This window comes from Pseudomonas sp. Marseille-P9899 (assembly GCF_903166565.1).
Lineage (GTDB): Bacteria > Pseudomonadota > Gammaproteobacteria > Pseudomonadales > Pseudomonadaceae > Aquipseudomonas > Aquipseudomonas huaxiensis.
Genome location: NZ_CAESCG010000003.1, coordinates 169,209 through 226,879, shown reverse-complemented (window position 1 = coordinate 226,879; position 57,671 = coordinate 169,209). Strand labels below are relative to the sequence as shown.

47 protein-coding genes and 1 pseudogene (2 of these 48 cut by a window edge) are annotated in these 57,671 nt (G+C 61.6%); 26 read left to right on the top strand and 22 right to left on the bottom strand.

Translation table 11 applies throughout. The annotated features are described in order from the left end of the window. Both HWV67_RS16890 and HWV67_RS16885 read right to left on the bottom strand, forming a co-directional pair. Positions 1 to 67 carry the 5' portion of a site-specific integrase gene (locus HWV67_RS16890; protein WP_080761392.1) on the bottom strand. Its footprint begins 1,406 nt before the window's first position, so 67 of the gene's 1,473 nt are visible here — the first part of the coding sequence; its start codon is at positions 65 to 67; its stop codon lies off the left edge, out of view. Between the two features lie 3 nt (positions 68 to 70). Next, positions 71 to 1,309 carry a site-specific integrase gene (locus HWV67_RS16885; RefSeq protein WP_069553525.1) on the bottom strand — a complete coding sequence of 413 codons (1,239 nt, stop codon included), beginning with the start codon at positions 1,307 to 1,309 and terminating at the stop codon, positions 71 to 73. Between the two features lie 439 nt (positions 1,310 to 1,748). Here HWV67_RS16885 and HWV67_RS16880 point away from each other — a divergent pair, with 439 nt between their 5' ends. Continuing rightward, positions 1,749 to 1,958, top strand: a complete 210-nt coding sequence (locus HWV67_RS16880) for a YebG family protein (protein WP_175652077.1) — start codon at positions 1,749 to 1,751, stop codon at positions 1,956 to 1,958. Positions 1,959 to 1,961: 3 nt separating this feature from the next. On the opposite strand, the gene HWV67_RS16875 is transcribed toward HWV67_RS16880, so the two are convergent. Next, positions 1,962 to 2,984, bottom strand: coding sequence for a Leu/Phe/Val dehydrogenase (locus tag HWV67_RS16875; protein ID WP_175652076.1), 1,023 nt, complete (start codon positions 2,982 to 2,984; stop codon positions 1,962 to 1,964). A gap of 116 nt (positions 2,985 to 3,100) precedes the next feature. Between HWV67_RS16875 and HWV67_RS16870 the strand changes: the two genes are divergently transcribed. Then, a complete protein-coding gene (locus HWV67_RS16870; protein WP_175652075.1) occupies positions 3,101 to 3,907 on the top strand; it encodes a SirB1 family protein in 807 nt (268 codons plus the stop codon). Positions 3,908 to 3,953: 46 nt separating this feature from the next. Here the strand turns inward: HWV67_RS16870 and maiA are convergent, their stop codons facing one another. Genes maiA through hmgA form a run of 3 tightly spaced genes read right to left on the bottom strand, consistent with a single transcriptional unit; the run spans position 3,954 to position 7,198 of the window. Continuing rightward, entirely contained in the window at positions 3,954 to 4,589 is a 636-nt protein-coding gene (gene maiA / locus HWV67_RS16865) for a maleylacetoacetate isomerase (protein WP_175652074.1), read from the bottom strand. A 12-nt stretch (positions 4,590 to 4,601) separates the two neighbouring features. Beyond that, a complete protein-coding gene (fahA, locus tag HWV67_RS16860) occupies positions 4,602 to 5,894 on the bottom strand; it encodes a fumarylacetoacetase (protein WP_175652073.1) in 1,293 nt (430 codons plus the stop codon). Positions 5,895 to 5,896: 2 nt separating this feature from the next. Beyond that, the gene (gene hmgA / locus HWV67_RS16855; protein WP_175652072.1) at positions 5,897 to 7,198 is read right to left on the bottom strand and encodes a homogentisate 1,2-dioxygenase; all 1,302 of its coding nucleotides are present in this window, start codon (positions 7,196 to 7,198) and stop codon (positions 5,897 to 5,899) included. A 211-nt stretch (positions 7,199 to 7,409) separates the two neighbouring features. Here hmgA and HWV67_RS16850 point away from each other — a divergent pair, with 211 nt between their 5' ends. Then, entirely contained in the window at positions 7,410 to 8,192 is a 783-nt protein-coding gene (locus HWV67_RS16850) for an IclR family transcriptional regulator (protein ID WP_175652071.1), read from the top strand. 296 nt (positions 8,193 to 8,488) lie between these two features. Here HWV67_RS16850 and HWV67_RS16845 read toward each other — a convergent pair whose 3' ends face one another. From HWV67_RS16845 to HWV67_RS16825, 5 genes are all read right to left on the bottom strand, one after another. Further along, positions 8,489 to 8,830, bottom strand: coding sequence for a hypothetical protein (locus HWV67_RS16845; RefSeq protein WP_175652070.1), 342 nt, complete (start codon positions 8,828 to 8,830; stop codon positions 8,489 to 8,491). Between the two features lie 63 nt (positions 8,831 to 8,893). Then, the gene (locus HWV67_RS16840; protein WP_175652069.1) at positions 8,894 to 9,808 is read right to left on the bottom strand and encodes an SDR family oxidoreductase; all 915 of its coding nucleotides are present in this window, start codon (positions 9,806 to 9,808) and stop codon (positions 8,894 to 8,896) included. 109 nt (positions 9,809 to 9,917) lie between these two features. Continuing rightward, positions 9,918 to 10,823, bottom strand: coding sequence for an alpha/beta fold hydrolase (locus HWV67_RS16835; RefSeq protein WP_175652068.1), 906 nt, complete (start codon positions 10,821 to 10,823; stop codon positions 9,918 to 9,920). A gap of 148 nt (positions 10,824 to 10,971) precedes the next feature. Continuing rightward, positions 10,972 to 11,658, bottom strand: coding sequence for an LrgB family protein (locus HWV67_RS16830; RefSeq protein ID WP_095154458.1), 687 nt, complete (start codon positions 11,656 to 11,658; stop codon positions 10,972 to 10,974). After that, complete coding sequence (locus HWV67_RS16825) at positions 11,648 to 12,034, bottom strand: CidA/LrgA family protein (protein ID WP_175652067.1); 387 nt, start codon at positions 12,032 to 12,034, stop codon at positions 11,648 to 11,650. Before HWV67_RS16825 ends, HWV67_RS16830 begins: the two co-directional genes overlap by 11 nt. Before the next feature lie 95 nt (positions 12,035 to 12,129). Between HWV67_RS16825 and HWV67_RS16820 the strand changes: the two genes are divergently transcribed. Beyond that, a complete protein-coding gene (locus HWV67_RS16820; protein WP_175652066.1) occupies positions 12,130 to 13,014 on the top strand; it encodes a LysR family transcriptional regulator in 885 nt (294 codons plus the stop codon). Here the strand turns inward: HWV67_RS16820 and HWV67_RS16815 are convergent, their stop codons facing one another. Beyond that, positions 13,015 to 13,470 carry a flavodoxin gene (locus HWV67_RS16815; protein WP_175652065.1) on the bottom strand — a complete coding sequence of 152 codons (456 nt, stop codon included), beginning with the start codon at positions 13,468 to 13,470 and terminating at the stop codon, positions 13,015 to 13,017. Positions 13,471 to 13,591: 121 nt separating this feature from the next. Here HWV67_RS16815 and HWV67_RS16810 point away from each other — a divergent pair, with 121 nt between their 5' ends. Further along, positions 13,592 to 14,053, top strand: coding sequence for a PAS domain-containing protein (locus HWV67_RS16810; protein WP_175652064.1), 462 nt, complete (start codon positions 13,592 to 13,594; stop codon positions 14,051 to 14,053). Between the two features lie 58 nt (positions 14,054 to 14,111). Further along, positions 14,112 to 14,720, top strand: a complete 609-nt coding sequence (locus HWV67_RS16805) for a hypothetical protein (protein ID WP_175652063.1) — start codon at positions 14,112 to 14,114, stop codon at positions 14,718 to 14,720. A gap of 6 nt (positions 14,721 to 14,726) precedes the next feature. Here HWV67_RS16805 and HWV67_RS16800 read toward each other — a convergent pair whose 3' ends face one another. Then, positions 14,727 to 15,671: a MerR family transcriptional regulator gene (locus HWV67_RS16800; protein ID WP_175652062.1), complete on the bottom strand. Its 945-nt coding sequence runs from the start codon at positions 15,669 to 15,671 to the stop codon at positions 14,727 to 14,729. Positions 15,672 to 15,885: 214 nt separating this feature from the next. Here HWV67_RS16800 and HWV67_RS16795 point away from each other — a divergent pair, with 214 nt between their 5' ends. The 8 genes from HWV67_RS16795 (at position 15,886) to HWV67_RS16760 (ending at position 23,300) form a co-directional block, all read left to right on the top strand. Then, entirely contained in the window at positions 15,886 to 16,467 is a 582-nt protein-coding gene (locus tag HWV67_RS16795) for an antibiotic biosynthesis monooxygenase (protein ID WP_175652061.1), read from the top strand. A gap of 84 nt (positions 16,468 to 16,551) precedes the next feature. Beyond that, positions 16,552 to 17,244: a dihydromonapterin reductase gene (folM, locus tag HWV67_RS16790; protein ID WP_175652060.1), complete on the top strand. Its 693-nt coding sequence runs from the start codon at positions 16,552 to 16,554 to the stop codon at positions 17,242 to 17,244. Between the two features lie 14 nt (positions 17,245 to 17,258). Continuing rightward, entirely contained in the window at positions 17,259 to 17,555 is a 297-nt protein-coding gene (locus HWV67_RS16785) for a DUF1244 domain-containing protein (protein WP_110969646.1), read from the top strand. Beyond that, positions 17,548 to 17,889, top strand: coding sequence for a HopJ type III effector protein (locus HWV67_RS16780; RefSeq protein WP_175652059.1), 342 nt, complete (start codon positions 17,548 to 17,550; stop codon positions 17,887 to 17,889). Before HWV67_RS16785 ends, HWV67_RS16780 begins: the two co-directional genes overlap by 8 nt. A 179-nt stretch (positions 17,890 to 18,068) precedes the next feature. After that, positions 18,069 to 19,199: a hypothetical protein gene (locus tag HWV67_RS16775; protein ID WP_175652058.1), complete on the top strand. Its 1,131-nt coding sequence runs from the start codon at positions 18,069 to 18,071 to the stop codon at positions 19,197 to 19,199. 85 nt (positions 19,200 to 19,284) lie between these two features. Then, entirely contained in the window at positions 19,285 to 19,815 is a 531-nt protein-coding gene (locus HWV67_RS16770) for a sigma-70 family RNA polymerase sigma factor (RefSeq protein WP_175652057.1), read from the top strand. Then, on the top strand, positions 19,812 to 20,777 hold the full coding sequence (locus HWV67_RS16765; protein ID WP_175652056.1) for a FecR domain-containing protein: 966 nt from the start codon (positions 19,812 to 19,814) through the stop codon (positions 20,775 to 20,777). The genes HWV67_RS16770 and HWV67_RS16765 overlap by 4 nt, the downstream gene beginning before the upstream one ends. Positions 20,778 to 20,867: 90 nt before the next feature. Further along, positions 20,868 to 23,300 carry a TonB-dependent siderophore receptor gene (locus tag HWV67_RS16760; RefSeq protein ID WP_175652055.1) on the top strand — a complete coding sequence of 811 codons (2,433 nt, stop codon included), beginning with the start codon at positions 20,868 to 20,870 and terminating at the stop codon, positions 23,298 to 23,300. Positions 23,301 to 23,346: 46 nt separating this feature from the next. On the opposite strand, the gene HWV67_RS16755 is transcribed toward HWV67_RS16760, so the two are convergent. The 3 genes from HWV67_RS16755 to HWV67_RS16745 form a co-directional block, all read right to left on the bottom strand. After that, on the bottom strand, positions 23,347 to 23,913 hold the full coding sequence (locus tag HWV67_RS16755) for a nucleotidyltransferase family protein (protein ID WP_256680144.1): 567 nt from the start codon (positions 23,911 to 23,913) through the stop codon (positions 23,347 to 23,349). Then, entirely contained in the window at positions 23,910 to 24,473 is a 564-nt protein-coding gene (locus tag HWV67_RS16750; RefSeq protein WP_175652053.1) for a hypothetical protein, read from the bottom strand. Before HWV67_RS16750 ends, HWV67_RS16755 begins: the two co-directional genes overlap by 4 nt. 140 nt (positions 24,474 to 24,613) lie before the next feature. Then, on the bottom strand, positions 24,614 to 40,945 hold the full coding sequence (locus HWV67_RS16745; protein WP_256680143.1) for an autotransporter-associated beta strand repeat-containing protein: 16,332 nt from the start codon (positions 40,943 to 40,945) through the stop codon (positions 24,614 to 24,616). A 432-nt stretch (positions 40,946 to 41,377) separates the two neighbouring features. Between HWV67_RS16745 and HWV67_RS16740 the strand changes: the two genes are divergently transcribed. Beyond that, positions 41,378 to 41,620 (top strand): hypothetical protein, encoded by a 243-nt coding sequence (locus HWV67_RS16740; protein ID WP_306167783.1) that lies wholly within the window; start codon positions 41,378 to 41,380, stop codon positions 41,618 to 41,620. Positions 41,621 to 41,623: 3 nt separating this feature from the next. Here HWV67_RS16740 and HWV67_RS16735 read toward each other — a convergent pair whose 3' ends face one another. Then, positions 41,624 to 41,905 carry a DUF3077 domain-containing protein gene (locus tag HWV67_RS16735; protein ID WP_175652052.1) on the bottom strand — a complete coding sequence of 94 codons (282 nt, stop codon included), beginning with the start codon at positions 41,903 to 41,905 and terminating at the stop codon, positions 41,624 to 41,626. Positions 41,906 to 42,019: 114 nt separating this feature from the next. On the opposite strand from HWV67_RS16735, the gene HWV67_RS16730 reads away from it, so the two are divergent. The 7 genes from HWV67_RS16730 (at position 42,020) to HWV67_RS16700 (ending at position 47,128) form a co-directional block, all read left to right on the top strand. Beyond that, positions 42,020 to 42,265 carry a helix-turn-helix domain-containing protein gene (locus HWV67_RS16730; protein ID WP_175652051.1) on the top strand — a complete coding sequence of 82 codons (246 nt, stop codon included), beginning with the start codon at positions 42,020 to 42,022 and terminating at the stop codon, positions 42,263 to 42,265. A gap of 317 nt (positions 42,266 to 42,582) precedes the next feature. Continuing rightward, positions 42,583 to 43,935: a tyrosine-type recombinase/integrase gene (locus tag HWV67_RS16725; protein ID WP_175652050.1), complete on the top strand. Its 1,353-nt coding sequence runs from the start codon at positions 42,583 to 42,585 to the stop codon at positions 43,933 to 43,935. An 11-nt stretch (positions 43,936 to 43,946) separates the two neighbouring features. Beyond that, positions 43,947 to 44,537 (top strand): hypothetical protein, encoded by a 591-nt coding sequence (locus HWV67_RS16720; protein WP_110969632.1) that lies wholly within the window; start codon positions 43,947 to 43,949, stop codon positions 44,535 to 44,537. 99 nt (positions 44,538 to 44,636) lie between these two features. Next, positions 44,637 to 44,909 carry a helix-turn-helix domain-containing protein gene (locus tag HWV67_RS16715; RefSeq protein ID WP_110969631.1) on the top strand — a complete coding sequence of 91 codons (273 nt, stop codon included), beginning with the start codon at positions 44,637 to 44,639 and terminating at the stop codon, positions 44,907 to 44,909. A gap of 127 nt (positions 44,910 to 45,036) precedes the next feature. Then, on the top strand, positions 45,037 to 45,834 hold the full coding sequence (locus HWV67_RS16710) for a hypothetical protein (protein ID WP_175652049.1): 798 nt from the start codon (positions 45,037 to 45,039) through the stop codon (positions 45,832 to 45,834). A gap of 528 nt (positions 45,835 to 46,362) precedes the next feature. After that, positions 46,363 to 46,608: a helix-turn-helix domain-containing protein gene (locus tag HWV67_RS16705; RefSeq protein WP_009402735.1), complete on the top strand. Its 246-nt coding sequence runs from the start codon at positions 46,363 to 46,365 to the stop codon at positions 46,606 to 46,608. A 196-nt stretch (positions 46,609 to 46,804) separates the two neighbouring features. Further along, on the top strand, positions 46,805 to 47,128 hold the full coding sequence (locus HWV67_RS16700; protein ID WP_075806311.1) for a hypothetical protein: 324 nt from the start codon (positions 46,805 to 46,807) through the stop codon (positions 47,126 to 47,128). Between the two features lie 135 nt (positions 47,129 to 47,263). On the opposite strand, the gene HWV67_RS31765 is transcribed toward HWV67_RS16700, so the two are convergent. Together HWV67_RS31765 and HWV67_RS16690 are read right to left on the bottom strand one after the other, a co-directional pair. Then, on the bottom strand, positions 47,264 to 47,437 hold the full coding sequence (locus HWV67_RS31765; protein WP_256680142.1) for a GNAT family N-acetyltransferase: 174 nt from the start codon (positions 47,435 to 47,437) through the stop codon (positions 47,264 to 47,266). 982 nt (positions 47,438 to 48,419) lie between these two features. Further along, positions 48,420 to 49,313: a LysR family transcriptional regulator gene (locus HWV67_RS16690; protein WP_175652048.1), complete on the bottom strand. Its 894-nt coding sequence runs from the start codon at positions 49,311 to 49,313 to the stop codon at positions 48,420 to 48,422. A 143-nt stretch (positions 49,314 to 49,456) separates the two neighbouring features. Between HWV67_RS16690 and HWV67_RS16685 the strand changes: the two genes are divergently transcribed. Beyond that, the gene (locus tag HWV67_RS16685) at positions 49,457 to 50,857 is read left to right on the top strand and encodes an amidohydrolase family protein (RefSeq protein WP_175652047.1); all 1,401 of its coding nucleotides are present in this window, start codon (positions 49,457 to 49,459) and stop codon (positions 50,855 to 50,857) included. Between the two features lie 11 nt (positions 50,858 to 50,868). Beyond that, the gene (locus HWV67_RS16680) at positions 50,869 to 51,342 is read left to right on the top strand and encodes a DMT family transporter (RefSeq protein WP_110969626.1); all 474 of its coding nucleotides are present in this window, start codon (positions 50,869 to 50,871) and stop codon (positions 51,340 to 51,342) included. A 171-nt stretch (positions 51,343 to 51,513) separates the two neighbouring features. Here HWV67_RS16680 and HWV67_RS16675 read toward each other — a convergent pair. Beyond that, a pseudogene (locus HWV67_RS16675) lies at positions 51,514 to 52,489 on the bottom strand (IS5 family transposase). A 70-nt stretch (positions 52,490 to 52,559) separates the two neighbouring features. Between HWV67_RS16675 and HWV67_RS16670 the strand changes: the two are divergent. Both HWV67_RS16670 and HWV67_RS16665 read left to right on the top strand, forming a co-directional pair. Then, complete coding sequence (locus HWV67_RS16670) at positions 52,560 to 53,423, top strand: SMP-30/gluconolactonase/LRE family protein (protein ID WP_256680141.1); 864 nt, start codon at positions 52,560 to 52,562, stop codon at positions 53,421 to 53,423. Between the two features lie 364 nt (positions 53,424 to 53,787). Further along, complete coding sequence (locus tag HWV67_RS16665) at positions 53,788 to 54,537, top strand: substrate-binding periplasmic protein (protein ID WP_110969625.1); 750 nt, start codon at positions 53,788 to 53,790, stop codon at positions 54,535 to 54,537. A gap of 870 nt (positions 54,538 to 55,407) precedes the next feature. Here HWV67_RS16665 and chrA read toward each other — a convergent pair. Both chrA and HWV67_RS32135 read right to left on the bottom strand, forming a co-directional pair. After that, complete coding sequence (chrA, locus tag HWV67_RS16660; RefSeq protein WP_110969624.1) at positions 55,408 to 56,778, bottom strand: chromate efflux transporter; 1,371 nt, start codon at positions 56,776 to 56,778, stop codon at positions 55,408 to 55,410. Between the two features lie 534 nt (positions 56,779 to 57,312). Further along, positions 57,313 to 57,671, bottom strand: partial view of a methyl-accepting chemotaxis protein gene (locus tag HWV67_RS32135; RefSeq protein WP_371929316.1) — the 3' portion only. The gene runs 505 nt beyond the window's last position; the window shows 359 of its 864 coding nt (coding positions 506-864); its start codon lies beyond the right edge, outside the window — the gene reads right to left on this strand; its stop codon occupies positions 57,313 to 57,315.

Genomic DNA, 57,671 nt, shown 5'->3' with positions numbered 1-57,671 from the left:
TACATCTTACATATAGCCGCCCGACTTCATCTTCAAATTCACCAGAATCATTGACTTCAATACCCATTGCTTACCCCTCAAAATTTAACCTCATCAACTCCCTTCTTGCCTTATCCCGAATCGCGCGCCGAGCATAACCTTTTAATGAGTCAGGACTACTCCATCCTCCCATGTAAACTACGTGATCTATTTCCGTAGAATTGTTCTCTAGCAAACTTGCAGCTTCGTAAAGCCTATTGAACACAGCGTGGCGTACGAGATGCCAATGAAAAGCTTTGACACACTCATTGCTAATCATGCAAGCGACTTTATTTGCCGCTGAACAGGATAGTGGATTACCCAGCGAGGCGTTACCGTGAGAGATCAACAGGAATTCGTGGTCTAGATAAGCTGTAAACCCTCCTTTTATTTTTCTTTTAACTCTATATGTATCTACATACTCCTCAATGGCTCTAATCATCCCCTCATCACCAGGACTAAAATAAAGCCGCCTACCAAAAGTTTTAACAAGTGGATTATTGGGAGCTCGCGGATCAGAATAATCTGCCCCTCTATCCTCTATGCGGATAATTTCCAAAAAAGGATATAAACCAGTCAGATCAATATCCACTAGGCGTAATGCTAACAACTCGCCTAGCCTTAATCCAAACCTTCTAACTAAGCGCCACATGATGTAGTTTCTTAGATTCAAGCCGCGAGTCACGTTCGCACTTGAAAGCTGCCCTACTAAAAACCCCTCTATTTTTTTCAATTCATCGTCCGTCAGGTCATGCGCGATTAGCTCTTTTCTGCCGCTCACCATTACACTAGACCAAACTTTCTTATGGCTTTCAATTAAACGAATATAGCTAACATTGACGTCAATACCGGTAGCAAACAAAGGTGTATAGTTCTCAACAAACCAAATTGAGAAAGTGCTGCAGCTTTGTAAGATCTTACAAACATATTTGTTTATCTGGGTCCCATCAACCGGCGGCGATATAATCTTCTCAAGCCAATTGGCAAATTTTCTTACACATCTAAAATCTAGTCCTTTCCCCTCAAGCAGCATGCGCTCGATATCGAGCCCAGTTATGTTTCCCCATGTGAATAAAAAGGCAACGTGGTAGAGCACTGTACGAATACTCGCCTTATAGCGACGATTACCCATTGAATACGCTACTTCGTACAGACTAGCGCTAAGACAAGGTACAAACGTTTCTACTGCCACCAACTGGTACCTAGCTACGTGTTGATGTGAAAACTTAAGAACCTTGTACTCTAACCCTACAGTCCTAACTGATTTAGTTCTTCTAGTTAGTCCAGGCATGAGACATCTCCTTCAGCATCAGTTGCAGAAGTTGTCTTCGAATGAATTTTATCAGCCTGCGACCAAAGCGACTTTAATAAGCCATCCCCAATCGAGTAGTTTGATCTTAACTTAAGACAGCTAGTTGACTTATAATCAACTAGCACGGACAGCAATTGATAACCGGTGAGAATTTCAAACAAAAAACGTATAAATATATTTTTGCCGCCCATATATCCGCACCTTGACATTAGTTTATGTCTTAAAGGTACAGATGCTGGGCCGCGGATAACTCCGTCGTCTGCCAACTATCTAACAACCTACGGTGCTACATTGGCACATTTTTAACGTAAACCAGTTGACTGGACTAATCAAGACCTTACGTCGCAGGTCTGACGGGACGCGGGGCTGCGGAGCTCTCATCCCCCCGCTATCTAGGCACTTTGAGGTCAGATAAATCATGGATAAAGCCGAAGCAGATCGTCACGACAAGATGCTGGAACTGGCCGAGTTGTTGGCCGACGTGTTGAAAAAGGCCGTGCCGTCGCTGAGCGAGCAGCAGGTCGAGGAAGCCGGTATCTACATGGCGAAAAACCGCGATGTCTTCGCCAAGGCGTTCAAGAGCCAGCCGGACGCCCTGTCCGAACTGCTCGACGCACCAGCGGAATAAACCTCAGCCGCCGTACACCAAGCGTTCGGCCAGTTGCTCGGCGACCCGCGCCGGCGAGCGTTTTTCCGCCTGGGCGTGGGCGAACACCTCGGTCAGCCGGGTGGGAATCCGCGACAGGTGCGCGGTGATGGCGACGGGGTCATGGCCTTGATGGGTCAGGGCCACGTAGATCAGCCCGCCGGAATTGATGACGTAATCCGGGGCATAGAGAATGCCGCGGTTTTCCAGTTGGTCGGCCACCTGCAGGCTGGTCAACTGGTTGTTCGCCGAGCCCGCCACCGCCGCGCAGCGCAGTTGCATCACGCTCTGCGCGGTCAGCACCGAACCCAACCCACACGGGGCGAAGATATCGCAAGGCGTGCCGACCAGCGCTTCCGTTGCCACCGGCTGCGCATTGAACTGCTCCATGGCCAGTTGCACCCGTCCCCGATCGTGGTCGCTGACCAGCAATTCCGCCCCCGCCGCATGCAGTTGTTCGGCCAGCGCATAGCCGACATTCCCCAAGCCCTGAACCGCCACCCGCAAACCTTCCAGGTTGTCGCTGCCCAGCCGCGCCATCGAAGTGGCGCGGATGCCGGCGAACACGCCCATGGCGGAATGCGGTGAGGGGTCGCCGGCGCGGGTGGTGCTGGTGACGTGGCGGGTGGTCTGGGCGATACAGTCCATGTCCAGGGTCGAGGTGCCGCTGTCGGTTGCGGTGATGTAGCGACCTTCCAGCGACTCAATGAAACGCCCGAACGCCTCGAACAGCGCCGCGCGGTTTTCCACATGAGGGTTGCGGATGATCACCGCTTTGCCGCCGCCCAGCGGCAAGCCGGCCAGCGCCGCCTTGTAGGTCATGCCCTGGGCCAGACGAATGGCGTCGGTCATGGCGCTGTCGTCATCCGGGTAGGCCAGATAGCGACAACCGCCCAGTGCGGGCCCCAGCCGCTCGTTGTGGATCGCGATCACCGCCTTGAGGCCGGTGGTCGGGTCGATACACAGGTGCAATGACTGGGTGCGCGTGCTTTGCATGAGAGCGAACATCTACAGGCCCTCGGTTACAGTGCTGAAACAAGTATAGGCGTCGCCCCGAACCCTGCCGGAGCACTGGACGAAACGATGCGCCAGGGCTAAAACAGAAGCTCTCAGCGGAGACCACCATGAACCCACGCCAAGCCTGCCTGGACTGTCTGGAACGCACTCCCCCGGCCTTGTTCGAGGCCGGGCTGTGGATTGCCGTCGAGCATGACGACCAGGTGCAGCCGGCACAGGTGATGAACGCCGTGCTGGCGCTGCAGCATGAGGTGAGCAACAGCCTGCCGATGCTGCCGCTGACCGAACTGGCCCAGCCCCTGCTGCGCAAGCTCTGCGCACTGGGTTTCCAGGAAGACGAATATCACCCGCTGCGGCCCCAGGCCGGAATGCTCGATCAATTGCTGCTACGCCGTCGCGGCCAGCCGTTGACGCTGGCGCTGCTGACCCTGGAGTTGGCGCGCGGGTTGTCGATTCCGTTGGAGGGGGTGAATTTTCCGGGGCATTTTCTGTTGCGGGTGCCGGGGGCGGATCATCTGCTTGATCCGTGCGGCGGGCGGCGCTTGTACCCGGCCGATTGCCGCGAATTGCTTGGTCGCCAGTTCGGTCCGCAGGTGCCGCTGAGTGCGGAACATCTGCAGGTCGCCAGTCCGCGGCAGATGCTTCAGCGCCTGTCGCGTAATTTGCGGCAGTTGCATGCGACCCATGACAACGATCTGGCCGCATTGAAGGATGCTGAACGGGTGCTGGACCTGGGGCCGCCGCTGGCCAGTGATTACCTGGCGCGGGCGACGCTTTATCAGCATCTGGATTGCCCCCACGCCGAGCGCTTCGACCTGGAGCATGCGTTGTTGCTGACGGATGATCCGATCCAGCGGTTACGGCTGACGGAGCGGTTGGCGCAGTTACCGCCGGGGAAAAGGTCAGTTCATTAGGCCTCATCGCCGAACTGCAGCGATGAGGCCTTGAACCTGCCTCAACTCACCCCGCCGCCGGCGTATCCGGCTGCCGCGAAGGGTGCGCCATGACGAACGCCGGATGCTCCTCCGTCAATTCCACCACCCGCAAGATCCGCGGATAGCCGCCCAGATCGATATTGAAGCGCTTGGCCGCGTACACCTGCGGAATCAGGTACACATCCGCCAACCCCGGCTCATCGCCGAAGCAGAAACCGCTGTCGCCAATCAACTGCTCCACCGCCGCCAGCCCCTGGCTGATCCAGTGGGCAATCCACTGGTTCACCGCCGCCTCGTCCTGCCCCAGTTGACGCAACTGGTTCAGCACGCTGACGTTGTGCAGCGGAGGGATATCGCAGCCGATCAACGCCGCCACGCCCCGGGCCTGTGCGCGTTGCACCGGGTCCTGCGGCAGTAGCGCGGGCTGTGGATAAACCTCTTCCAGGTACTCGATGATCGCCGGCGACTGCACCAGCACTTCACCGGAATCGGCTTTCAGTGCCGGCACCCGCCCCTGGGGATTGAGCGCGAGGAAGTGTTCCTCACGCTGCTCGCCCTTGAGCAGGTTGACCGGCAGCGACTGGAACTCCAGTTGCTTGAGCGCCAGCGCGATGCGCACCCGATACGACGAGGTGGAACGGTAGTAGGTGAAGAGTTCCATGCCCCTGCCCTCTCAGTGCGCCGCGACGACTTTGCCGCGGCATTCGCCGAAGCCGATGCTGGCCACGCCGTCGCGCCTGGCGCGGGCGCGCAGGATGATTTCGTCGCCGTCTTCGAGGAACTTGCGCACTTCGCCGCTCGCCAGTTCCACCGGCAGTTTGCCGCCCTCGGTGATCTCCAGCAGGCTGCCGAACTGGCCAGGCTTGGCGCCAGACAAGGTGCCGGAACCGAATAGGTCGCCGGGCTGCAACTGGCAACCGTTGACGCTGTGGTGCGCAACCATCTGCGCCACGGTCCAGTACATGCTCAGGGTGTTGCTCAGGGTCAGGCGATGGGCGGGCAGGTTCTGTTCGCGCATGCCCTCGGTGAGCAGCAGTACTTCCAGTTCGATATCGAAGGCGCCGCCCGCCTGATCACGCTTGTCCAGCAGATAGGACAGCGGCTGCGGATCACCTTCCGGACGCGCCGGCTGGGCGCAACGGAACGGCTCCAGCGCCTCGGCGGTAACGACCCAGGGCGAGACGGTGGAAATGAAGCTCTTGGACAGGAACGGACCCAGCGGCTGGTATTCCCACGCCTGGATATCCCGCGCCGACCAGTCGTTGAGCAGGCAGAAACCGGCGATGTGCTCGGCGGCCTCGGCCACCGGGATGGCGTCGCCCAGCTCGTTGCCCTGGCCGATCCAGATGCCGATTTCCAGCTCGTAGTCCAGACGCGCACACGGGCCGAAGCTCGGCTCGGTCTGGCCGGCCGGCAGGGTCTGGCCTTTCGGACGGCGCACGTCGGTGCCGGACGGACGGATGGTCGAGGCGCGGCCGTGGTAACCGATCGGCACGTATTTGTAGTTGGGCAGCAGCGGGTTGTCGGGGCGGAACAGCTTGCCGACGTTCTTGGCGTGCTCGATGCCGACGTAGAAGTCGGTGTAGTCGCCGATCCGCGCCGGCAGGTGCAGCTCGCACTCGCTGGCCGGGTACAGCGCGGCCTTCAGCGCAGCCTGGTGCGGACTGTCTTCCGTCAGCAGTTCCAGCAGGCGCTGGCGCAGGGCGACACGGGCGCCGCGACCGAGGGCGAAGAAGGCGTTGAGCGCGCCGCCGCGAGTGGCTTCGGCAGCCGCGCGGGCTTCGCCGTCGAACAGGCCGGCAGCCAGTACGGCGTCCAGATCGAGAATGGCATCACCGATGGCGACACCGCTACGGCGCTCCCCACCGGCGCGGCTGAAGATCCCCAGCGGCAGGTTCTGCAGCGGGAAGTCGCTATGCCCGTTGGCGTGCTCGACCCAACTGCGGGCAATGGCGGTCTGATTCATGCTTATCTCCGGTTCGGGGTGAAGGTGCTCGGCAGCGTGGCCCAGCAACTATCGTAGTCGTTCTGCAACTGCGGGCAGTCCAGCGCATGGCGGCTCGGACGCAGCACCTGGCTGGTCTCGAACATGAAGGCCATGGTGTTGTCGATCTTGTTCGGCGCAAGGTCCACGGCGATGGCCTTGGCGCAGGTCTCGGCGTCCGGGCCATGGGCGCTCATGCAGGCGTGCAGCGAGGCGCCGCCGGGCAGGAAGCCTTCGGCCTTGGCGTCGTACTCGCCCTGGATCAGGCCCATGAACTCGTTCATCAGGTTGCGGTGGAACCATGGTGGACGGAAGGTTTTCTCGGCGACCATCCAGCGCGGCGGGAAGATCACGAAGTCGAGATTGGCCATGCCCGGCACGCTGGTTGGCGAGGTGAGCACAGTGAAGATCGACGGATCGGGATGGTCGTAACTGACGGTGCCGATGGTGTTGAACAGGCGCAGGTCGTATTTGTACGGCACGTTGTTGCCGTGCCAGGCGACCACATCCAGCGGCGAGTGCTGCAACTCGCAGCCCCACAGTTCGCCGAGGAATTTCTGCACCAGTTGCACCGGGCCGGTCTGCTCCTCGTAGTGCGCCACCGGGGCGAGGAAGTCGCGCGGGTTGGCCAGGCCGTTGCTGCCGATCGGCCCGAGGTCCGGGATACGCAGCGGCGCGCCGTGGTTTTCGGCGATGTAGCCGCGGGCGTCACCGTCCAGCAGCTCGACACGGAATTTCATCCCGCGCGGGATCACCGCGATCTCCAGCGGCCCCACTTCCAGCCGGCCCAATTCGGTGAACAGGCCCAGGCGGCCCTGTTGCGGCACCAGCAGCAATTCACCGTCGGCATTGAAGAACACGCGTTCCATGGAGCGGTTGGCGCGGTAGCAATGAATGCTGATGCCGGCTGGTTTTTCCGCCGCCGAGTTGGCCGCCATGGTGACCCAGCCGTCGATGAAATCAGTGGGTTCGGCCGGCATCTCCAGCGGGCTCCAGCGCAGACGGTTGGGCGTGATCGCGCCCAGCGAGCCACCGGCCAGTTGCCGCTCCAGACGCACGAACGCCGGGTGCAGTGCCGAAGGACGGATGCGGTACAGCCAGGTGCGGCGCTGTTCGTGGCGGGTCATGGTGAACGCGGTGCCCGACAGCAATTCGGCGTACAGACCGTAAGGCGCTTTCTGCGGGGAGTTCTGGCCGACCGGCAGGGCGCCGGGCAGTGCCTCGCTGGCGAATTCGTTGCCGAAGCCGCTCTGGTAAGCGAGGGCGGAAGTGGAATCGAGGTTCATCGAGCCTCCAGGCCGTGTCCGGGCCGGTTGTGGCAGGTTGACCACCCGGCCTGCCGTAGGCAGCGATGGCGGCGCTTCTGCGTTATTGTTATTCGTAATTTGATTACGCATAACGTAATTTGATTGCCTGGGGGCGTCAAGTTATAAAGACCGCCGTCCTTCTTCGGGGCCCAACATCTCCGAATTCCTGCCCCGCACAGTGAACACACCCATGCCCAAAGCCACGCCCCCCGCCGACAACGGCAAACAGAAGGTTCGCTCGGCGGAAGTCGGCACCGACATCCTCAAGGCCCTCGCGCAGTTGTCCCCGGCCACCTCGCTGTCGCGCCTGGCCGAACACGTGCAGATGCCGGCGAGCAAGGTCCATCGCTATCTCCAGGCACTGATCGCCAGCGGCTTCGCCGAACAGGACCAGGCCACCAACCATTACGGCCTGGGCCGCGAAGCGCTGCGGGTCGGCCTGGCGGCGTTGGGCGGAATGGAGGTGCTGAAAGTCGCGGCGATGCCGCTGTCGCAATTGCGCGATGAGTTGAATGAAAGCTGCTTCATCGCCGTGTGGGGCAACCAGGGTGCGACGGTGGTGAATATCGAGCCGGCGGTGCGCGCGGTGACGGTGGTCACGCAAATCGGTTCGGTACTGCCGCTGCTCAGTTCGTCCACCGGGCTTGTGTTCGGCGCCTACCTGCCGGAGCGGGAAACCATCGAGTTGCGTGACGAGGAGCTGGCGCAAGCCGGCCACAGCGCTGCGGAGTACGAGCAACTGTTCGCCCGCATCCGCGAACGCGGCCTGCACCATGTGCACGGTTTGCTGATGCCGGGGGTGGACGCGCTGTCCGCGCCGGTGTTCAACGCGATGGGCAAGATTGCTGCGGTGATCACCGTGGTCGGCCCGACTTCGATCTTCCATGCCGACGAGCAAGGCCCGGCCGCAGAGACGCTGCTGGCGACGGCGAAGGCGATCAGTTGGCGAATGGGCTATGAAGAGGCGCAGTGACCCGCTTTGGTGCACTGTTGCGAGCAGCGCAACAGTGAATGTCAGAAAGCACTATTTTTCCGCAGGTTAGAGCTGACTATCCTTTGTCCTGTCTTGGCGATCCGGTGTTCGCCAAGGCGCGAAGTTGACGCTTCGGCCCCCTTAATGGTCGGTTAATACTCTCCCCCTAGAGTGCTCCTCGATTGTTGTTCCGAAGCGTCACCCTTCAGTTTCACCGACGTTGATTTTGAAGCTCCTTGATCTGCGTCTTACTTGGCCGCTGCCTTTGCAGCGGCCTTTTTTATGGCGTCGAAAAATCAGTCGTCGCAATGAAACCGGTGCAACAACCGGTGCGCCACCGGCGCCAGAATCAGGCCGATGCTGGCGACAAACACCAGGCCCACGTACAACCCGTACACAGCGAAAAATACCTTGCCGCCCGGCGTCTCCGGCAGGTCCACCGGGCCCATGCCACCCAGCAGCAAGGTGGCGTTGAACGCCGCGTCGTACCACTTCACGCCTTCTTCGAAATACAGATGCCCGGTCACCCCGATCAGGATCGAGCCCACCACCAGCAACCCCGCACACAACGCATGCAGTAGCAGGCGGCTGCGAAATTGATCGGCCGAGATGACGGCGTCATTTTTTGATTCATACATCGTTCGCACTCCTTGTCGCGATCACGGCTTCCCAGCATAGATCACGACAGGAAGCGGGCCGCTTCAGCGACCGGCGAACGCCTGCAGATTGGCCATCATCTGTTGCAGCGCTTCCAGGCTGTCCTTCGGATGCACGGCGCCTTCAAAGTCGCCAATGCGGCCCCAGTTGGCCGCGACGTCTTCGACGCTGAAACCCTGCTGCGGATCGAAACCGGCGCCCAGGCTGCGCTCCCAGCGCACCTGGCCGATCCAGCCGCCGCCGACTTCATAGAGGTTGCCGCTGTCCTGGCATTGCTCGCTGCCCAGGTACACCACCAGCGGGCTGATCAGCTCGGGCTTGAGCTGTTCGAACACCTGCGGCGGAATCAGGCCCTCGGTCATGCGCGTGCCGCCCGTGGGGGCGATGGCGTTGACCAGCACGCCGCTCTTGCGCCCTTCCAGCGCCAGGGTGCGGGTCAGGCCGTACAGGCCGAGCTTGGCCATGCCGTAGTTGGCCTGGCCGAAGTTGCCATAGATGCCCGAGGTCGACGAGGTGAAGATCACCCGCCCCCAGTTCTGCTCGCGCAAATGCGGCCAGGCGGCGCGGGTGACTTTGTAGGCGCCCTCGACGTGGACCTTGTAGACGAGGTCCCAATCGGCGTCGTCCATTTTGTGGAAGGTCTTGTCCCGCAGGATGCCGGCGTTGTTCACCACCACATCGACGCGGCCGAAGCTGTCCAGGGCCTGTTCGACGATACGCTGGCCGTCGGTGACCGAGTCGTGGTTGGCCACCGCGGTGCCACCGGCTTCGCGTATCTGCGCCACCACGCGATCCGCCGCCGAGGCATTGGCACCCTCGCCGTGGGTCGAACCGCCCAGGTCGTTGACCACCACTTTCGCCCCGTGGCGAGCGAACAGCAGGGCGTGGGCGCGGCCGAGGCCGCCGCCGGCTCCCGTGACGATCACCACTTTATCTTCCAGGCGCACCGAATCGGTCATGGCACAACTCCAACTGAACAAGGAACGGAACGCCCAGTGTCGGCCAGCGCCCGACCCGGAACAATCAACCGGGCGGACGCTGAATGGCGGGCAATAAGTGACGACGGGGTCAGGACCAGGCGACTTTCTGCAGGCTGCTGGTCAAGGGTTGCTGGCGAAAATCCAGGTAGTGCCGCAGCACCTGCGCCGGTGCTTCGGTATGCGGGTAGTGGCCGATACCCGGAAGGGTCACGGTGTCGGGCAGCGGCACCAGTTCACGGTAGCGCTCGAGCATGTGCGCACCGCACACCGGGTCCACCGCGCCGCTGATGAAGCGCAACGGCATCCGCGCCTGTTGCAGCGCCCCCACCCATCGCTCTCGATAGTGATGGCGCTCGGGCACGTAGGCCGACAATCGATGCAGGATGCGATTGCCGCGGTTCGAGGTGATCAGGCTCCAGCAATCGTCAAGCGCGCTTTCGCTGGGCTGAGTGCAGGGGCCATAGATCTGGCTGACGCTGTGCACCAGATCATCGCGATTGAAGGTTCGCGCCACCAGCCAGCCGAGGTGGCTGAGCAGCAGCCGCTGGGCCAGCAGCGAGCGGTGACGTTCGGGAAACAAGCCGGCGTTGAGAAAGGCGCACGTGGCGACTTCCGCCACGCCTTCATGGTGTCGGGCCAACAGTTCCTGGGCGACGCTGCCGCCGTAGTCGTGGGCAAGGATGTGCACGGGTTCATGCACCTGCAGGTGTGCCAGCAACGCCTGTTGCAGATCAGCCTGCTCCAGCAGGCTGTAGCGGTGTCGCGGCGGTTTGGCCGAATCGCCGAAGCCGAGCATGTCGCAGGCGATCAAGCGAAAACGCTGGGCCAGTGGCTGCCAGAGGTAATGCCAGTCCCAACTGGCGGTGGGAAATCCGTGAATGAGTAGCAGTGGCTCTCCCTGCCCTGCCGTCCAGTAGCGAATGCTCTGGCCGCGGAACGTGAATCCCAGGCTCCGTGTACGCCAGACGCACAGAGGTATCTCTGCCAATGGCATTAGCGGGATCTCGGTTAGAGGGTTGTGTTAAGTGTCGGGCACGCGGCACATGTTCTGTGCTCTGTTGGACAGCATAGTCACGCCTGCCCGAATCGAAAGTTGCCTTCGCAGCCAGCTTGATGACCCTGCGAGTCAGCCGCGCCAAATGTCAGAGCAGCGCCGACAACAGCGGCGCGGCAAACAGGTTGAGCAAACCGGTCAGGACCATCACCAGCCCCGCCACGGAACCCTCTTCGCCGCCCACTTCATGGGCCCGGCTGACGCCCGCGCCGTGGGCACCGACGCCGAACAGCGCGCCCCGCGCCAGCGGCGTGCGCAGTGGCAGCCAGCGCAACAGCACGCCACCGAACAATGCGCCGAGCACGCCGGTGAACATCACGAACACTGCGGTCAGTTCCGGTACGCCGCCCAGTTCCTGGGCCAGCGGCATGGCGAAGGGCGTGGTGATCGAACGCGGCAGCAGCGACAGGCTCACCGCGCTGTCCAATGACAGCAGCCGCGCCAGCGCCCAGGAACTGGCGATCGACGCCGCACTGCCCATCAGCATGCCCAGGCCCAACGCCGGCCAGTGCCGGGCGAGCAGGCGCCGCTGCTGCCAGATCGGCACGGCGAAGGCCACGGTCACCGGGCCAAGCACCGCCATCAACCAGTGGGTGTCACGGGAATATTCGGCGTAGGCGGTGTGCAGCGGCACGGCGATGGCCAGCAGCACGGCGGGCACCAGGATCAGCGGCGACAGCAGGTAGCGCCCGGTGCGCCGGTACAGCCAGCGGCTGCCGAGGTAGGTCGCCAGCGTCAGCGCCAGCCAGAACAGCGGCATCGGTTCAAGGCTCATGGCGCAAGCTCCGGCGGCAAACCCACTCCACGGTGAAGGCGGTCACCAGCATCACCAGCAACGTGCTGACGGCGATCACCAACAGAATCCGCCAGCCGTCGCTGCGCAGCAGCGTGCCGTAGTCCAACAGGCTCATCAGCGCCGGAATGAAGAACAGCAGCATTTCCGCCATCAGCACCGCAGCGCCCCGCTGCAAGGCGGCGGGCTTGAGCCAGCCGCTGGCGAACAGCGCCAGCAGCAGCGCCAGGCCGATCACGCCACCGGGAATAGGCCACCCCAGCCACCCCGCCAACTTCCCGCCGAGCAGGTAAAGCGCCAGCAGCACGCCCAGCTCGGCAAGCAGGCGCGCAAGGAATTTCAGGTTCGCGAGTTTCATCGAAGGGTCCTCAGGGGAGCCCATTGTAAAATTTGCTCATACATGCAAAAAGCGAATTGTTAGACTGAGCAGCATTCCAAAACGGAATCCAGATCATGGACTTCAAACAACTGCGCAGCTTCATCGAAGTGGTACACCGCGGCGGCTTCACCCAAGCCGCGCAGACCTTGCACATCAGCCAGTCCGCTGTGAGCAAGCAGGTGGCGCAACTGGAGCAGGATCTCGGCGTGGTGCTGCTGGAACGGCACGCGTCGCGCCTGCACCTGACCGCCGCCGGCAAGGTCGTGCTGGAGCGCGGCGAAGACATGCTGCACCTGCGCCAGGCCCTGCAGAACGAGCTGGACGACCTCAGCCAACTGGCCCGCGGCGAGTTGCGCCTGGGCCTGCCGCTGCTGGGGAGTGATGCGCTGTTCGCCGGACTGTTCGCCGAGTACCGTCGGCGTTATCCGAATATCACCGTGCACCTGCTCGAAGGCGGCAGCCGCTCCATCGAACAATCGGTGCTCAGCGGCGAACTGGAACTGGGCGGCAGCCTCACGCCGCAAGACCCGGCCTTCGACCATCAACCGTTCTGCAACGAACCGCTGGACGCGCTGCTACCGCTGGACCATCCGCTGGCCGGCAATGGCAGTGTGCAGTTGGCGGAGTTGGCGCAGACGCCGTTCCTGCTGTATCAGCGCAGCTTTGTGCTGAATGACCGGCTGCTCAGTGCCTGTCAGGCCGTGGGCTTCACGCCGAAGGAAGGTGGCCGCAGCGGCCAGGCGGACTTTCTTGCCGCCCTGGTGGCTGCCGGCCAAGGCGTGGTGTTGCTGCCGCGCGTGGTGGCGCGGGCGCTGGAGCGGCCCGGCGTGGTTCGCCTGAGCCTGACCGAACCCCGCGACCTGCGCTGGGACATCGCCTTCATCTGGCGCCGCGGCGCCTACCTGTCGGCGGCGGCGCGGGCATGGCTGCAACTGTTGCAGGAAAACCCGCCGGGCTGATCAGCCGCGCAGCTTGCCGATGAACTCGGCCAGCCAGGGTTCGGCATCGGTTTCCGGGGTCACGGTTTCGCTGGCGTCCAGGCGCAGCATCGGCTGGACTTCCTCGACGCCCAGCTCGGCGAACAGCTCGCGCAGTTGCTCGCCACCGCCACAGAAGGTATCGCCGTAGCTGGAATCGCCCAGCGCCACTACCGCACCCGGCCGACCACGCCACGCGGCCGGCAGGCTGTCACGAATTTCGCTGAACAGCGGCATCAGACCGTCAGGCAGCTCGCCCATGCCGGTGGTGGAGGTCACGGCAAGAAAAGCCTCGGGGGCGAATGCCTGGACATCGGCGAGGGTCGCACGGGCGGCGTGCCAGGCGTCAAAACCCGCGGCCTTGAGCAGTGACTGGGCATGACGGGCGACTTCTTCGGCGGTGCCATACACCGACCCGGACAGGATGACGACTTTCATAGCGGATTCCGTATCTGAGCAAAAGCGTAGGATACTAACATCCGTCGCTGGCAAAAGGCCTTATCCGCCGACCGCCAATGCACTAGAATTGCCCACTCCAGTTGCCCTGCACCGGTTCCCCATGATCAACGCCACCTTGCTGCAACGCATGATCGATGCCTCCAACGACGGCATCGTGGTCGCCGAACAGGAAGGCGACGAAGACACCATCCTGATCTACGTGAACCCCGCGTTCGAGCGCATGACCGGTTTCGACGCCAACGACATCCTTTACCGCGACTGCCGTTTCCTCCAGGGCGACGACCGCGACCAGCCCGCCCGCGAGCGGATTCGCCAGGCGCTGCAGAGCGGCCAGCCGTGCCGGGAAGTGCTGCGCAACTACCGCAAGGACGGCAGCGCGTTCTGGAACGAACTGTCGATCACGCCGGTGTTCAACGAAGCCGACAAGCTCACTTATTTCATCGGTATTCAGAAGGACGTCAGCCGCCAGGTGCATGCCGAGCAGCGCGTGGCAGAACTGGAACGCGAGTTGGCCGAGGCCCGGGAACGTATCCTGCGGTTAGAAAACGACCAGCGGTCCTAAACCAAGGCACGGATTTGCTGTCCACTTATCACCCGGAAAATTCGCGGCATTCCCTATCATGCAAGCCGATGCCCTTCTGACCCAGGCTGAGCTGGATTTTATCCAGAGCGTTCACCGCTCTCCCCAGCTCAACCGCGTCGACCCCAACTCCAGCCTGCGCCTCAATGGCCGCAGCGAAGTCCAGGCGTTGCTCACCCGACTGGTGGCCAATGAGCAGGTGACCGTGCAGGCGCAGTTCGAGAACCAGCAGATGAGTTTTCCGCTGGTGCTGGTGGAAGACGAATTCCATGCCCTGCACCTGCAAGTCGGCGCGCCGAGCATCTATGAAGAAGGCGAAGTGGTCCGGCCCTGGCGGCTGACGCTGGACACGCCGGTGATGCTCGAAGACGAACTGGGCCTGAGCAGCGGCCTGAAAGTCAGGGAAATTTCCTTCAAGGGTGCACTGGTGGAAGTACCGGCCGGCAAGAAATCGCCAAAAACCTTCAACCTCTGGTTCAGCCCCGACGGCATCGCGCCCATCGCCCTGCGCGGCACCTTGCAACGGCTTACCGCCGAAGGACTGGCGGCCTACAAGTTGAGCCAGCACCCGCCGGAAGAAATCGAACGGCTGCGCCAGTACATCCTCCAGCAGCACCGCCTCGCCCACCCGGAACTGCATTCTTCCTGAACGGCGTCAGGTGTCCAGATGGCCGTCCAGCGCTTGTTGCAGACGCCGCCGCATCAAACGCCCCTCGCCCCCCAGGCAGATGATCTGCGAACCGACTAGGCTGTCCTGAGCCAGCTCCGACCCTTCGCCAGCGAACAGCAGCGGGCAATCCAGCGCCAGCGCCAGGCGCGCCAGACGCTTGGGCAGATCGGCGGCGGGTGAATGATTGGAGAACAGCACCAGCGCATCCGGCGCCATACGCTCACAGACCAGGCTGAGTTCTTCCAGCGGCTGACCCGGCGCCAGGACTGACACCGCAATCTCGCTGCTGCCCAGCAACAAGGCACACACCAGCAGTTCCAGCTCCCGGCACTGCTCGGGCAGCGCCGTCAGCACCACGCGAACCTCTTGTTGCTCCCGCGCCAGTTGCAGGCGCTGCCAGGCCCGGGCGCGCAGGAAGGTGTCGAGAAACAGCCACTCGCTGGTGTGGCCAAAGCCGTCATGGGCGATCCGCAATTCCTGCCAGACCGGCATCAGGATGTCCTGGAACACCACGCTCAGCGGGTAGCTGGCGAAGACCTGCCCGTAGACCCGCTCCAGCCGGACTTCATCGAACGCCCGCACGGCCTGGCCCAGCAGCGCCTGCCATTTTTCGTGCTCGTCGACAGACGGCGGATCGGCCACTTCGCTGGGCCGCACCTCGCCGCCGCGGTTGCGGGCGAGAATCTTGCCCACCTTGCTCACCGCCACGCCGCGCTCGATCCAGCCAAGGATATGGCGGACCTCGTCGATATCGGCGCGGGAATACAAGCGGTGCCCACTTTCGGTGCGCGTCGGCTGGATCAGCCCATAACGGCGCTCCCAGGCACGCAGGGTGACCGGGTTGATGCCGGTCAGGCGCGAGACTTCACGGATGGGAAACAACTCTTCGTGCTGTAGTCCACTATCGGTGAGTGAGGTCGGGTCGATCATCGCCGGAAGCGCCGCCTGCTGTAGGAAATGTCCGGCATTCTACCCCTTCGCAGGCTCGCCGAGCCAAAGGCCATCTGTGCACTCCGTCACGCCGACACTGACGAGTCACAGAATTTACGGAATAATCCTTGCCTGTTTTTGGACGCAGCCCAACACCCCGGGCGCGTTCCATGGTCGCGGCTACCCGCTGCGGACATTCGTCAGGAGATACACGATGTCTACCCCTCCCGTTACCCTGATGCTCGCGCGGCGCGTCGCCGACGGCCGTTATCAGGACATGATCGCCTGGTTGCACGAAGGCGAATTGCTCGCCACCGACTTTCCCGGCTACCTCGGTTCCGGGGTTCTCGCACCGCCGCCCCAGGGCGACGAGTTCCAGATCATCTTCCGCTTCGTCGACGAAAAGACCCTGCACGCCTGGGAATTCTCCGCCTCGCGCAGCGCCTGGCTGGCCCGCGGCAACGGCCTGTTCCAGCAACCCACCGAACAACGCGTGAGCGGCATCGAAGGCTGGTTCGGCAACAGCACCGCGCAGCGCCCGCCGCGCTGGAAGCAGGCGGTGGCCATCTGGCTGGCATTCTTCCCGGTGTCGCTGGCGTTCAACCTGCTGTTCGGGCACTGGCTGGCCGAACTGAGCCTGTTGCCGCGCATCCTGCTCAGCACCCTCGGGCTGACACCGCTGATGGTCTATTTTTTCATTCCGCTGTCGACCCGCTGCCTCGCCAACTGGCTCAATGCCCCGGCCAAGAGCCCACGGCCAGCGGCGCCTGAGCCCGGTTCACTGGAAAGCCGCTGAGGGCCCCGGGGGCGGTCAATGGCGACGAGTTCGGGTATGCTGGCACCTGACCCTGCGAACCTGAAAAGTTGATCGTTCCCGCTTATGAACAGCCCAATCCTAGTTACCGGTGGCAGCCAGCGAGTCGGGCTGGCGCTGGCCACGCAACTGGCGCAGGCCGGCCACACGGTCGTCAGCGCCAGCCGCAGCAAGAACCCGACCGCAGCGCATCCGAATATCATCCAGTTCCAGGCCGACCTGTGCAGCGAACGGGACCGCGAAGCCCTCATCGAGCACCTGCGCAGCCACTACGACGGCCTGCGTGGCATCATCCACAACGCCTCGTTGTGGCTCGACGATGACCTGAACAACCTCAACACCATGTTCAAGCTGCACGTCGAAGCGCCGTACCACCTGAACCTGGCGCTGGGCGAGCAACTGCTCAAGCTGGAAAAATCCGACATCATCCACATCTGCGACGAGACTTCGTCCCGCGGCAGCAAGAGCCATATCGGCTATGCCGCGACCAAGGCCGCGCTGCAGAACATGGTGCTGTCGTTCGCAGAAAAGTACGCCCCCAGCGTGCGGGTCAACGCCATCCTGCCGGGCCTGCTGATCCTCAAGGAAGGCGGCGACGAGCACTACCGCCAGCAGACCCTGAAAAAGGCCCTGCTGGAATTCGAACCCGGCGCCCAGCCGCTGATCGACGCGGTGTTGTTCCTGCTCGAAAGCCAGTACAGCACCGGCAGCAGCGTGGTCATCAACGGTGGCCGCCACCTGAAAAACCGTATCGCCTGATAACGAGAACGCCCATGAGCCCGCAAGAACAACTCGAACTCGAAGCCGCGGCATTCCGTCGCCTGGTCGACCACCTGCGCAACCGCACCGACGTGCAGAACATCGACCTGATGAACCTGTCCGGCTTCTGCCGCAACTGCCTGTCCAAGTGGTACAAGGCGGCCGCGGACGAACGCCAGATCGAGGTGAGCCTGGATGACGCCCGCGAGGTGGTCTACGGCATGCCTTACGACCAGTGGAAAAGCCAATACCAAAAAGAAGCCAGCGCCGAGCAGCAAGCCGCGTTCGCCAAAGGAAAACCGCATGACTGACCTGAACACCCTGCGCACTCGCCTCAACAGCGGTGAGCACGCCTTCGCCGACACCCTGGCGTTTATCGCCGAGCACTATGACTACGAACAACGCGCCTTCAACAACGGCGGCGTGGAAAGCGCTGCCGGCCAGAACGAAGGCTCCTGCAAGACCCTCGGACTGGCCCTGCTGGAAGGCCTGAGCGATCAGGAAGCGCTGCTGGCGTTCGGCGAGCATTACCGCTCGGTCCTGGCCACCCCAGAAGGCAGCGACCACGGCAACATCCGCGCCCTCATCGCCCACGGCCTGGCCGGGGTGACGTTCGAAGGCGAGCCGCTCAAGCGCAAGGCTTGAGCCCTCAAGGGCAGATCCGGCCTGGATGCCGGGTCTGCTCCGCCGCAATACTCCCCTCCCGCTGCTCCCCTCCGCCAACGCCCTCCCCGGTCACAAAATATCGGCTATTGTTCAGCGCTCGCGTAGTTGCCATCAGAGTGACATCGCACCTCACAACGTGTTTCAAGGAGCAGTCGAGCATGTTTGATCAACTGGAATTGGCCGAGCACGCGCAGGCCCGGTGGGCACTTGGGGCGGTCGAGAATGTCTGCGGTCTGGCCGCGCGCAGGCTGGTGGCACAACAACTGAGCCGGGCGACCCTGGCGCAGAAAAACACCCTGACCCAGGTGCTCACCGACTCCGCGTCGGATCTGGAGCGGGCCTACCTGATCATGGAGGTGCTGGCCCGGCCGAACTACGTTCGCACCCTGTGGCCGCACATGAATCTCACCGAGCGCGACGTGCGCAATAAACTGCGTCAGCTTTGCCCGGACTTCACCAATGCCGAGGTCAGTGGCTGGGGTTATCGCAGCACCTACAACCCCAGTGTGCCCCATGGCGAGGCTTTCCCCATGTTGGTGCACGGCTTCGGCGCCCAGAAAGAAGTGGCCAGCGATGATGCCGGCTGGGCCGATTACGTGATAGGCCCAGGCTCGGCACACGGTCGGGTGATCGCCAAGCCGGTGCTGCGCTCGCTGTCCAACCCCGCGACGATTTCCAGCCTGGTGCTCAGTTGCAGTCTGCTGTCCGGCGCCAAGTGCTCCACGGCCTCGCCACTGGGCTGGATCATCAACGCGCCGGTCTGGAACATCTTCGGCTTCGCCCCTCGCGACATCCAGTTCCCCAACGACAACGCCCGCACCATGAACGGCATTGCCCAGGCCCAGGGCATCGCCAAAGGCCAGAACAACATGGCCTTGAAACACGCCTGGCAAAGCTACGCCAACCTGGCCCAGGTGATCAGCCAGACCCAGGGCACCGGTGGCGAATCGCACTACAACGAGATCGTCGTGCTGGGCACCTCCAGGCTGTTCAACACCACCACGACGGTGACCGGCATCTTCATCAAGGTCTGCGTTCACCAGGGGCATCAGTACCTGGTCGATGCGATTGATCCGGCGTTGTACGACATTCCGGGGCTTGGCGATGTCATGGGGTTCTATTCCGATAACCGGATCATCGACGCCATCAACCTCTGCGCGCGGACCTACAACCTGCCGATCGTGCCGGTCGTCGATGACAAGCTGCAGGGCCTGCGTACCGAACACCGCTTCGACCTGGTGTTCAACGGGCTGACTGTCCGCAACAACTGGAACTGCGGGTTGGCGTGAGGGGCGCCGAAAAAACTGTCTGTTTGCAAATGTGAGCGCCGCCATTACACTTGCGACCGATTCCCATTAACAACTGGAAACATCCATGGACAGGCAGGTGGTCGAGGCTTCGCCCGAGTCAGGCGTGCAGATGCAAGTCCGCGACCTCTATGCCGATCATCATGGCTGGCTGCAAGGCTGGTTGCGCCGACGCCTCGCCGACCGGGAACATGCCGCCGATATTGCCCAGGACACGTTCCTCCGCCTGCTGGCCACCCGCCGCCTGCCTGGCTTCGGCCAGGGCCGTCAGTACCTGCTGCAGATCGCCCGCAATCTGGTGATCGATCAATGGCGCCGCCAGCGTATCGAGCAGGCCTACCTCTACACCCTCACCCACGCCGAGGAGGCCATGGAGCCTTCGCCCGAAACCCGCGCCCTGATCATGGAAACCCTACTGCGCATCGACCGCATGCTCGACGCGATGCCGGCCAAAGTGCGCGAAGCCTTTCTGCTGTCGCAGTTCGAGGGCCTGACGTATGCACAGATCGCCGAACGCCTGAGCGTCAGCCTGAGTGCGGTGCAGAAGTACATGACCCGGGCAATCCAGGCCTGCTACACGGTGATGTACAGCGAATGAGCCGAGCCACCGACGCCCCCATCGCTGAACCCGTGGTCGAGCAGGCCAGCCATTGGCTGATGCTGCACTGGCAAGGCTCGCTGGATGATCAGCAGCAGGCAGCGTTTGACGCCTGGCTGGCGGATGACGCCGAACATCGCCGGGCCTGGTCACGGCTGGGCCGTTTGCAGCAGGAGCTGACCAAAGTCCCCGCCGCGACCAGCCTGAATGTGCTGCGCCAGCAACCGGAACTGCGCCGCCGCCACACCCTTAAGCTGCTCAGCACCTTGCTGCTGATCGGCGGCGGCGGCGCCATTGCGCACCGCACGTTGCCCTGGCGCGAGGCCATGGCCGATCTGCGCAGCGGCGTCGGCGAAACGCTGCAACGCACCCTCGCCGACGGCAGCCAGTTGCGGCTCAACACCGATACCGCCGTGGATATCCGTTTCAACGACCGCGAGCGACGTATCCGTCTGTTGCGCGGCGAGGTGCTGCTGGACAGCGGCCATGACCCGGCGTTTGCCCACGCGCCACTGGTCGTCGAAACCGAAGCCGGTGAAGTGCAGGCGCTGGGGACGCGTTTCTCGGTGCAGACCCAGGCCGGCGGCAGCAGCGTGCAGTTGTACGACGGTGCCCTGGAGATTCGGCCGCGAGAGGGGTCAGCGGTGCAGCTCAAGGCCGGCCAGTCGCTGTGGTTCAACGCAAGACGCAACGGCCCGCCGGGCAAGGCCGACCTCAACGCCATTGCCTGGAGCGAGGGCCGGCTGGTGGCCGAACAGATGTCGTTGGGGCGCTTTATCGCGGAACTGTCGCGCTATCGTCCGGGCGTGCTGCGCTGCGATCCGGCGGTGGCGAATTATCCGTTGTCGGGGGTGTTTCCCCTGGCAGACACCGACCGGATTCTGCAGGCGCTGGAGCAGACATTGCCGGTGCGCGTCCAGCGGATAACCCGCTACTGGGTCAGCGTGTTGCCACGGGACTGAAAAAAACTGCAGCCGGCCTTGTCGGTTTTGCCGGCTCGTTCGGGATACCTCTTGAATCCCCCGAAGCGCTCTCAAGAAGGAAGTCCCGCAATGCCGCTGTTGCCCCTCCCGCCTCGACTCACTCCCGCCCTGCTGATCAGCGGTGCACTCGCTGTCGCGCTGCTTCCCTGCCAGGCCGTTCTGGCCGCCGGCGCCAGCCAGCAGGCGGTGCGCGAATACGCCATTGCACCCGGAACGCTGGACCAGGCACTGAACCAGTTTGCCCGCGAAGCCGGCATTCTGCTGTCGGTGGATGCCACACTCACCGCCGGTAAACAAAGCCGTGGCCTGCACGGGCACTACGGCGTGGTCGACGGTCTCGGTCAACTGCTGAGCGGCAGTGGGCTCGGTCTGGTCAACCGCGACGGCAACTACTCGCTGGAGGCCGTGGCGAGCAACGCCAACGCCCTCGAATTGGGCGCTACCTCGGTGGTCGGCGCCGGCCTCGGCGCAACCACCGAAGGCACCGGTTCCTACACCACCGGCTCGACCAGCACCGCGACCAAATTGCCCCTGACACTGCGGGAAACGCCGCAGTCCGTCAGCGTGATGACCCGCCAGCGCATCGAAGACCAGAAGCTCAATCGCCTCACCGACGTGCTGGAGCAAACGCCCGGCATCAACGTGACGTACAGCGGCATGGACCGCTACGACGTGTTCTCCCGTGGCAGCGCCATCACCAATTACCAGATCGACGGCATCACCACCCAGAGCGACAGTCAGACCCGCACCATCCCGCAGACCGCCATGGACATGGTGCTCTACGACCGTGTCGAAGTGCTGCGCGGCGCCAGCGGCCTGATGACTGGTTCGGGCGATCCGGGCGGGCTGATCAACATGGTGCGCAAGCGTCCGACCCGCGAGTTCCAGGCTCATCTGCAAGCCGGCGCGGGCTCGTGGGATCTGTACCGTACCGAGGGCGACATCTCCGGGCCGTTGACCGAAAGCGGCAATGTTCGCGGGCGTCTGGTCGGCGCCAGACAACAGCAGAACAGCTTCATGGATGCCTACGGCAACAGCCGCGACATTCTCTATGGCGTGGTGGAATTCGACCTCGGCGAAGACACGGTGCTGCGCACCGGTATCGATTACGCCAAGACCGAAGCCGATGGCGCCGCCGGTATTCCACTGGTGTACAGCAACGGCCAGCCCACGCACTTCTCGCGCTCCACCAGCGTGGGCGCGCGCTGGGCCAAGGACGAGATCGAGACCTACAACTACCTCGTTGCCCTGGACCACGCGTTCGCCAATGGCTGGAGCCTGAACCTCTCGGCCAACTACATGGATGTCGACCGCACCGACTTGATCGGCAACTACCTGTTCAAGGACGTTGGCGTGCTGCCGTCGCTGAACCAGCAGACCGGCAATGCCCGCGCCGACCGCGGCCTGGCCAAGGCCGAGCAGACCCAGAAAGGCCTGAACGTCACCGTGCAGGGGCCGTGGAGCCTGTTCGGCCAGACCCACGACTTCGTCGCCGGCTACAACTACACCCAGTACGACAACACCCATAACGTCTGGAGTGACGGCATCGCCAACCTGTTCAACTTCAACACCTGGGACAACTACCTGCCCAAAGGCACCACCTTCACCCCCAGCTTCGTGATGAAAACCCGCTATCAGCAGGACGGCGTGTTTGCCGCCAACCGCTTCAAGCTCAGCGACGACCTGAGCCTGATCGTCGGCGGACGCGTCTCGGATTACCGCTACGACTACAACCTGACCTACTTCAGCACCGTCGCGCCCAACACCTCGCGCCGCCGCGAGAGCGGCGTGTTCACGCCCTATGCCGGGGTTGTCTACGACCTCACGCCGGAGCAGTCGGTGTACGTCAGCTACACCGACATTTTCCAGCCGCAGAGCAACCAGGACCGCAACGGCGCGGTGCTTGATCCGGTCACCGGGCAGAACTACGAGACGGGCTGGAAAGGCGCGTTCTTCAATGGGGCGCTGAACGCCAGCGTGGCGCTGTACCAGATCGAACGGGACAACCTGGCGGAACTGGACGCCGGCTACGTGGTGCCTGGCACCAGCACCACCGCGTCACGCGCGGTGAAAGGGGCCACCACCAAAGGCTACGACCTGGAACTGAGCGGCGAACTGCTGCCGGGCTGGAACATCAGCACCAGCTACACCCACTCGGCAACCAAGGACGCGGACGGTGACCGCACCCTGACCAGCGTGCCCATCGACATGATCAAGCTGTGGAGCACCTACAACCTGCAAGGCGGCTGGAATCGCCTGACGGTGGGCGGTGGCGTTAACTGGTTCGGCCCGACCCACGTCGAGTTTGGCAATTTCCAGGTCACCCAGGGTGACTACGCCGTGGTGAATGCGATGGCGCGCTACAAGGTCAGCGAGCACCTGTCGGGCTCGTTGAACCTCAACAACCTGTTCGACAAGACCTACCTGACCAGCATCCATGGGGCGCAGGGGTTGTACGGCAATCCGCGGAATTTCGCGGTGAGTGCGCGGTACGATTTCTGACCGGCAACGCATCTTTTTGCGCCAGCGGACCTGCCAGCGGGTCCGCTTACTCCACGATCATCAACCAGTCCCAGCGCTCCTGATAACTCCGGGCCTTGCGCAAGAACATCGCCGGCTGATGATTCAGCGGATTGCTGCGCAGCAAGCCGTCGCGCAAGTCATCCAGCCCATGGGTGCTGTACAACGCCCCACTGCGCACATTGAGCCCGAGGCAGGTGGAGCGCACCAGATAACGGTCGATGCCATCGGTGACCGAGCGCAACGGCGGATAGGCCGCGCCGAACTTCGCTTCGTACCAGACATGCACCCGCGCCTGATTGCGCACCTCGACCTTGTCGGCAAGATCGCCGCAGGCCCGGCGCACGCGCTGGATCACGCGGTCTTCGGCTTCCCAGGACAGGTCTTCATCGAAGTAGATGACGTCGTAATCCTTTACGCCCCAATCGAGCGGGCGCCCTGCTTCACGGTTCCACAGCGCCTGGAACAGACAGCCGGCGGTGAGCATGGCGTCTGGCAGGTCAAGGTCGGCAAGGATCCGCAGCAAGGCGGCATTGACCGGGTTTTCCAGGGCGATGGCGGTGACGGTTTCGGCGCTCAGTGCGGGACTGCTCAAATGGTGTCTTCCTTGCGCGGGGTTTGCTGTTCCCAGGTAGGCGATGGCCATTCGAAAGCACGTTCGATATCAAACCTGAGGTTCGCATCGCGCAGGCCGATGATCACCACCACCAACAGCAGCAGCGCCAGGCCGCCATCCGCCAGGCTCCAGCGCGGCACTTCGCTTGCCCGCCCGCGACTGCACCACCAGGCCTGGCCGGCGCAGAACGCGCCGATGGCCATCACCCAGAGGTAGTAGCCGGCGGCAAAGCCGGTGACGTCGTGGAAGCTGTAACTCTGGTTGTCCGGCAGACGCTCGATACCGTGGCTGGCGACGGCCAGGTACAGCGACCAGAGACCGAGCAGCAGCGAAAACCAGCGCCAGCGCCGGCGAACCAGCAGGGCCAGGCCGAACAGCGGATTGGCGAACCAGCCGAACAGACCGAAGACGATGCCCCATGGGCCCTGGAGCAGCATTTGTAATGCGGGCATGGCGCTGCCGCCGGAAAGGTGCACGGCATCGAAGCAGAGGGCCAGGAGGTAGAACAGGAGGCTGACGGAAAGGTAGAAACGCGCCATGCGGCGACCTCGGGAAAATTGAGTTCGGAACATAGCGCGGTTTGGGGCTGCTTTGCAGCCTTCGCGAGCAAGCTCGCTCCTACAGGGGACCGCGATTCCTGTAGGAGCGAGCTTGCTCGCGATGAGGCACAAGACTTACATCAGAAGCCCAGGCTGAAGCTCACAGTCACCGCATGGTCGCGGTTCTCGCTGGCCAGTTGACCCGAGTACCCCAGGCCCAGCTTGCCGGCCTTGCCAACACTCAGGTCCACACCCGCCTCGACCACCGCAGCATCCCGTGCAATCGGTACGCCCTCGCTGCTGAAGCCGGCGCCACCTTCAATGAAGCGCAGGTCCGCATCCGACTTGGTGTCGCCGAAGGCATGCCGCCAGCCGATGCTGCCGCGTGGCGTCAGGGTGCTGCCGTTGTCCAGCGCGAACGCCTTGCCAACCCGCAGGCCGACGGTGGAGAAGGTCACGTCCTGATCCGTACTGGCTTCCAGACGCCCTACCCCGCCTTTTTCATGGGCCTTGTCGCTGTCGTAGTTGACGTAGGCCAGACCTGCGAACGGTTCCAGCGCCACGCCACCGGCATCGATGGTGTACGCCACTTCACCGAACACCTGGGCGGTACGTGCCTTGTAGCTGGCTTTGAGGCGGTCGTTGTAGCTGCCCGCTTCGACGTAGCGCTTGCTGTCGATGTCGTGCCAGGTGTAGCCGGCGCCGACACGTGCGGCGAAGGCGTCCATCTGGTAGCTCAGGTAGGTGGTCAGGTGGTAGCTGTCCACCGAGGCGTCCTGCCCTTTGCCTTTGGCGTTGATGCTGCTGTTGGTGTAACCGGCGGCGATACCCAGGCGCCATTCGTCGTTGAGGCTGTTGTCGAAGCCGATCAGGAAACCGGACAGGTCACGGTCGATGTCGGCCGCGTTATGGCCGCCGTCGAAGTCACCCCAGCCGCCAACGGCACGGATCCAGCCCACACCTTCGCCATTGCAACCTTGACCGGTGGTCTGCTGGTTGCCGCTCGGTGCCAGTGCGCGGCGCGGGTCCTGCTCGTCGCTGCAACTGGCCTGGCGCATACGGTCGTTGACCGCATCGCGGATGTAGCGCGAATCCTCGATCAGCACGCTGGCGGTGCTGGCGTGGATCTCGCCGGACAGGCTGTCGAAGGCCTTCACCGCTGTCTCGCGATCACCGCTGATGATGGTGCTGCGCAGGCTGGCCGGAGCCGCTGCGCTGTCCAGTGCAGTGGCCACCGCACGTTGGTTGCCGGTTTCGGCGACGTCGGCGAAGGCCAGGCCGTTACGCGCCACCGACAGCGTGACGTTGTTGGCGCCGTAGTTGAGCGCCGAACTGAGGAACAACAGGCCCTTCAGGTTGTTTTCGGCAAAGGTGCCGTTCACACCGCCCGTGGCCGAGACCAGGGTGTAGGTGGTGTCGCCGGTGTAATTGCCCAGCCCCAGCACTTGCAACTCGCCGCCCAGGTTGGCGGTGCCGCCGACGTTGAGGTAGTTGGTCACGGTCGGCGTGACGGTGATAGCCAGAGTACCGTCGGTGGTGAAGTTACCCGCCACGCTCAGGTTATTGCCACCGGCGCCGGTCGTCACAGTGCCGTGGTTGACCAGCGAACCGACGCTGCCGGTACCGCTCAGGTTGGCGAGTTTGGCGACGGTAACCTGGGCACCGAGCACGGTCCCCGGGTTGGCCGCGTTGCCGACGATCAGCGTGCCCTCGTTGACGTCAAAGGCGCCGTTGGCCGGTTGGTTGCCGACCAGCAGCAGATCGCCAGTGCCTTGCTTGATGGTGGTGCCGGTACCGCTGAGTGTGCCGGTGAACTGACCGGACGCATCCTGCTGGAACACCAGGCTGGCGTTGTTGAGGATGTTGCCCTGCAGGCTGGTGGTGTTGCCCATCAGGGTACCGCCGCTGACGGTGGTGCCACCTCTGTAGGTATTGGCGCCGGTCAGGTACAGCGTGCCGGAGTCGAGTTTCTCGATACCGCCGGTGCCGACCAGCGGCGCCGAAATGGTGGTGGTGGCGCCGGCGTTGACCCGCACCGCGGCCAGGCTGCCGTCGGCGGCATTGACCGGTGCCAGTGCACCGCCCGTGCCGGCGACGACATTATAGCCATCGGTGAGGAACTGCATGCCGGTGAACGACTGCTGGCCGACCACGGTGACGGTGCCGCTGGCGCCGCCGAAGACCGCGAACTGACTGGTCCAGCCGGCGTTGCTGGTGCCGCTGGCGTTGGTCCAGTTGGTGCTCGAATCCCAGGTACCGTCGCCGCCGCTGATGGAGCCGTCCGGGTTGGTCTTGCCGCCGTTCCAGAATTGCAGGCTGTCCCCGCCGATCACCAGGTTGAGCTGGTTGGCGATCGCGGTCTGTAGGGTCAGGTCGCCCGGTACGGTGGTGCCTGGCAGGGTGCCATAGACCAGGCCGTTGTCGGTCAGGCTGCCGCCGTAGGTGAACAGTTGGTAGACACCCTGACCGAAGCCGCCGGCGTCGCTGATGTTCAGCGTACCGTCGAGCACCAGGTTGCCGGCCACCTTGACGATGGTGGTGGAACCGTTCGGCGCGCCCAGGGCGAAGTCGAGGTTGGTGCCCGACGACAGGTTGAGGTTGCCGACCGACAGCGGCGCGGTTGCGCTGCCCGCGGTCAGGGTGGCGCCGTTGGCCAGGCTGACGGTGCCGCTGTAGTTACCGCTGCCGCCGAGGCTGGCGCCACTGGCGACCTGCACGTTGCTGCTGGCCAGGGTGCCGTTGTTGACCAGGCTGCCGGCATTGACCGTGGTGTTGCCGGTGAAGCCGCTGTTGCCGGTGAGCAACAGTTGGCCGGTACCGTTTTTGGTCAGGCTGCCGGTGCCGGTGAGGTTGCCGGTGTAGCTGCCGTTGGCGTTCTGCTCGAAGGTCAGTGCCGCGTTGTTGACGATCGCGCCCTGCAGGCTGGTGGTATCGCCGCTGACACTGCCAGCGTTGATAGTGGTACCGCCGCTGTAGGCGTTGGCACCGCTCAGCACCAGCGAACCGTTGCCGTTCTTGACCAGGCTGCCGGTGCCAGTGATGGCGCCGCTCAGGGTGGTGTTCTGCACACCGGCCAGGGTCAGTTGGGCACCGAGGTTGATGGCGTTGCCCAATTGCAGCGCACCGGTGCTGTCGAGAGTACCGGCACCGGTAACGCTCAGGGCGCCGCTGCTCAGCGCGCCGTTGTTGCCCAGGGTCAGGGTGCCGGCGTTGAGGGTGGTACCGCCGCTGTAGGTGTTGACGCCGCTGAGGGTCAGGTTGGCGTTGCCATTCTTGACCAGACTGCCGGCGCCACTGACCACACCAGTGAGGGTCAGGGCGTTGCTGCCGCCGATGGCCAGCGCACCGTTGAGGATCGCGTTGTTGGCCAGAGTCACCGCGGTGTTGCTGTCCAGGGTGGTGCCGGCTGCGGCGGTCAGGTTACCGCTGCTCAGCGCAGCGTTGTTGCCCACCACCAGGGTGCCGCCGTTCAGCGCGGTGCCGCCGGTGTAGCCGTTGGCGCCGTTGAGTACCAGGGTGCCGCTGTCGAGCTTGGTCAGGGTCCCGCTGCCATTGATCGCCACGCCCAGGGTCGCGGTACTGCCGCTGTCGACCCGGATGTTGGTGGTGCCGCTGGTCAGCAGTTCGCCACCGATACCGCCGTTGAGCGCATAGCCATCGCTGACGAATTGCAGGCCGCCGATGGTTTGCGAGCCGTTGACGGTGATCGTGCCTGCGGTGCCTTGGAATACCGCGAAGGTGTCGTTCCAGGCGCGGTTGAGGGTGCCGTTGGCATCGGTCCAGTTGCTGTTGGTCACATCCCATACGCCGTAACCGCCATCCACCGCACCGTTGCCGACGATCTGGCCGCCGTCCCAGAACAGTACGGTCTCAGGACCGCCAACCACCAGGTTGACCTGGTTGTTGACCACGGTCTGCAGCAGCGCGTTGCCGGCCTGCACGGTGCCCGGGAGGGTGTTCAGGTCCAGACCGTTGTCGGTCAGGGTGCCGGTGTAACTCATGAGGCGGTAGACGCCGGAGCCGAAGCCGCCGGCATCGGTGATGTTGAGCTTGCCGTCCAGGGTCAGGTCGCCGGCGATATCGACCAGCGAAGGCTGGCCCGCCAGCGCCACACCGAGGCTGGCGTTGACGTTGGAGGTGTCGTTCAGCACCAGCGAACCGACATTGAGGGTGTCGCCGCCTTTGAGCACCAGGTTGCCGCCGTTGGCCACGGTGACGGTGCCGGCGAGGTCGCCGGTGCCGCCCAGCGAGGTGTTGCTGGCAACCGTGACCGTGTTGCTGGCGAGGCTGCCGTCGACCATCAGGCTACCGCCGCTGACGGTGGCATTGCCGCTGTGGGTGTTGCTGCCGGTCAGGGTCAGAGTGCCAGTGCCGTTCTTGTCGAGGCTGCCGGTACCGGTCAGGTTGCCGGCAAAGGTGCCGCTGCCGACCGACAGGGTGGTGCCGTTGTTGATATCGACGGTGCCCGCGCCGTCCAGATCGCCCAGGCTAAGGTTGCCGGCGAGGTTGAGGTCGGCGCCGCTGCTCAGGTTGATCTGCGACGGAGTGCCGAGCGATCCGCTGGTGGCGGTCAGGCGACCCGAGAGGATGTTGAGGATCCCGGCGAAGGTGTTGGCGCCGCTCAAGGTCAGGGTGTTCAGGCCGGCCTTGTTCAGGGTGCCGCTGCCGCTGACCACGCCGGACAGGGTCAGGTCGTTGCTGCCGGCCACTGTCAGGGTGCCGCCAACACCGACGTTGACGTTGTTGGCCACGGTCAGCGCGCTGGTGGTGTCCAGTTGCGAGGTACCGATGACGCTCAGAGTACCGGAGCCCAGAGCGCCAGCATTGCCCAGGGTCAGGTTGCCGTTGTTGAGGGTGAGGCCGCCGGCAAAATTATTAGCGCCGTTGAGGGTCAGGCGACCGGCACCGTTCTTGATCAGGCGATCGCTGCCACCGATCACACCGTTCAGCGTCAGATCGTTGGTGCCGTCCAGGCTCAGCGCCGCCAGCAGTTGCACGTTGTTGGCCAGGGACATGGCGCTGCTGGTATCCAGCGACGACAGGCCGCTCACCGTCAGGGTGCCACTGCCCAGCGAGCCGGCATTGCCCAGGCGCAGTTTGCCGGCCTGCAGGTTGAGCCCGCCGGTGAAACCGTTGAGGCCATTCAGGCTCAGGGTGCTGTTGCCTTGCTTGACCAGGCTGCCGGCACCGTTGACCAGACCGTTGAGGGTCAGGTCGTTGCTGCCGAGCAGGGCCAGGTTACCGGCGAGGTTGACGGTGTTGGCCACGGTCCTTGCCGAGCTGGCGTCCAGTTGGGTGCCGTTGGCGGCGTTGAGGGCGCCTTGGCCCAGCGCACTGTCGTTGGCCAGCACCAAGGTGCCGGCATTCAATGCCAGCGGGCCGCGGAAGGTGTTACTGCCGCCGAGGGTCAGTACACCGCTGCCATTTTTCGTCAGGCTGCCGGTGGCGCTGAGGCTGTCGCTGATCACACCGTTGAGGGCCAGCGCATTGCTGCCCGCAAGGTTCAGGTTGCCGGCAACAGCGATGTTGTTGACCAGGGCCACTGCCTTGTTGCTGTCCAGCGTAGTGCCGGTGGCAGTAGTCAGATCGCCGGTGCCCAGGGCACTGTTGCTGCCGACCACTAGGGTACCGCCGCTAAGCCGGGTGCCGCCGGTGTAGCCGTTGTTGCCATTGAGCACCAGGGTGCCGGTGTCCAGCTTGTTCAGGGTGCCGGTGCCGTTGACATCCAGCTCCAGCATCGCGGTGACGCCCGGATCGACGCGCACGGCGAACAGGCCATCGTTACGGTTGAGCACGTTCAGCGCATCGCCCGTGAGCACGTAGCCGTCGGTCATGAACTGCATGCCGTCGACGGTCATCATGCCGTTGGTGTTGCCCGAAGCGTCGACAGTGACCACGCCCGCGGCGCCCTGGAAGATCGCGAACTTGTTGAGCCACTCTTCGTTGGTTGCACCGTCGATAAGGGTCCAGTTGGTGGTGGTGGTATCCCACACGCCGCTGCCGCCCTCGATAGAGCCATTGGGCACGGTCCCGGCGCCGTCCCAGAACTGGAGGATCAGGTTAGGCGAGCTGACCCCTACGTTGACCTGTCCGGGGATAACCTGAAGTTGCAGTTCGAGAGTGCTCACCCCGCTCGGCAAGTTGCCGAAGACGAGGGAGTTGTTCACCAGCCCGCCGCCGTATTCGAACAGACGGTAGAGACCGTTACCGAAGCCGCCGGCATCGGTGATGTTCAGCGTGCCGTCGAGGGTCAGGTTACCGGCCACGCTGAACAACGCGTTGCTGCCGGTAACCGGCGAGCCAAGAGCGACATCGATCAAGGCGTTTGGTGCGAGTGTCAGCGAGCCGAGGCTCAATTGGCTGCCGCTGGTTCCAGCCAGATGACCGTTGTTGGCAACGCTGCCCAAGCCGCCGACCGAGCCGGTACCCGTCAGGGTCGCATCAGATCTGACGGAGAGCCCGCCACCGTTCAGCGCGCCAGTGACGTTCAGGGTGCCATTGGTGACCTGGCTTGCACCGGCCAGGTTGCTGATCCCGCTCAGTTCCAGCACACCACCGCCGATCTTGTTCAACGAGCCATTGCCGCCGAAGGAGCCGGCGAACACGCTGTCGGCACCTGTAGCACCCAGCGACAGGGTGCTGCCGATACCGACGTTGGTGATACCGGAGCCAGTCAGCGAGCCAACGCTAGTGTTGCCGTTGATGTTGAGAATGGTGCCGGTGCCGATGTTGACCAGGCTCGGAGTACCCAGCGCACTGCCGCCTTGTGAAGTGACCGTACCGCTGGTGATATCCCAAGTGCCGCTGAAGCCGTTGTTGTTGCCGCTCAGGATCAGGTCGTCCGCACCAGCCTTGATCAGGTTGCCGCTGCCGCTCAACTGGCCGGCATAGGTCAGCGCGCCAGCGGTGTTCAAGGTCAGATCACCGTTGACCACGATGGCATTGGCAAGGATCAGCGCCTGGGTGTTGAGCAGGGTCGCGGTGCCGTTGGCGGTCAGGACGCCGGTGCCCAGCGCGCCGCTGTTGTTGATCGAGAGGGTGCCGCCGTTCAGCACGGTGCCACCGGTCCAGGTGCTGTTAGTGCCCGTCAAGGCCAGGGTGCCGGTGCCGGATTTGACCAGTTGGCCGCCGCCGCTGATCACGCCACTCAGGCCCAGATCGTTGGCACCGTTGACGGCAAGGCTGGCGTTGAGCGCCACGTTGTTGCCCAGAACTACGGCGCTGTTGCTGCTGTTGAGGCTCGAAGTGCCGTTGACCTGCAGGGCGCCAGTACCCAGCGCGCCATTCTGGCCGGCGATCAGACCGCCGGCGTTGAGGGTGGTGCCGCCGGCGTAGCTGTTATTGCCGTTGAGGGTCAGGACGCCTGGGCCATTCTTGGTCAGTTGGCCCGCACCATCGATTGTGCCGTTAAGGGTCAGGTCGGCGCTGCCGCCGATGCCCAGCGAGCCCAACAGGTGCAGGTTGTTGGCCAGCGCCAGGGCGATGCTGTTATCCAGCGCGACGTTGTTGTTAGCGGTCAGGTCGCCGGTGCCCAGCGCACCGTTGGTGGCGAGGATCAGCTTGCCACCGTTGAGGGTGGTGCCGCCGGTGTAGGTGTTGGTGTTGCTCAGGGTCAGATCAGCCGTACCGTTTTTGGTCAGGCTGCCAGCGCCGTCGATCACACCGTTGAGCACCAGCTTCTGCGCGCCGGCCAGGGTCAGGTTGCCGGTGAGGGTCAGGGCATTGGCCAGGCTGAGGTCGGTGGTGTTGTCCAGCGTACCGCCGGCGGCGGTGAGCTTGCCGCTGCCCAGCGCCGTGGCGGAACCGATTGCCAGGGTACCGGCGTTCAACTGGGTGCCGCCCTGATAGGTGTTGGTGCCCGACAGGGCCAGAATGCCCGCGCCGTTCTTGATCAGCGTCCCCGCGCCAGTGACGTTGCCGCGCAGGCCCAGGTCATTGCTGCCGGCCACGGTCAGATTGGCGCCCAGGTTGACGGCGTTGCCGACGGTGACAGTGGCGTTGCTGTCCAGCGTCGATGCGCCGGTGACATTGAGCGTGCCGTTGCCCAGCGCGGTGTTGTTGCCCAGCACCAGGGTGCCGGCTGCGAGGTTGGTCGCGCCGCCATAGCTGTTGGCGCCGGTGAGGGTGAGCACGCCCGCGCCGGTTTTCATCAGGCCGCCACTGCCGCCCACCACTCCGTTGAGGGTGATGTCATTGCCGCCGTTGAGGGTCAGGTTGGCGCCGAGGTTGACGGCGTTGGCCAGGATCACTGCGGTGGAGCTGGCCAGGGTCGCCGCGCCGCCGACATTCAGGGCGCCGAGGCCGAGGGCGAGGTTGTTGCCCAGGGTCAGGGTGCCGCCGTTGAGGCCGGTGTTGCCCAGGTAGCCGTTGATACCGTTGAGGGTCAGGTTGGCGCTGCCGTTCTTGGTCAGGCCACCGTTACCGTTGACGACACCATTGAGGGTCAGGTCGGCGGCACCGCTCAGATTCAGGTTGCCGGCGACATTGATTGCGTTGCCCAGCACCGTGGTGCCGGTGTTGCCGAGGGTGGTACCCGCGGCCGCATTCAGGGCGCCCAGGCCCAGCGCGGTGTCGCTGCCCACCACCAGGGTGCCGGCGTTGAGCGCGGTATCGCCGAGGTTGCCGTTGTTGCCGGTCAAGGTCAGGACACCGGCGCCATTTTTGATCAGGCCGCCAGCACCGTTGATAAGGCCGGTCAGGGTCAGGTTGTTGCTGCCGCCGATGTTCAGGCCGCCGAGGACGTTGAGGTTGTTCGCCAGAGTCACGGCGCTGTTGCTGTCGAGGGTCGTGCCAGCCGCAGCGTTGACCTGACCGGAGCCCAGCGCGCCGTTGTTGCCGATGACCAGGGTGCCGCCCGCCAGGGTGGTGTTGCCCTGGAACGTGTTGACGTTGTTCAGCACCAGCGTGCCGCTGCCAGCCTTGTTCAGGCCCGCAGTGCCGCTGACCACGCCGTTCAGGGTCAGGTTGGCGCTGCCCGGCAGGGTGAGGTCGGCACCGAGGTTGACGCCATTGGCCAGCGTCAGTGCGCTGCCGCTGCTCAAGCTCGAGGCACCGGTAACATTGAGGACGCCGCTACCCAGCGCACCGCCGTTGCCGAGGATCAGGCCGCCGGCAGCCAGGGTGGTGCCACCGACATAGGTGTTGACGCCATTGAGGGTCAGGTTACCCGCGCCGTTCTTCACCAGCCCGCCCGCACCGCTGGTGGTGCCGTTGAGGGTCAGGTCGTTGCTGCCGGCCAGAGTCAGGGTCGCGCCCAGGTCGATCAGGTTGGCCAGGGTCAGCGCGGCGCTGTTGTCCAGCGTGCCGGCGCCGGCCACGTGCAGGGTGCCGCTGCCCAGAGCGAGGTTGTTGCCCAGCACCAGGCTGCCGGCGTTCAGGGTGGTGCCGCCAACATAACCGTTGGCGCCGTTGAGGGTCAGGCTGCCGCTGCCATTCTTGACCAGGCTGCCGGTGCCATTGATCACACCGCCGAGGGTCAGCGGGTTGCTGCCGGCAATGTTCAGCGCACCGAGCAGGTTGATGCCGTTGCCCAGGGTCACGGCGGTGTTGCTGTCCAGCGTGGTGTTGTTGGCGGTGGTCAGCAGGCCGCTGCCCAGCGCGAAGTTGTTGCCCACGACGAGGGTGCCGCCGCTGAGCCGGGTGCCGCCGGTGTAGCTGTTGTTGCCGTTGAGCACCAGGGTGCCGCTGTCGGCTTTGTTCAGCAGGCCGCTGCCGGTGAGGCCGAGATTCAGGGTCGCGGTGCGGCCCGGATCGACACGCACGGTGGCGGTGCCACTGTCGCTGTTGACTAGGTTCAACTGGCCCGCGACGCCGCTGTTGAGTACATAACCATCGGTGACGAACTGCAGACCGGTAACGGTCTGGGTGCCGTTGACCGCGACCGTGCCCGCCGCGCCCTGGAACACTGCGAAGTTGCTGCTCCAGTCGCGGTTGCCGGTGCCGTTGACGGTGGTCCAGTTGGTGGTGAGCGCATCCCACACGCCGTTGCCACCCTGGATGGTGCCGTCGCCGAGCAGACCGGTACCGTCCCAGAACAGCACGCTGCCGTTGGCGCCGCCGACCAGCAGGTTGATCTGATTGGCGATCGCCAGTTGCACTTCAAGGTCGCCCGCCTGCACGCCGCTCGGCAGGGTGCCGAGGACGAGACCGTTGTCGGTGAGCGTGCCGGCGTAGTTGATGATCTGATAGATACCGGCGCCGAAGCCGCCGATGTCGCTGACATTCAGGTTGCCGTCGAGGGTCAGGTTACCGCCCACGGTGATCAGCGGGCTGCCACCGGTAGACGGCGAGCCGAGGCCGATATCGAGGTTGGAATTGCCGCTGAGCACCAGTGAGCCGAGGCTCAGGTTGGCGCCGCTGTTGGCGGCCAGGTGACCGCCATCGGCCACGGAAACCGCACCCGCCAGCGAACCGCTGCCGGTCAGGGTGCCGCCGTTGTTGACCTGCACTACGCCACTGGCGACCGAACCGGTGACGTTCAGCACGCCGCCGTTGATCTGGGTGTTGCCGGCGTAGATGTTGATGCCGGCCAGTTCCAGAGTGCCGTTGCCGACCTTGATCAGGCCGCCATCGCCGTTCAGCGCGCCATTGAACACGCCGCTGAGATTGCCGGTGCCGACGGTCAGGTTGGCGCCGGTGCCGAGGTTGATCGCACCGCTGCCGCCGAGGGTGCCGACGCTGCCGCTGGCGCCCAGGTTGAGGTTGGCGCCAGCGCCAACGTTGACCAGCGAGGTGTTGCCGAGCGCGCCGGTGCCGACGGTGGTCACGCTGCCGGACAGGATGTTCAGCGCGCCACTGAAGGTATTGGTGCCGCTCAGGGTCACGTCAGCCAGGCCGGTCTTGATCAGACCGCCAGTGCCGCTGATCACACCGCCCAACTCCAAGGCTTTGGTGCCCGCCAGGGTCAGGTCGGCGCCCAGAGCAATCGCGTTGCCCAGTGCGAACGCCGCGCTGTTGTCCAGGGTCGCCGCGCCGCTCACGTTAAGCGTGCCGCTGCCCAACGCTGCTGCGTTGCCGAGGGTCAGGGTGCCGGCGGCCAGCGTGGTGCCGCCGACGTAGGTGTTGACCCCGTTCAGGGTCAGGTTGCCCGCGCCGGTCTTGACCAGGCCCGCGGCACCGTCGATGACGCCGTTGAGGGTCAGGTCGCTGTGGCCGACCAGGGTCAGGTTGGCGCCCAGAGTAATAGCGTTGCCCAGCGCAAACGCCGAGGTGGTATCCAGATTGGCCGCGCCACTGACGTTCAGCTTCAGCGCGCCGCTGCCCAGTGCCAAGGCATTGCCGAGGGTCAGGGTGCCTGCGGCCAGGGTGGTGCCGCCGGCGTAGGTGTTGACGCCGGTCAGGGTCAGGTTGCCGGCGCCGGCCTTGATCAGGCTGCCCGTGCCGCCGATGACGCCGCTGAGGGTTTGGTCGGCGCTGCCGCCGATGGTCAGGGCGGCATTCAGGTTGACCTGGTTGGCCAGGTTGATCGCGGTGGTGCTGTCGAGGGTGCCGGCGCCGTTGACGTTCAACGCGCCAGTGCCCAGGGACAAGCTGTTGCCCAGTTGCAGGGTGCCGCCCTGCAGGTTGGTGCCGCCCGCGTAGGTGTTGGCCGCGTTCAGGCTCAGGGTCGCGCTGCCCTGTTTGGTCAGCGCGCCGGTGCCGCTGACCACGCCGTTGAGCGCGATGTCGGCGCTACCGCCGATCGCGGTGTTGCCGCCCAGATTGATCAGGTTGGTGATGGCCAGGGCGGTGGTGGCATCCAGGGTGGTGCCTGCCGCAGTGTTCAAGGTGCCCGAACCCAGCGCGCCGCTGCTGCCCAGTTTCAGGATGCCGGCGTTGAGGTTGGTATTGCCTTGGTAAGTGTTGTTGCCGGACAGAACCAGGGTCGCGCCGCCGGACTTGGTCAGGCCGCCGGTACCGGCGATGTCGCCGGTGAGGGTCAGGTCATTGCTGCCCAGCACATTCAGATTGCCGTTGACGGTGATGCCGTTGGCGACGCTGAGGACTTTGTTGGCGTCCAGCGAACCGCCATTCGCGGTTAGCGTGCCGCTGCCCAAGGCGGTGGTGGCACCGAGCACCAGATTGCCGCTGTTGAGGACGGTGCCGCCGGTGTAGGTGTTGGCGCCATTGAGGATCACGCTGCCGGTGCCGGACTTGGTCAGCCCGGCGGCGCCGTCGATCACACCGTTGAGCGTCAGGTTGGCGCTGCCCGGCAGGATCAGGCCGGCGTTCAGGTGAATCGCATTGGCGATGGCCTGCGCGCCCGCGCTGGCGAGGTTGGCGACGCCGGCGACAGTCAGGTCGCCGGTGCCCAACGCCAGACCGCTGCCGACAGTCAGAGTGCCGTTGTTCAAGGTGGTGCCGCCCTGGAAGGCGTTGGCACCCGTGAGGGTCAGGTTGGCGTTGCCGTTCTTGATCAGGCCGCCAGTGCCGCTGACCACGCCTTGCAGGTTCAGGTCGGAGGTACCGCCAACATTGACGGCGCCGTTGAGGGTCACCGCATTGCTCAGCGCGAGCGCCGTGCTGGCATCCAGGGTGGTGCCCGCCGCCGCGACCAGGGCGCCCTGCCCCAGCGCGCTGGCGTTGCCGAGCATCAGCCTGCCGGCGTTCAGAACGGTATTGCCGACGTAGGTGTTGACGTTGCTGAGGGTCAGGTCAGCCACACCGTTCTTGATCAGGCCGCCATTGCCGGTAATCACGCCGGTCAGGCCGAGGTTGTTGCTGCCGCCGATGGTCAGGTCAGCGCCAAGGCTGAGGCGGTTGCCAATATTGAGCGCTGTAGTGCTGTCGAGAGTCGAGGTGCCGCCGACGATCAGCGTGCTGCTCCCCAACGCCTGGGCGTTGCCCACCTGGAGGACACCGGCATTGAGCACGGTACCGCCCGTGTAGGTGTTGGCCCCATTGAGCGTGAGCGTGGCCGCGCCGTCCTTGGAGATCCGGCCGACGCCGGCGACCACGCCATTCAGACGCAGGTCGGCACTACCGCCGACATACAGGATGCCGCCGAGGTTGACCTGATTGTCGATGGCCACCGCTGCATTCGAATCCAGCCCGGTGCCCGCCGCCGTATTCAGGATGCCGAGACCCAGCGCAGTATTGCTGCCGAGTACCAGCGTGCCGCCATTGAGGTTGGTGTTGCCCAGGTAGGTGTTGGTGCCACTCAGGGTCAGGCTGGCGGTGCCGGCCTTGGTCAGGCCGCCGGTGTGGGTGATGTTGCCGGTCAGGGCCAGGTCGTTAGTGCCCGACAGGTTGAGATTGCCGGTCAGGCTGATGGCGTTACCGACGGTCAGGGCCGCGAGAGCGTCCAGGGTGGTGCCGTTGGCCGTGCTCAGTGTGCCGGTACCCAGCGCGGTGTTGCTGCCCAGACTCAGGGTGCCGCTGCTCAGTACAGTGCCGCCGCCGTAGCTGTTGTTGCCAGACAGCAGCAAGACGCCCGCGCCAGTTTTGGTCAGGCTGCTGGTGCCATCGATCACGCCAGTGAGGGCCAGGGAACCGTTGACCGGAGTGGTCAAGGCGCCGTTGAGGTGAATGGCGTTGCCCAGCGTCAGCGGACCGACGCCCGCCAGCGTTGAGGCGCCACCGATGCTCAGGTCGCCGCCGCTCAGCGCGGCCGCGTTGGCCACGGTCAGGGTCCCGGCGTTCAGAATGGTGCCACCCAGGTAGGTGTTGACGCCGTTCAGGGTCAGGTTGTAGATGCCGTTCTTGACCAGACCGCCCGCGCCGTCGACTACGCCCGTGAGGGTGAGGTCCGCGGAGCCGCCGATGTTCAGCAAACCGTTGGCGGTGACTGCATTGTTCAGGGTCAGTGTGGAAATGACATCCAGCGTGGTGCCGCCGGACGCGACCAACTCGCGTTGGCCGAGAGCGCCGGCATTGCCAAGCACCAGGCGCCCGGCGTTCAGTTGAGTGTTGCCCTGGAAGTTGTTGATGCCGCTGAGGGTCAGGTCGGTACTACCGTTCTTGATCAGACCACCGGTACCGCTGATGGTCCCGCTGAGGCCAAGGTTGGCGTTGCCGTCGATGATCAGGTCGCCGCCCAGGTTGACAATGTTGCCGACGGTCACTCCGGTGCTGGCGCCAAGGGTGGCGCCAGCACCGGTGGTCAGGGCGCCCGTGCCGAGCGCGCTGGCGGAGCCGACGAGCAGCGTGCCGCTGTTGAGGCTGACTCCGCCCGAAAAGTTGTTGTTGCCGCTGAGGGTCAGGGTGGCCGCGCCGTTCTTGGTCAGCGAGCCGCCGCTGACAAGCAGCCCGGTAAGGGTGAGGTCATTGCTGCCGCCGATGCTGACGTTGCCGCCCAAGGTGATATTGTTACTCACCGTTCGCGCAGCATCGGTGTCGAGCGTGGTACCGGCGCTGGCTGCCAGGGTACCGGTACCCAACGCGTTGTTGTGGCCGATGATCAACTTGCCGTTCTGCAGCTTCACACCGCTGGTGAAGGTGTTGTTGCCACTGAGGGTCAGGTCGGCCGCACCGGTTTTGACCACACCGCCGCTACCGGAACCCGTGATAGTGCCGCCGAGCTTCATGGCGTTATTGTTGAGCAGGGTCAGGGCGTTGGTGCCCATGGCGATGTTGTTGGTCAGGGTGACAGCAGTGTTGGCGTCGACGCTGGTCGCAGCGCCCACCGTCAGCGTGCCTGTGCCCAGGGCCAGATCGTTCCCCACGATCAGGCTGCCCGCGCTGAGGGTCACGCCGCCGCTGTGGTTGTTTGCGCCATTGAGGGTCAGCGTGGTGCCCGCGCCGGTCTTGAGCAGGCTGCCGGAGCCGCTGGTCTGGCCGTTGAGGATCAGGTTGTTGGTGCCGGTGACGGTCAAGGCGCCGTTGAGGGCCAGGTTGTTGGTCAGGGTCCGGGCGGCAGTGCTGTCCAGGGTAGTGTTGTTGCTCGTAGTAATGAGCCCGCTGCCGGCGGCCGAATCATTGCCGAGGATGACCTTGCCGGCCGAGAGATTGAAGCCGCCGGAGAAGTTGTTGGCGCCGCTGAGGGTCAGGTCGCCCAAGCCGGTCTTGCTGACGGCTCCCGCGCCACTCAATCCACCGCTCAGGGTCAGCGCCGTCGAGCCGGTCAGGCTCAACCCAGCGGTGAGCAAGAAGTCGTTGGTGACCGTCATCCCCGAATTGTTTTGCAGGCTGGAGGCGCTGTTGACCGTGACCTGGGTGCTGCCCAGTCCCCCGGCGTTGCCCAACTGCACGAGGCCACCGTTGAGAATGGTGCCGCCGGTATGGTTGTTAACCGTGTTGAGGACCAGAGTGCCAATGCCGGTTTTGGTCAGGGCACCTGTGCCAGTGGTGGCAGAGTTGAGGGTCAGCGTGTTGCCACCCGACACCGTCAGGCCGCCGGCACCGATACTTATGTTGTTGGTCAGGGCCAGGCTTGACGCATTCGCCTGCAGCGTGCCGCCATTGGCAGTGATGAGGCCGGTGCCCATGCCGGCGGCGTTATCGAAGGCCAGGCTGCCGCCGTTGAGGGCGGTAGTGGTGGTGCCGGTCAGCACAGGGCCCGACAGGGTCCAGGAGCCGCTGTTGACGGTCAGATTGCTGAAGTTGATGTAGTTGGCGCTGGAGATAGTGCCGCTGCCTGTAGTGCCCGAGCCGGTGCCGGTCACGGCGTTCTGCAGAATCAGGTTGTTGGCCTTGCCCGCACCGCCATCAACCGTACCGGTGGCGGCATAGGAGACTTGGGGAAGGATAGATATCGTCAGAAGACTGCCCACGCCATCAGCCTTCAGCACCTGCGAACCGGTAACCGCAGTGAACGTGTTGGCTCCCGTGCCAGTGGCACCCATCGACAGACTGCCGGTGAGGATACCGGCGTTGATGAACTGGTTACCCAGCGCCGAACCCTGCAGACCGATGCGCCCGGTGATTTCCCCGGTGGGCTGGTTGGTGAACTTGACCTGGCCGCCACCCTGGACCACTACGACGGGTATATCGGCCTCTGCAATCTGAACCCCGAGTATCGCCGTGGCACCAATAGTGCCGGTGTTGATAATGGTGGTTGTCCCGCCAGCGCCGTTCGTCAACTCCAGAGCCACGCCGGTCAGCACTCCCAGAGGCCCGGCCCCCAGGTCCAGCAACGAGGATCCCTTGATCATCCCGTTGTTGGTGATGTTCATGATGGAGTTGTTGGTGTTGCCGACTTTCGCACCGGAGGTCAGCAAGGACAAACCGATGAGCAGCGAAGGGTCGACCCTGCCGTTGTTGATAAAGGTCGTATTGTTACCGGTGAGGGCTACTGCCGACCCGAGGTTGACCACAGCTGGCTGAATCTGCGCGCCGGCGGCGACCGTTACCTGCATGTTGTTGACCGCCGAAGTGATCCCCAGCATCGACGCCGAACAAACTACCGACGCACCCGCAGAGAACGCTGGGGTACAGGCCGCCAGTGCGGCGGGGCTGGACAACCCTGCAATCAGACCGGCAACCGCGAGGCTGACAGCCAGGGGCAACGGAGCGAAACGAACGGGCAATGCTTTCCTGGCGACTCTTCTGTCCACGGGCGACTCCTTCGTGGATCAGGCGAATCCGTCCTTGAAATGCGTGCCGGAGCGTGAATAACCTCCCCTTGGAAATACACACACTGCGCGTCGAACAGCCTGACCTTGGCGACTACTGGTTCCATTTGGGGTGAATATGTAGCCGAAAAATTGGATCCACGCCGGACAATTCGTACGTTCACTTAGTATTAATACTTCCTGATTAGTAGCCGGTTTCGCGGGGCGAAAGCGATGTAGAGCGTGGCCTTGAGCCGACGAACGGTAAGAGTGATGGGAAAAAGGTTTGTATTCAGTGTGATGCGGGAATTTGTGTCTGAATATTACAAACCTGACCGAATGGATGGTTTTGAATTGCCGCCTATTCGACCGAATAACCATGCACTCAATGCGTGGTTTGTCGGTGATGGTTGAGATATCGTTTCGACATCAGCCATGGAAAGCACCTACATGCTCGATTTCTTTTCATCCCTGTTCTTCGAACTCATTGCCCCTGTTCTCCGGGCCTTGTTCTACCCCCTCGGCTGGCCCGTCGTGAAACTCATCACGCTCGGACGGTATCCACTGAAAGGCTCCTGGCTCCGTGATACCCGGCAGGCTGATATCACCGCGATCATCGGCCTGGCCGTCGCGTTGGTCGGCATGATGGCTGCGCTTCAGCAGTTCAGGGTTGCTTAGGGGTCAGCTCCGAATACTTGCCGCCACGTCATCGATGATCGCCTTCACCTCTCCCCCCAGATAATGCGCCGCCCAGACCACGGCCCCACTGTCGTCATCCGCCCCACCGATCAACGTGAGCCGGTTGATGCAATCCATCAGCACCGATGCATGTGACAAGGCTTCCTCGCAGGGAATCGCGGGATTGGTGCGGAAGAGCGGATCGGTTGTGCCGGTGGGATGGCCGAAGGTCGCCGTACCAGTGGTGATGAGGGTTGGCGAGCGGCTATTGGCTTGGGAATTCATGGCGAGCTTCAACCTGTTCCTTGGAATGAAATCGAAGCCTAACAAAAACCCATTTTGGGATAAACCTATTTCAGGTTTATTAGGTGAGTCGGCTATTCAACCGGCGACCCAAAAATGAAAACCATCCACACAGCGTCCTACCAACACCTGCTGGTATTGCTTATCGAGGCGCGCAAGGCTGCAGGACTGACTCAACGAGAACTCTCAGAGACGCTGGAGCGACCCCAGTCCTATGTCTCAAAATTTGAGCGAGGTGAGCGAAGACTGGACGTCATCGAATTTCTCGAGATAACCAGAAGCCTTGGAATTGATCCTCACCCCATACTGGGTGAGATCTATTCGATGCTGAAGGCCGCGTAATCCGACAGTGCCAGGACTTCGACTTCGATAGTGACCAGATAAACGAAAACCGCCACAAGGGCGGTTTCATTGGAGCTTCCAGAACTTGCTGAAACATCCCGGAAGAAATCATGGTGCCGGAGACAGGAATCGAACCTGCGACCTTCGCGTTACGAGTTAGATGCTCGTATGCTTTACCAATTTTCATCACCCCTTACAGACCTATGCAGAATGGGGCTTTCAGCTTAGTCTTGGCTTAACGAACCATCACCGAGATGGACCATTTTTGATAGCCCGCGCTAGCCCAGTGCTAGCCAGCGATTCAGGTTGAAGCCACGATGAAGCTGAAGTTCACCAAGACCGCCCTGATGGCCATCGAGCCGCCAGCCATTAACCGCTTGAACGTCTACGACACAGAGATACCCAAGTTGGTACTTCGCATTACCGCTGCAGGCAGCCGTACCTTCTATGTGATCAAGCGGGTTGCCGGCGCCATGGAGTGGATCAAACTCGGATCCTTCCCCGAGATGACGGTCGAGCAGGCTCGTACCAATGCACAGAAGGTGCTCAGCGAATTCGCCACTGGGGCCAATCCAGCAGCAGTCCGTCGAGCGATCCGAGAGGAGCCCACTTTCCTCGACGTGTTCCAGCAGTACCTGTCTGAAAAGAAAAAGCGCGACGGCTCCCCGCTTAGTGAACGCACCAAGCGCGACTATACGGATGTGGTGAACATGTATCTGGCGCCAATCCATAGCAGCAAGCTGTCGCAGATAACACGGTCCGAGATCAAGACGATTCACTCCAGGACGACGAAGAAAAGCCCCGCTCAAGCTGATCGCGCGATCATCGTCGTATCGTCGGTCTACAACTTCGCAGCAGACCTCGAACTGTTCACCGGCAGCAACCCTGCAAGCCGTATCCAAAAGAACCCCGCTCCATCACGGGATCGATTTGCCTTGGGCCCCGAGCTTCCTTATCTGATGGAGGCCATCGCAGAGTCAGATCTTTGCGACTTCTTTTTGTTGTCACTATTGACCGGCGCACGCCGCTCTAACGTGCAGGAGATGGCATGGCGCGATCTCGACCTCGACGCGGGCATCTGGCGTCTTGGCATGACCAAAAACGGAACCCCGCAAAACGTCACCCTCTCCCCGCAGGCCGTAGCCACACTGAAGAACCGGCAACCGCAAAAGAAGGGCTCCAGTTTTGTTTTTCCAGGAACGGGGAAAACTGGACACCTGGTCGAGCCAAAGAAGGCGTGGGCAACCGTGTTACGCCGTGCCAGCATGAGACGCTTGCTGGATCTGCTGGAGAAAGAGGAGAAGCTGAGCAGCGAAGAACGCCAGACCGCCGACTTCGAACTTCTGACTGCTTCGGCAAAAGCAGAAAGGAAATACCGGGCACTGGCAGATAGCCTCGCCATAGATACGGCTTCGTATGACATGACCGATCTACGCATTCACGATCTGCGCCGCACGCTTGGCAGTTGGCAGGCGAAAACCGGCGCCTCGCTGGCGATCATTGGCAAAAGCCTCAACCACAAGACCCATCAGGCGACGCAGATTTATGCTCGCCTAGACCTGGACCCAGTTCGCCAATCGGTCAACACCGCAATACAAGCGATGCTTGAGGCTTCGGGTTTGAAGGAGCCCGCCAAGGTGCTTGATCTACACCAGAACCATCGCAAATGAATGGAGACGCAATGACTATCGAAATCGCCAATCATCAAGCCCAACTCAAACGACAGCTTGCGGCGGTCGAGCTACTGGAGAAGGAATTCCTCGGTTTCCTTTGGGCAGACATTCCCGCAACTCCCGAGCAGCTTTTAGAGCGATTCGAACGGCTTTTTTCTGAATTAGATTTATCAGAAGGGTTGTCGCCGATCCTCGTTATGCAACTCTTCGAACGCCTTGAGCAAAAATCTTTTCACGAGATACGAAAACCTACGGCGCTTGCCGAAACAACTCGCCCCGAAGAGTTAGGTAAGTATTTGCCCCCAAGGTTTATCGAGAACGCGAATGCGGTTCGCACACACGCCTACAAGGAAATGCAATCTAGGCAAGCTAGCTCAGCCAGCAAAGGGCCTCGTCCCGCCCAAAATCACATAAATCGCGAAACGGTAGAACGGATGCTGGCACAGCGGATCACGAGTGGAGAATTCAATCTAAATGACAAGAAAGCTCCCGTAAAATTTGCTGAGGAGGTGTGTACAGTATTTGAGCAACTGAACCGCCCGCAGACGGTCGTGAAATGGGTCAAAAAATTTATAGAACACCAAGCGCCATCAGTGTAACGACATACCGATTCGCTTACCGGAGACTAGCCCTGACCGGTCAAAACCTGCAGGACACCATGTAGTCCTGCCAAGCTTAATTCCGCACAGGGCTTCTCCATGCAAGACACAAGCACCAATCAAATCGAGGCAATCAAGACCGAAATTGCCGCGCAACTTGGCTACGATCCCAAGACCCCTCCCGTCCATGTAGACGACAAGCAAGCAGCCCAGATCCTGGGCGTGAAGGTCAGCACTCTCTCCGTCTGGCGCTCTACCGGTCGCTATAACCTCCCCTTCCTCAAAGTCGGTCGCTTGGTGCGCTACCGACTGAGCGGGCTGGCCGAGTTCATGGCTCGCCGCACTGCCGACCACACCGGGAAGTCCCTCTGAGTCAAGCCGACTTTTCTCGGCGGGCTTTCACCGTGGCGCTTGTGCACTTCTCCGAGGTGAGCATAAGCGCTGCGCGAATCGACTTTTCCTGCACCTCATCAATAATTACATCAGCTCAATAGCAAACATGCTCATTCGACTACTTAAAAAAGGTGACGAAGTTAGTATCGACTTAGGACGACTAGCTATTCGCCCGAAGAGCAAGAAGGTAGTACCACAAGAATGGCTGAGTGAACATTCAGACGCGATTATAAAAGATATCCTTTCTGGCCTAGGGATAGACTCATACCAGTATTATGATTATGGAGCTGACTTTTATGGAACGAAAAAATCTGGGGGCGTAACCCTTCATTTTCGCTCCGTGGTAAAAAGGACCCACGCCTATGCGATTTACAATGCTGATTTATCTCGTTCAAGAAACACGGTAGCAGGCAAGAAAGGAGGGAGGTTACCCGCTGGCCAATTTCGAATTAACAACCAGCGGTGGGGCTTTCACAAATTCTGGGAGCGCTCCGGCCTGAAGTTCCCTGCTCGCTTATCCTCATTCCACGACTACATGGGCAACCTGAAGGGAATTCTGTTCATCGCCGACGGTAGCGACAGTGGCTCCGAACGCCTCGATAAAAAGACATTGCGCCCCCTCTCAGTAACTGCTGAGGAGATAGAGAGGGCCTTTCTGGCAGACAACAGCCTGACAGGCTTCAGCCAAAAGGCAGACAATTTCCGGACATCTCTGCCAGACAAGGAACTCGCTCCAGGCCACGGGAAACAAGGCTCACAGACAAGATCAAACACGTGCAGCTCGCGGCACGGTAAAGCGGTAAACAGGAGCAGGGGTGTGGTACACCATTTGCCAACGCCGGAAACGCTTGCTCTGGAGGAAGAGCACGAAAAATGGCTAGAAGGCTACTTCGGCAAAACTTAGACAGTTGCAGCCAGATTAATGCTACCGCACAGCGGTGGTGAGCCTGTCATTCAAAGACGACAGCTCACCACCCTCCCCCTATTGAAGCAAGCTACTGCAGCTTTAGTGATTCCGCATGAGCGTTTCGATCGCCGTCAATTGCGCTGGCGTAATACGGAGACCGAGTGTATTGATTCGGTGGAGCCACTCCTCGGCACTCAACTGCTCGCCACACCTCACGAGATATCCGAAATCAGCAATTGCCTGTTGAAGTGATTCAACCATGTCGAAGTAGACCGGGCCGCCATCAAATCTCACGCTGAGCCAACCGAACCAGAAACGTCTGATGCCAAACCTGGATTGGAGATGCTTCCTCTCCCCAGCCCGCCTGCCCTCCTGCTCAAGCAGCACGCCTCTCCGCGCCCCATCCATGGATGCTCTCTCTTGTCGTATGACGGTTAACCGCGAACTGGGCCCAACAAGCCAAACTCAAAAAATGGGTCGTAAATACCGTGGCCGTATAGGCATCATAACGGGACGATTCTTTCCATGGCAAGAATCTCCGCAACCCTCGACAACGACGGCAGTCTGAAAAAGCTCGGTGCAGCAATTCGGGCCCGCCGCCTGGCGCTCGCGCTTTCTCAGGAAGCACTAGCCGATGCGGCAGGCGTGGATCGTTCTCACATGGGGAAGATCGAGAGGGGGGAAAGGAATGTCACCTTCCTGAATATCTTGCGCATCGCCGTTGCAGTGGAATGCAAACCGTCCGAGCTGTTGGTCGATGCAAGCCTCTAGCGTCACCTGGTAGTTGCCAAGTTCGCCAGTGGCCGGTGAGTCATCCTGCGGCTGATAACAAACCAGTTGCCTGCCCTACCAACGCCCGAGCCAGGTAACGACCCAACGCTTCTAGCGGACCTCCATTCGGGCTGAACCAAACACCCGCATCAGACACGACGCACATTTCGCATTGCTCATCTATGAGGTCGATTTAATGGAAAGAATCACCTGGTTTGCCGCAGATAACCCCGAGAAGAAACGCATCCCTGAATGGCGCCGCTCGTGCGGTTTCAGCGACAAGGGGACCATTTTCGTGCCCGCCGCCATGGCAGGAGACGAGACAGAATTCAATGTGATGCTATGCGCTCAGGGTGACCGGCAACCTCTTGCGATACACCTCGATCATTACTTCGTCTGCAGCACCTGGCTCAAGCAGGAATTTCCCAAGCACCTCGAACTGATAGAGATCATCGAGAACCGTGTCCATCAAGCCATTGCGGAAATGGCCCAACAGAAAGCGAAATTTGAAGCGCTCTAAATTCGCCCGCCGCAAGCATGACCCCGCGTTTCAGCAGATTGCTCGAAAACGCGCGAGATCATCGGGACGAAGGCCGTCGCCCCCAGATCAAATCTAGTGCGCTACGCCATACCAGGTATCGGGCTTGAACCCGACCTAGGGAAACGTCCCGATGTGCTGGAAACCCAGTCGCTCGTATAGCCCGACACTGCCTTCATTCGACAAAGCAATGCAGTGATACCCCGAACGCTTCAGAACCGTCAGCAGCACGTCATAGAGCTGCTGACCAACCCTACTGCGGCGTTGGCCCTCGGCGACATAGACCGTCATACCCACCGCCCTGCGGTACGCCGCATGCGCCCTGTGCTGACTGGCATAGGCATATACCGACTACCCACCCTTCCCGTACGGCTACCAGATAGGGGAAGGTTTGCAGCGTCGTGGCGATCCGCTGACGCATTTGCTCCACACTTCGATTGGCCGGATGGAGCGCGATAGGCAGTTAGATGGCCTGGATCGCTTCTGTATTCTCTGATCTAGCGACACGAATCTCCATTCCGATAGACATCGGGCGGCACCACCCTGCTCAGGTATTCCACTGCCTCATTTACGCTGTTGCGCGCGGTACGGGTGACGCCGATCAGCGTCGCCAAGGCCTGGCCGGTCCCGTCGCCTTGCTGACCTACCAGCGCGCGTCCCGTCAACCTCAACCCTGCGGTTCTCTTCCAGCACATCCAACGCCCCCAAGTGATCTGAGCCGACGTTGTGCAGGGACTCCAATGGTTCGTCACTCACTATTACACCGCAGATAGAGCAGCCGGTCAGGCTGAGTGCTCGGAACATCTCGGCCAGCAATTGCTGTTCGGCTTCGGCGCTGAGCCGGTTCAGGGTGAAGTCTATGAAGATCCGGCTGGCCCATCCTGTAGCGACGACAGGAGAACGCTCAATCCCGAAGTGCAGCTTTCCTCCAGGGCGAGGTCGCTATCGATGTCGCGCGGCACCGTGCCTTGGAGCGTCTTGCCCCCCAGCGTGGCGGGACAGTTCGGGCAGCGTCAAGAGTCGAACGGGACGCGAATTGGCGACCAGCGTTCTGCTTTTGCGAAGGGAACGCGGTCGTGGTATGCAATGAGCAGCTCACCACGGACCGCATAGTCGAACATGACCGCTGCCGCCCCATTGCGGACGTCCCCCAGAGGCTGCTTTCGGCCAAAAGCAGACGCTTAGGAGGCCTCAGTTATGGGGTATGAAGAAGAGTCGGGGGCTAACGCTTTTTCAAATGGCAGATGAGATTTCCCCTGCTAGCAAGTGTCAATTACTCGTCTCGGATCAGCCCAGCTATCCAATCGGCGAACGAGCTCACAGCGGGCGAAAGAAATCGCTGATGCGGGTACAGCAGGTTCACGGGCACCGGATCCGGTTGCCAATCAGCAAGCACTTCGATCAGCCGTCCTTGCTGCAGGTGCTCGCTCACCACGTTCTCAGCGAGCTGAATCAACCCGAAACCATCAAGGCACATTTTGATGTAGAGCCCAGTCTCGTTGACGGCGGCTGTACCGTTTATCGGGACTGAGATCTTTTCAGTAGCGCGTGCGAAGCGCATTTCACCAGCTTGCCTAGCGCTGCCCGAAAAGTAGTGGATGGCCCGGTGGTGCGATAGGTCGTGTGGTGTTTGCGGAGTACCGTTCTCTTCGAGATAGGCGGCAGACGCACAGGTCACCCAGCGAAACCGGCCGAGTGGACGCGCAACGAGCGTCGAATCATGGAGCTCGCCCGTACGAATCACGCAATCGACGCCCTCCTGAATCAGATCAACAGGTCGATCATTCACACCTATCATCAGGTAGATATCCGGGTAGCGCCGGTAAAAGGCGTACAGATTCGGCATGACAATGAAGTGGGCAATACCCCCCGGCATATCGACACGCAGACGCCCCTGCGGCCGTTTTATGGAGTCCGTCAGGCTGGTCTCCGTGTGTTCGATCAGCTCCAATATTTCCCGGCATTGCGTCAGATACCTTGCGCCCTCCGGCGTAAGGCTGACCCGCCGCGTTGTTCGGTTGAGTAGTCGCACCTGCAGGTACTTCTCAAGATTTTTGACGCTGCTGGTGACCGTCGAGGCCGGTAGAGAGAGCGTCTGCGCCGCTTGAATAAAGCTTCCTGCCTCAGCCACGCGGACGAAAACCTGCATCGCTTGAATACGATCCATGGCGGTTAGCAGCCTCAAAACAGTGATCGGGAACGGCGTTATTATTCGCCAATACTGAATAATAAAAACAGTTTACCCATCTTTTTCTGGCAGTATCGCCTTACGTACATTTCTTCCAACGAAATTTGAAGAGGTGTACTGATATGGCGGAATACAACCGCAGCATCGTGCAGGCCCCGGCCGCTCAGGCCGCCCGCACACTTATCCGCAGCGCCACTGTGCTGAGCATGGACGGCGACGTCGGCAATCTGGTGCGTGGCGATATCCTTATCGAAGGCAGCACCATCGCGGCCATCGGTGAACATATCGAAGCCGGCGATGCTGTTGTGATCGAGGCATCTGGCATGATCGCCATGCCGGGCATGGTCGATACGCACCGCCACTCCTGGGAAGGGCAACTACGGCGAATCAATCCGAACGCCGCAACCCTGGAGGACTACTGCAACGCCACCCACTTTTCGTTCGCCAAACACTATCGTCCGGCGGACATGTACATCGGCAACCTGCTGAGTGCATTGGGCTGCATTGATGCCGGTATCACGACCTTGGTGGACAACTCGCACAACAGCCGCACCGGCGCTCACTCCGACGCTGCGGTCGAGGCGCTGCTTGATGCTGGTATACGCGCCGTACATGCCTCGGGGGCGCCGGTTGCGGGTGAGTGGGACAAAGCCCACTGGCCGGGCAACCTAGAGCGCCTGCAGGAAAAATACATCAAGAACGGTGACAACCCGCTGCTCTCGCTGGCGGTGATGGCGCAGCTGGAACCTGAGCTGTGGGCTGAGGCCAGACGCCTGGGGCTGCCGATCATCACCGAGTTTTTTGGCGGGGACATGGCTGCTGAGTTGGAAGGTTTGCATCGCGAAGGCCTGCTGCGGTCCGACAACATCTTCAACCACTGCACGGCGCTGCCGGACGCCGGCTGGAAGATCCTTCGCGAGGCTGGCGTGAGAGTCAACGTATGCCCGCGTTCAGATGCTCACTACGGCATTGAAGATGGAATGTTCGCCATGCGGTCGGCCAAGCGTCACGGCATCAGTCCGGGGCTGAGCGTTGATAATGAAACCTCCTACAGCGGCGACATGTTCATGGAGATGCAGGTGGCGTTCTACCTGCAACGCGTCATGGGCATGCACCAGCAGCGCTGCTGCGGTGAAGATCATAATCCAGTAGTGACCCTGCCCGCCCACGGCCTGCTCAAAGCCGCCACGCTAGACGGCGCCACCTGCGCTGGCCTGCAGGACAAAGTCGGGAGCTTGGTTCCAGGCAAACAGGCGGATCTGATCCTGATCAACGCGCAGGACATCAACCTTTACCCGTCAGGCAACGCCTTTGGCACCGTTGTACATGCGGCCGAACGCAGCAATGTAGACACGGTCATGATTGGTGGGCGTATCGTCAAACGCGGCGGCAAAGTGCTGGGCGTGGACAGCGAAAGGCTGCGTGCGGCGATCGACGAGTCCCGTGAGCATCTGTTTGCTGCTGCAGGCTATCAGCAGGATATGTTTGCCGAGACATTCCTGCCGCTTGAGTCAGACAAATAAGGAGGCGCGAGATGAACGTAGCCTACTACCTGCTGGCCGTCTGTGCTGGGCTTGGCATCACTCTGCAGACCACGCTGAATGGCCAACTCTCTAAAGGTGTAGGTGGAGATTCCGTAGCGGCAGCGCTGTTCTCTTTCACTGCCGGCGCGGTATGCCTGGGCATCTTCTCATTAATGCGAGGCGGGATAGTGGCCTCACTGGCGGCTATCCCTACCCAACCCTTATGGAACCTGCTGGGCGGTTTGCTGGGTGCCGGTGCGCTGCTTAGCTATGTGGTGCTTGCCCCAAAGATCGGTCTGTCAGCCCTGCTCGGCCTCGCTATCGCCGGGCAGATCATTTCGTCACTGGTTATCGATCATTTCGGCTTGATGGGTGCATTGGAAAGGCCGGTGTCTCCCATTAAGTTGGTCGGGGCGATGGTGATGCTCGCTGGCCTGGCTATCGCCCTGTTCGGTGACAGGTGGTCAGCACTTTTCTCCAACTGATTGCCTTGTTTACCCCATCCTGTTTTGTAGGTCGTAACCATGTTTAAAACCCTAAGGAAACTCCGAACAAGTTGCTCATCAGCCGGAAATGGGCGGCTCAGGGATGCCGAAAAGCCCGACTATCAGTCGCTGATTATTGGATAACCAAGGCGAAGCCTTGGTTACCTGCCCTCACGGGCGCTCCTCTCCCGTAGCAGGCAATAATTGCCGGCGCACCATCCACAGATTCGATAGGGCAAACAGCGTGGTCAGTTGCGCCGTGTTCTTAGCCAAGCCACGGAAGCGGGTTTTCACATAGCCGAACTGACGCTTGATCACACGAAATGGATGTTCGACTTTCGCTCGCGTCTGCGCTTTGACCTTCTCGATCTTGCGTCTGGCTTTGTAGAGCACGCTGCGTTTGCTCAAGTGCTTGTAGGTACTGCGGCGGGCTGCGATCTGCCAGATCACCGGCCGCCCTTCATGCTCCGGTCGCTTCTCTGCGCCGGTATAACCCGCATCGGCACAGACAACATTTTCGTCGCCATGCAGCAGGTGAGCGACCTCCGTTACATCAGCCACATTCGCCGCTGTGCCGTGGACGTGATGCACCAGGCCCGATTCAGCATCGGCACCGATATGCGCCTTCATGCCGAAATAGTACTGGTTGCCCTTCTTCGTTTGATGCATTTCAGGATCGCGCTTGCCTTCCTTGTTCTTGGTCGAACTGGGCGCGTGAATGATGGTGGCGTCGACGATGGTGCCCTGGCGCAACGACAGGCCCTTGTCTCGCAGGTATGGTTTCCAGAATGCCCGACGCCAGTTGGTGCTTCTCCAGCAGGTGCCGGAAATTCATGATCGTCGTGTCTTCGGGGATAGGAGCGCTGAGCGTCAGCCGAGCAAACTGGCGCATCGAAGTGATCTCGTACAGCGCCTCTTCCATGGCTGGATCGCTCAACGAGAACCAGTTCTGCAGCAGGTGAACACGCAGCATGGTTTCCAGTGGATACGGCTTGCGACCACCGCCGGCCTTTGGGTAATGCGGCTCGATCAATGCCACCAAACCGCTCCATGGAACCACCTGCTCCATCTCGGCCAGGAAACGCTCGCGACGGGTTTGCTTGCGCTTACCAGCGTACTCGAAATCGGAAAAGCTCATCTGACTCATGGGATGGCGGGCTTGTAGAGGGCAATTGGACGGAGGGCTATTTCAGCACAGGTCAGATGCCGATGCTGACTTGATCGGAGAATCCCTAACCGATACCACCAGCCTACTTGGCGAGTGCCCTGTCTGGTGTGAAAGAACCGAACGTCTGTTCTGGACCGACATCCCCGGCTGTGAGTTGCGTGCTCTGGATCTCACAAGCGGTGAAGTGCAGCGCTGGTCACTGCCCGAGTCGCTAGGTTCATTTGCCCTCACGGCAGACGAAGACGTATTGCTAATGGGGTTGGCATCCTGCCTGGGCTACTACCAACTGACCACCGGTCGTTTCAGCAAAATTGCAGCCACGCCGGGTGCCCCCGGAACCCGTATCAATGACGGCCGCTGCGACCGCATGGGCAACTTTGTATTCAGTACGATGGACGCAGCTGAGCATGTGCAAACCACCGGCAGATTTCATCGACTCAACGCGGCAACGCTCGAAACAGAAACGCTCGACCTTCCCGCAGTAGCGATTCCGAACAGCATCTGTTTCAGTCCGGACGGTTCTACCCTCTACTACGCCGATTCCCTTCAGGGATGCATTTCCTGCTGCGATTACCCCTCGCTGGAAAACCAGCGCGTGTTCACGACAGTTGACGGTCAAGGCGCTCCAGACGGTTCGTGCATTGATGCTCAAGGCTTTCTCTGGAATGCCGAATGGGGCGGCAGCAGAGTGGTGCGTTATACGCCCGATGGAAAAGTCGATCGCGTAATCTACTCCCCGTGTGTTCAGACCACTTGCCCGGTATTAGCGGGCCCCGGTTATGCAACGCTGTACAGCACCAGCGCGTTGATAGGACTGAATAAGCCGACAAATTCGGATGGGGCGCTCATAAAAGCCGAAGCTATTGTCGCCGACGGACTGCCTGAAGAGCGATTTTCAGGGCGCCTGAACTAAATAGAAATCTAGCCTGGCGCGTCGTCCTAAATGCCAATTTCGTAGACGCCTCGGAATGAACACTTCTGGCCGTTTTTTGACTATCGCCACCGGCAGCAATTGGCCGATCTGTGCCGTTCGTGGAGGGCAGAAAACGGCCAGAACCGTACGGTCACAACATGTTCCAACCGATATCGATAAGAGGCAATCCGCTAAACGCTCTTGAGAAACCTATGCCATACGTACTGGTTCGTGTGTATCAATCGCCATGGTGGCGATTTACGGGACTGCATCCGGCGTTTGCCGTGTGTCACGGGTCTATACTAATTTCTATATTTTGATCAGATCCATCCTTAATCACCGCACAGCCCACCAGGTAGAACACGTGACACATTCGACACTTACTGCCGCGCTGCTCTGTCTATTACTTGGCCCTCCCGTGAGGGCCGAGCAGTATCAGGTCGTTACTGAAGAGTGGGCGCCGTACAACTACCAGCAGAAAAATCACCTCACCGGCATGGCCACGGAGATCGTTCGAGCCATAATGGCGCGGACCGGGGATGACTTTGAGGTGGTGGTGCTGCCTAGTATGCGAAGCGCCCGTGTATTGAAGACCCGGCCCAAGACCATCATGTATTCACTATTCCGCACGGCAGAGCGCGAACCGCTATACAAGTGGGTCGGACCGATCGTGGAAGAGTCCATTCACCCCTATCAGTTAGCCAATACGCAGCAGCCGGTGAATTCCTTGGAGCAGCTACTTCACGCCCCAAAAATTACGACGAGACATGCCGGCCTGATACCCGAGACTCTACAGTCGCGCGGCTTCAACAACCTCGAAAAAACTGCAACCGAGAGCCTGCAGCTCTATCGCATGCTGCTAGCCGGGCGCACCGACATCATCATAGGCGACACCGATGCGGGAGTGGTTTACTACAGCCGCCAGTTGAACATCGCCCCCGGCACGCTGCGGCAGATTCCCATCGAGCTCTATCGCTCATCGCTGTACATCGCCTTCAGCCGCGACTGTGACGACGAACTGGTAGCCTCCTGGGCCCACGCCCTAGAGCAACTGCGCCACTCGGGCGAGCTGGAGCGCATCCAGGATCGATACTATCACCCCATCGGGCAATGACAGCGCGGAACCAGCGCAAGCCCGCTTCGCACTTATCCAGCATCGCTCTCACTCAACGAGGAGGATAAGTCATGAACTTTTTTGCAACACGCAGCCATCAGCCTTCGAATAAGGGAATGGCCGCATGGCGACGGTCGGAGTCAGGCCGTCGCTAACGGCCAGAAGCAGTCGGTGCCACTACGATTGATTGGGATAACAGGTCATTTGTAGTGTTTGAAGCTCTGGCAGATCATGTCTAGGTCATCCCACGGCGTGCTGTGCTGCCCCGCATGACCACAACCCGGAAGATGCTCAAAAGCCTTTCCTCGGTGAGTCTCAGGCTGCCAGGAATGACATGTCCTGCAAGACACAACTCCACCAGCAAGTCGCCAGCGCGTATTCCAATTAATCAAATCTTCGTTTGCTGTCATGACGTTATCCGGTTGGCATCCGTCCATCATATCCGAGTAGATTCCTACGCACTCGCTTCGTTCATCGCGGCTCCCGAAGTTCCATCCGTGTCTTTCTATGCCAACTTCTGACCATGAAATTGTTCCGCGCCTGTCAGCTTTGGGTCCAGGCTGTGTGAAAACGTATGCACCGTTTTGAAGTCTGCGTTGCTACGTAAAATCTGCCAGCGTTTGGTTAGTCAGCAGACCTGAAATTTGCGTAGGAACGCGACTTTCGCTCCGATTCTGACTGTCAATCTTGCTCTAAAACGTTTTCACACAGCCTGGGTCGAAAGCGGTCACTTGCGAACGGCGGCTTTCGACCCAAAGCAGACGTTGGCGAGGAAAACCCGCCCTCCAAATCCTTTCAGTTCTTGCCAGGGCTCGCTGAGAAAGGGCTGGGTCAGCCTCTAAAAATTCCTGCTAGGCATATCCGTTGGCCTTATATGCGCAGCATGTGAACTGCTAGGCCAGCCACTGCACAGGCGAACAGTACCTGGATTACACCTCGCTTGAAGAGAAACAAAGCCATTGCAGCTGCAAGCGCGATCAGCGCTGAAGGCCAGTCAAACGTCCCGCTGAAGCCCGTTGGCCAAAGCACGTGATAGCCGAAGAACATAGCGAGGTTCAGGATCACACCCACCACAGCGGCGGTGATGCCTGTCAGCGGTGCGGTGAACTTCATCTCGTTGTGGGTCGATTCCATCAGTGGGCCACCGGCGAGAATGAATAGGAACGATGGCAGGAAGGTGAACCAGGTGACTAGGCTCGCGGCGACTGCGCCGGCAAGGAAAGGGCTTTCTGCTCCGAACATCGGATTCACGTAGCCACCCACGAAGCCGACGAAGGCAACCACCATGATCAGAGGCCCCGGAGTGCTTTCCCCCAAGGCGAGGCCATCAATCATCTGGGTTGGCGTCAGCCACCCGTAATGCCCGACAGCGCCTTGGTAGACATAGGGCAGCACAGCGTATGCACCGCCAAACGTCATCAGTGCGGCCTTGGTGAAGAACCAGCTCATCTGCGTCAGGGTGCCGCCCCAGCCAAACGACAGCGTCAGCAGTCCCGTGGGCAGGACCCAGAGCCCTGCACCGACTAGCAGCAGGCGTGCCAGATGTCCCCAGTTGAAACGGGCATGCTCAGGGGCCGGGGTGTCGTCATCGATAATGGCCGGGCCGTAGCTGTTCTTCGCGGCCCCATGCCCGCCACCGATCACGAATTTGCTTGGGACGAGGCGACCACCCACGTAGCCAATGATGGCGGCGACCAGCACGATTAGCGGGAATGGCACATTGAGGGCGAAGATGGCCACGAACGAGGCACCGGCCATGGCCCACAGCCAGCCATTCTTCAGGGCTCTCGAGCCAATCCGGTGAGCTGCATGGAGGACAATGGCCGTGACCGCCGGCTTGATGCCATAGAAGATTCCCGCGACTACCGGCACCTCGCCAAAGGCGACGTAGACCCAAGACAAGCCGATCAGGATGAACAGTGATGGCAGCACAAACAATGCGCCGGCAATCACTCCGCCCCAGGAGCGGTGCATGAGCCAGCCGATGTAAGTGGCGAGCTGTTGAGCCTCAGGGCCAGGCAGCAACATGCAGTAGTTCAGCGCGTGCAGAAAACGCTTCTCGCTGATCCAGCGCCGACGCTCAACCAATTCCTCGTGCATGATCGAAATCTGCCCGGCGGGCCCACCAAAGCTGATGAAACCCAGTTTGAGCCAGAACAGGAAGGCTTCACAGAGGCCGACTGACTGCTGAGCCGCTTGTGATGGCGGCTGTTCACTCACTGTAGAGGTGGTCTCAACCATTTGGGTATTCTTCACTTGTGAAAGCCCTCAGCAGGCCATCCATGGCTCCCGTGACCATTCTCAGTTGATCGTCATCAGCCAATGCGTATTTCCAAACCTGAGAGGAAATGCTCAATATCTGGAGCCTCGGAAGATTGATGTAGCCGATAGATTTGAGTATCGGCTAGCTCTCCATCGCCAAGCCGCTCTTGGATGACCGCAATCGCCCCAAATCGGCAACTCATGGGTAGACGCTAGAATTCGTCAGCCCCCATACCAGCGTGATGGGATAATCTGCGTTGCGTGAGCATTGCATCCATATACCCGGTTCGTTTTCCTGAGCCAAGCGTCTACCATCCTGGAAACCCTGAATAGCGCTGTGCTCCGGTAGATGCATGACTATGCCACCCCGGCAGGTACTCAATCGACTAGGACTCCGCTGTATGAGGTGGTTACATCTCCTACTCATCTGTGTCCGAAACTGTGGACTCGCCCCAAAACAGCTCCCGGGAAAAGCCGCTAGTGGCCCGTATGGCTAATTCGCTTGCTCAACCTTCACAGTTGAAAGCGCTGCACCACACCATTCAGATCGACCGCCAACCGCGACAGCTCCTGGCTCGCAGCACTGGTCTGATCGGCACCTGCTGAGCTTTGCTGCGACAGGTCACGGATATTCAGCAGGTTGCGATCAACCTCACGGGCGACATTGGCCTGTTCTTCCGAGGCGCTGGCTATCACCAGGTTGCGCTCGTTGATGGCGGAAATCGACTGGGCAATCTCGTCAAGTGCCATACCCGCCGCACGGGCCACTTCCAAGGTGAAATCGACCCGCTCACAACTGGTACGCATCGCCGCCACGGCCTGACTGGTGCCTTGGTCGATGGCCGCTATCATCTGTTCAATTTCCTGGGTCG

Coding starts and splice junctions, on each gene's coding strand:
- HWV67_RS16885 (WP_069553525.1), bottom strand. CDS start 1,309: ATGCCTGGACTAACTAGAAGAACTAAATCAGTTAGGACTGTAGGGTTA.
- HWV67_RS16880 (WP_175652077.1), top strand. CDS start 1,749: ATGGATAAAGCCGAAGCAGATCGTCACGACAAGATGCTGGAACTGGCC.
- HWV67_RS16875 (WP_175652076.1), bottom strand. CDS start 2,984: ATGTTCGCTCTCATGCAAAGCACGCGCACCCAGTCATTGCACCTGTGT.
- HWV67_RS16870 (WP_175652075.1), top strand. CDS start 3,101: ATGAACCCACGCCAAGCCTGCCTGGACTGTCTGGAACGCACTCCCCCG.
- maiA (WP_175652074.1), bottom strand. CDS start 4,589: ATGGAACTCTTCACCTACTACCGTTCCACCTCGTCGTATCGGGTGCGC.
- fahA (WP_175652073.1), bottom strand. CDS start 5,894: ATGAATCAGACCGCCATTGCCCGCAGTTGGGTCGAGCACGCCAACGGG.
- hmgA (WP_175652072.1), bottom strand. CDS start 7,198: ATGAACCTCGATTCCACTTCCGCCCTCGCTTACCAGAGCGGCTTCGGC.
- HWV67_RS16850 (WP_175652071.1), top strand. CDS start 7,410: ATGCCCAAAGCCACGCCCCCCGCCGACAACGGCAAACAGAAGGTTCGC.
- HWV67_RS16845 (WP_175652070.1), bottom strand. CDS start 8,830: ATGTATGAATCAAAAAATGACGCCGTCATCTCGGCCGATCAATTTCGC.
- HWV67_RS16840 (WP_175652069.1), bottom strand. CDS start 9,808: ATGACCGATTCGGTGCGCCTGGAAGATAAAGTGGTGATCGTCACGGGA.
- HWV67_RS16835 (WP_175652068.1), bottom strand. CDS start 10,823: ATGCCATTGGCAGAGATACCTCTGTGCGTCTGGCGTACACGGAGCCTG.
- HWV67_RS16830 (WP_095154458.1), bottom strand. CDS start 11,658: ATGAGCCTTGAACCGATGCCGCTGTTCTGGCTGGCGCTGACGCTGGCG.
- HWV67_RS16825 (WP_175652067.1), bottom strand. CDS start 12,034: ATGAAACTCGCGAACCTGAAATTCCTTGCGCGCCTGCTTGCCGAGCTG.
- HWV67_RS16820 (WP_175652066.1), top strand. CDS start 12,130: ATGGACTTCAAACAACTGCGCAGCTTCATCGAAGTGGTACACCGCGGC.
- HWV67_RS16815 (WP_175652065.1), bottom strand. CDS start 13,470: ATGAAAGTCGTCATCCTGTCCGGGTCGGTGTATGGCACCGCCGAAGAA.
- HWV67_RS16810 (WP_175652064.1), top strand. CDS start 13,592: ATGATCAACGCCACCTTGCTGCAACGCATGATCGATGCCTCCAACGAC.
- HWV67_RS16805 (WP_175652063.1), top strand. CDS start 14,112: ATGCAAGCCGATGCCCTTCTGACCCAGGCTGAGCTGGATTTTATCCAG.
- HWV67_RS16800 (WP_175652062.1), bottom strand. CDS start 15,671: ATGATCGACCCGACCTCACTCACCGATAGTGGACTACAGCACGAAGAG.
- HWV67_RS16795 (WP_175652061.1), top strand. CDS start 15,886: ATGTCTACCCCTCCCGTTACCCTGATGCTCGCGCGGCGCGTCGCCGAC.
- folM (WP_175652060.1), top strand. CDS start 16,552: ATGAACAGCCCAATCCTAGTTACCGGTGGCAGCCAGCGAGTCGGGCTG.
- HWV67_RS16785 (WP_110969646.1), top strand. CDS start 17,259: ATGAGCCCGCAAGAACAACTCGAACTCGAAGCCGCGGCATTCCGTCGC.
- HWV67_RS16780 (WP_175652059.1), top strand. CDS start 17,548: ATGACTGACCTGAACACCCTGCGCACTCGCCTCAACAGCGGTGAGCAC.
- HWV67_RS16775 (WP_175652058.1), top strand. CDS start 18,069: ATGTTTGATCAACTGGAATTGGCCGAGCACGCGCAGGCCCGGTGGGCA.
- HWV67_RS16770 (WP_175652057.1), top strand. CDS start 19,285: ATGGACAGGCAGGTGGTCGAGGCTTCGCCCGAGTCAGGCGTGCAGATG.
- HWV67_RS16765 (WP_175652056.1), top strand. CDS start 19,812: ATGAGCCGAGCCACCGACGCCCCCATCGCTGAACCCGTGGTCGAGCAG.
- HWV67_RS16760 (WP_175652055.1), top strand. CDS start 20,868: ATGCCGCTGTTGCCCCTCCCGCCTCGACTCACTCCCGCCCTGCTGATC.
- HWV67_RS16750 (WP_175652053.1), bottom strand. CDS start 24,473: ATGGCGCGTTTCTACCTTTCCGTCAGCCTCCTGTTCTACCTCCTGGCC.
- HWV67_RS16740 (WP_306167783.1), top strand. CDS start 41,378: ATGGAAAGCACCTACATGCTCGATTTCTTTTCATCCCTGTTCTTCGAA.
- HWV67_RS16735 (WP_175652052.1), bottom strand. CDS start 41,905: ATGAATTCCCAAGCCAATAGCCGCTCGCCAACCCTCATCACCACTGGT.
- HWV67_RS16730 (WP_175652051.1), top strand. CDS start 42,020: ATGAAAACCATCCACACAGCGTCCTACCAACACCTGCTGGTATTGCTT.
- HWV67_RS16725 (WP_175652050.1), top strand. CDS start 42,583: ATGAAGCTGAAGTTCACCAAGACCGCCCTGATGGCCATCGAGCCGCCA.
- HWV67_RS16720 (WP_110969632.1), top strand. CDS start 43,947: ATGACTATCGAAATCGCCAATCATCAAGCCCAACTCAAACGACAGCTT.
- HWV67_RS16715 (WP_110969631.1), top strand. CDS start 44,637: ATGCAAGACACAAGCACCAATCAAATCGAGGCAATCAAGACCGAAATT.
- HWV67_RS16710 (WP_175652049.1), top strand. CDS start 45,037: ATGCTCATTCGACTACTTAAAAAAGGTGACGAAGTTAGTATCGACTTA.
- HWV67_RS16705 (WP_009402735.1), top strand. CDS start 46,363: ATGGCAAGAATCTCCGCAACCCTCGACAACGACGGCAGTCTGAAAAAG.
- HWV67_RS16700 (WP_075806311.1), top strand. CDS start 46,805: ATGGAAAGAATCACCTGGTTTGCCGCAGATAACCCCGAGAAGAAACGC.
- HWV67_RS31765 (WP_256680142.1), bottom strand. CDS start 47,437: ATGACGGTCTATGTCGCCGAGGGCCAACGCCGCAGTAGGGTTGGTCAG.
- HWV67_RS16690 (WP_175652048.1), bottom strand. CDS start 49,313: ATGGATCGTATTCAAGCGATGCAGGTTTTCGTCCGCGTGGCTGAGGCA.
- HWV67_RS16685 (WP_175652047.1), top strand. CDS start 49,457: ATGGCGGAATACAACCGCAGCATCGTGCAGGCCCCGGCCGCTCAGGCC.
- HWV67_RS16680 (WP_110969626.1), top strand. CDS start 50,869: ATGAACGTAGCCTACTACCTGCTGGCCGTCTGTGCTGGGCTTGGCATC.
- chrA (WP_110969624.1), bottom strand. CDS start 56,778: ATGGTTGAGACCACCTCTACAGTGAGTGAACAGCCGCCATCACAAGCG.